Raw genomic sequence first — 57671 nt, forward strand, 5'->3', positions numbered from 1 at the left:
ATATACAAATGCTTGTACTGAAGGCTTTAATAACAAAATTAAAGTTATTAAAAGAAATGCCTTCGGCTTTAAAAACTTTGATAGGTTTAGAAATAGAATTCTTCATTGCTGTAATTAAAGTAAATTATAATACCAAATTTTAGAAAACCAACTCCCGTTGGTCTTTTTGTCCTGCAATTTTTTGCAGGGGACTCTCCCCCATCCAACCTATCTTTATAAAATCACTCTCAAACAAGAAAGGACAGGCATTCTAATTGAATACCCGCCCCAACAATTGACAAAGAGCCTAAAAAACAAAAATAAGTAAACAAAGGTGACAATCACCTTTGTTTACTTATTTTATTATTCCTCCGCCTACAACTATATCTCCATCATAAAATACAACCGATTGTCCCTTTGTTATAGCCCTTTGAGGAGTTTCAAACTTTACTAAAACACCATTCCCATATGGTTTTATTATAGCATCAGCTTCCTTTGCTGAATATCTAATCTTTGCTGTAACCTTCATTTCACCTTCAAGCTTTTCAAAAGGAATAAAATTTACATCTTCAGCATACAGTGTATCCTTGAATATATCCTTTTCATCTCCAACCACAACTAAATTCTTTTCTGGTATTATATCTATTACATATACTGGCTTTCCTAATGATAATCCAAGACCTTTCCTTTGACCGATTGTATAATGTACTATTCCTTTATGTTTTCCTAGCCTATTTCCCTCAACATCAACAAAATAACCTGCTTTAATATCATTTGGTCTTCTTTCTTTTATAAACCTTGCATAATCATTGTCAGGAATAAAACATATCTCTTCGCTGTCCTTTTTATTCGCAACAGATAGTCCAATTTCTCTTGCTATCTCTCTTACTTTATCTTTAGTAAATCCACCAAGTGGCATAAGAGTATGTTCAAGTTGATATTGTGTCATATTATAAAGTACATAGGTTTGGTCTTTCTTATCGTCTTTAGATCTTTTTAATAAAAACCTGCCTGTTTTTTCATCCTTTTCAATAATTGCATAGTGTCCAGTTGCTATATATTTTGCACCAAGTAATTCTGCTCTTTTTAAAAACTCATCAAATTTAATAAACTTATTGCAGGCAATACAAGGATTGGGTGTCTTACCTGCTAAATATTCATCTATGAAATAATTAATAACTTTAGATTCAAATACTTCTTTGAAATTCAAAACATAGTATGGAATATCAAGTTTAGCTGCAACTCTTGTAGCATCATTAACAGCAGAAAGAGAACAGCATCCTCCTTCTCTCTCTTCAAATTCTAAATTTCTTGGTATAACCTCCATAGTTATACCAATTACATCATATCCCTGTTCCTTAAGTAAATATGCAGCGACGGAGCTATCTACTCCGCCGCTCATCCCTATTACAACCTTTTCCTTCATACATTCACCTACTTATTATTCGTGATGATGGTCGTCATCGTCACTAAATCTATCTTCCCAAGGTTCTAATCCTTGCTTAATTCTATAATCGTTAATTGCCTTATGAATTGCTTGTTCTGCTAAAACTGAACAGTGCATTTTAGCTGGTGGAAGTCCATCTAAAGCTTCTGCAACTGCAACATTTGTAAGTTCCCAAGCTTCTTCTAAAGTTTTTCCCTTTATTAGTTCTGTTGCCATTGAACTTGAAGCAATAGCTGAACCACATCCAAAAGTTTTAAACTTTACATCTACTATTCTATTATCTTCAACCTTAAGATAAATCTTCATTATATCTCCACACTTTGCATTTCCAACTTCACCTATACCATCAGCGTTTTCTATTTCTCCAACATTTCTTGGATTCATAAAATGGTCCATTACTTTATCACTATACATTTTTATTTTCCCCCTTCTTTAATAAATGATTCGTATAATGGTGACATATCTCTTAATCTTTGTACTATTTGTGGTAAAACTTCTAAGACATAATCAACATCTTCTTCTTTATTTAAATCTCCAAGACTTAGTCTTAAAGAACCGTGTGCAATTTCGTGTGGAAGCCCTATGGCCATAAGTACGTGTGAAGGATCAAGAGAACCTGAAGAACAAGCACTGCCTGTTGAAGCACAAATTCCATAATGATCTAATAATAGAAGCAGTGATTCTCCTTCTATAAACTGAAAACTTACATTTATGTTGCCTGGTAATCTTTTCTCTGGATGACCATTTAACTTAGTATATGGTATCTCATCCATAATTCCTTTAAGAAGTCTGTCCCTCATAGATTTTATTTTTCTATTGTGTTCTTCTATATTTGATGTTGCAAGCTCAATTGCTCTTGCTAATCCAACTATTCCTGGAAGATTTTCTGTTCCTGCTCTTCTCTTTCTTTCTTGTCCTCCACCGTGTATTAAATTATCAATTTTTACACCTTTTCTTATATATAGAGCTCCAACACCCTTTGGTCCATAGAATTTATGTCCTGCAAGAGACAACATATCTATATTCATTTCTTTAACATCAATTTCTACATTTCCTACAGCTTGAACAGCATCTGTGTGGAAATATATTCCTCTTTCCCTTGCAATTTTACCTATTTCAGCTATAGGTTGAATAGTACCTATTTCATTATTTGCAAACATTATTGTTATTAAAATTGTTTTATCAGTTATTGCATTCTTTAAATCTTCAAGATTTATTAAACCATATTCATCAACATCAAGGTATGTTACCTCAAAACCTTGTTTTTCAAGATATTCACAAGTATGCAATACCGCGTGATGCTCTATTTTAGTTGTTATAATATGATTACCTTTATTCCTATTTGCAAAGGCTACTCCCTTTATAGCCCAGTTATCAGCCTCAGAACCACCACCTGTAAAATATATCTCATCTGGTAGTGCATTTAATGCCTTAGCAACCTTCTCTCTTGCTTCTTCTATTGCTGCCTTTGATCTTCTACCAAAGTTGTATATTGATGATGCATTCCCAAATTGTTCAGTAAAGTAAGGCATCATCGCCTCTAAAACTTCTGGTTTAGTATATGTTGTGGCTGCATGATCCATATAAACAAACCTTTTTTCCATAGTTATTCTCCCCTTTTAATACTTGTTATAATATTCATTGATTTATAGTCATTCACCATATCTTCTAATGTTATTGAATGAGTCACTTGATTTACACTATCCCTTATTTTTATCCACAAAAGTCTTGTTGCACAATACTCAATTCTTGAACAATTATCTTCATCATCTATGCATTCAGAAATTTCAATTGGTCCTTCTAATACATCTAAAATGTCCCCAACCGTTATTTCTGAAGGTGGTCTACTTAGTACATATCCGCCCTGTGCACCTCTTATGCTTTTAATAAGACCTGCCTTCCTTAAGGAACCAAACAATTGCTCAAGATAATATTCGGATATATTTTGTTTTTCAGAGATAGTTTTTATTGATAGAGGCTCACTACCATAATTTAAAGCAAGCTCAAACATTGCCTTAACACCATATCGCCCTCGTGTTGATAGTTTCAAAACAATCACCTCAAATTAAATTCCGAGTAAATTAATATGATTTACATTTTCAGCTTATCATAGCAGACTATTTTTGTCAACTTTGAATTTAAAAATATTAATTTTAACATTTACTATTATTTCTGCATTATACCTAAATTATTCATATACTTCCTTTAATTTATTTAACCTTTCTCTTATCTTAGACTCATATCCTATATTTTTAGGTATGTAATACTTATTTCCAATGTGCGACTTAGGCAGATAATCCTGTTTAACATATCCATTATAGTCGTGTGGATACTTATAACCTATTCCTCTACTTAATTTATTTGCTCCTTCATAATGTGCATCTCTTAAATAAGGTGGCACCCCAGAATCATTATTTTTTCTAACATCCTCAAGTGCACTATCAATTGCCAAATAGCAAGCATTACTTTTAGGTGCACACGCAACGTATGCAGTTGCTTGTGCAAGTATTATTCTTGCCTCAGGAAAACCAATCATACTCACAGCTGTTGCTGCATTAGTTGCAACAACCAGTGCCATAGGATCAGCATTCCCTACATCTTCACTTGCACAAATCATAATTCTTCTTGCAATAAACATTGGGTCTTCTCCAGATTCAATAAGTTTTGCAAGATAATATATTGCTGCATCTGGATCTGTACCTCTCATACTTTTTATAAAGGCTGAAATCAAATCATAATGATAATCGCCATTTTTATCATATAAAATTACTCTTTTTTGAATACATTCATAGGCATCCTCTAATGTTACCTTGATTTTACCCTCAACTCTTTCAGATGTTTTTACTGCCATCTCTAACGCATTTAATGCACGTCTTACATCCCCACCAGCATTATATGCAATGTATTTAAGGGCCTCTTCATCTACATCAACATTATATTCCTTAAGACCCTTTGGACTCTCTAAAGCATTTTTTAAAACATCTAATATTTCATCCTGCGTTAATTCCTTTAATTCAAATATCATCGACCTTGACAAGAGTGCCTTGTTTACTTCAAAATATGGATTTTCTGTAGTTGCCCCTATTAAAACAACAATACCCCTCTCAACATAAGGCAACAAGGCATCCTGCTGTAATTTGTTAAACCTATGTATTTCATCTATAAAAAGAATTGTTCTTTTAGAATTTATTTTTAAATTATTTTGAGCCTCTTCTATAATTTTTTTAATATCGGATACACCTGAAGAAACCGCATTTATTTGTCTAAACTCCGATTTAGTAGTATTTGCTATAATCATAGCAAGAGTTGTTTTACCAGTACCAGGAGGACCATATAATATTATAGAGGATAAATTATCAGTCATAATTGCCCTATATAGCATTTTGTTTTTTCCAAGTATATGTTTTTGACCAACAAACTCATCTAAAGTTTCTGGCCTCATTCTTTCTGCAAGTGGCCTATTGTCTTTGTTTTTTTTAAGTATTTCAAACATATCCATATATCAATTCACCTCAAATTGATTTTTTTATACTAAGTGGTATAATTATTTATTATTAAATTTTGATAACCAATTATTATTTATTTTAAGGAGGATGATAGGTTTGAATAGATTTTATTATCTTTTTCTATCCTTTGTAATCTACTCATTTTTTGGTTGGACTATAGAAGTATTATATCATATTTATAAAAATAAACGTTTTATAAATCGAGGATTTTTATACGGTCCAGTTTGTCCTATATATGGTTTTTCAGCAGTTATATTTATAATTTCTTTAACTCCCTTTAAAAACAACTTTGTATTAACCTTTTTAATAGGTTCAATAATTGCCAGTATCATTGAATACATAACCGGATACTTACTTGAAATTTTATTCCATTCAAAGTGGTGGGATTATTCAAACGAAAAGTTCAATATAAAAGGTTACGTATGTTTAAAATTCTCTATTTATTGGGGTATATTCGCAGTAATTTTTATGAATTTGATTCATCCAAAAATAAACAAAATTATATTATTTATAAGTGAGAGATATGGAGAATGGATATATAATATCTTATTTGCCTGTATTTTAATAGATGCTGTCTTAACTATAAATAGCCTATTCCAATTAAAATCAATCTATATTGAATTACAAGAAATTCTAACTGAAATTAAAAATACATTAGATAAACTTAGCGAGTCTGTAAGTTCTGAAACTAAATTTAAACTTGAAAATAAAATTGAAAATCTAAACTTTATAAAAGAAAAAATACTAAACAGATTAAGCTTTAAACAAAAATTACTTTTACGTGCATATCCTAAGATTAAATCAAATAAATTTGAAAATGCACTTCAATATATTAAAGAAAAATATAGGATAAATAACTAAAATAAATAGGGTTCTATAATGGATTTTAGGAATGTTTTCTCCTTTAAATTCCATTATAGAACCCTTTACCATTTTGTTTTGCAACTATTCAGTAAGTAGGGATACCCCCTATTTCATTGTTATTGCTCTTGCTGGACAATAGCTTACACACTTTCCACATCCAACACATTTACTTTCGTCTACCTTTGAAATACCTCCACCGAAAAATCCTGCTTTATCTTGAGTTATAGCACCTACTGGGCAAACTCTCTTAGCAGGACAAAATGGTGATCTATCACATTTTTGTGGATCGATATAAGCCTTCTTCATTTTTTCTCCTCCTTTTATACCTCTCTGGGGTATGTTATAATTATAATATATGTATTCTATTTTATCAAGTTTTTTAAATAATATTTTTTATATTCTACACCTTCTCTTACTATCTATTTTTAATTTATGTGATTTAAAAATATTTAATTCTACGACTAAATGCTAATTTTTTTGCACATTTTAATAATTTTATTAAAAAATTATTAAAATTATTGTTGACTTTTTTCGAATTTTCTGTAATTATAAAAATATACGACAAAATTTTTGCATGAGGGGGATTATTATGGAACTAAAACTCGACATGATTCAAACGGTCGGACTTGCCGTAGTAGTTTACTATTTGGGTGTGTATATACGCTCAAAGGTAAAAGTACTTGAAAAGTTCTGTATACCTGCACCAGTTGTTGGTGGATTACTATTTGCAATTGTAAATTTAATCCTAAGAGAAAATGGAATACTAAAACTCACTCTTGACACTACTCTTCAAAAACCATTTATGCTTGTATTCTTTACAACAATAGGTCTAACTGCCAGTTTAAAGCTTCTTAAAAAAGGTGGACTTGCTGTATTGGTATTCTTCCTATGTACTGTTGTTCTTGTGCTTCTACAAGATACATTAGGAGTACTTGTAGCAAAGGCTGTTGGAGCTAACCCATTGCTTGGACTTATAGCTGGTTCAGTAACAATGGTAGGAGGACACGGTACAGGTGCAGCATTTGGAGAACTATTTGAAAAATCCTATGGATTTAATGGTGCTGTGACTGCTGCGATGGCAGCCGCTACATTTGGACTTGTTATGGGAAGCTTAATTGGTGGTCCAATAGGCAGAAAACTTATAGTTAAAAACAATCTAAAATCTCATGCTTCAGACTATTTAGATGAAGTAGCTATTACAACTGATGTTGTGAATTATGAAGAAATGTTTAAAACATTCACTGTAATTATAATTTCAATGTCACTTGGTGCTGTACTTGAATTATGGTTTAAGAGCAAAAACATCACTCTACCATCCTACATAAATGCAATGATTATAGCAGCAATAATTTTAAATATTGGAGAATCAACAGGAAAATATCATATAAACCAAAAATGTGCTGATATTTTAGGCTCAATAGGATTAAACGTATTCCTATCAATGGCTTTAATAGGACTTAAGCTTTGGGAACTTAAAGAAGTTGCAGGTCCAATGTTGGCAATACTAATTGTTCAAACAATTCTTATGGCTATATTTGCTTACTTTATTGTATTTAATCTAAATGGTAAAGATTACGACGCAGCTGTAATGTCCGCAGGTATTTGTGGATTTGGTATGGGAGCAACTCCAAATGCTATGGCAAATATGACAGCTATTTGTGAAAAATATGGTGCTGCACCAAAGGCGTTCTTTGTTGTACCAATAGTCGGTGCATTCCTAATAGACTTTACAAACTCAATAATTATTACTACATTTGCAAACTTTATTAAATGATTTAAGGGGCGATTATTCGCCCCTTATTATTTCCTCAAGTGATTTTACAAATCTTTGACACTGTTCCATTGTTCCAACTGTAACTCTAAGCCATCCTGACATATCAAACAAAGAACCTGGTCTTACAATTACACCCTTTCTTAAAAGTTTATTAAATACCTCCATATCATCTTTGCCTGTATCAACCATAACAAAATTTGCTTGGCTTTCTATAAACTTTAACCCTAATCTATTAAATTCCTTATAATAATATTGCCTTCCCTCTTCGTTTTTTTCAACAACAAATTTTAAAAATTCTTCATCTCTTAAAGCTGCTATACCTGCCTCCTGTGCAATTAAATTTGTATCAAATGGACCTATAACTGAATTCATATATTGAGTAATTTCTTCGCTTCCAATTCCATAACCTAATCTTAAACCCGCAAGACCGTATGCCTTTGAAAAAGTTCTTAAAATTACAATATTTTTATATTTATCAAGAAGTGGTACTGTTTCAGGATAATCCTTATCATTTACATATTCACGATATGCCTCATCAACTACAACAATTATATCATCTGGTATATTTTCTAATGCCCACATTAATTCATTACTTTTAACAATTGTACCAATAGGATTATTGGGTGTAGCAAACCATATAATTTTTGTTTTATCTGTTATTGCATTTACCATTGCCTCAACATCTAATCTATAATCCTTCATTTTAACCTTTATTACTTTTCCACCCATTATTTTAGCAGAATCCTCATATCTTTGAAATGATATATCTCCCATTATAATTTCATCATCTTTATCAATAAAAACACTGCATAAAACCCTTATTAATAGGTCAGAACCTGTGCCACAAAATATCATTGATGGTTTAACCCCAATATGTTCAGCAAGAGCTTTTTTTAACTCATAGTTTGATGCATCTGGATATAAATTGATTGAATCAACTGCACTGTACATTGCTTTTTTTACTTTTTCTGAACAACCATATGGATTTTCGTTAGATGCAAGTTTTATTATGTCTTCTAATCCTAACTGCCTTTTTACTTCACTTATCGGTTTACCAGCTTGATAAGGCCTTACTCCTTTAATAGCCTCTCTTATTTTCAATGTTACCCCCTCCTCAATTAAAATAAGTCTGCCTAATATTATAATAACTAATTTTTAGTCATTACTCAATGTTTAATATTGAAAATTTTGAATTTTCTATATATAAAATTAAAATAATAGGCAAGAATTAATCCTCCAGATTGTTGACAAACCTACTTGTTAGCTAAATTTTGAAAAAGCCCCATGAATGGATTTCAATGGGCTCTTTCGTGAGCTTTAGCAATTCTTAGCTTTTCGACTTTGGAAAAGTCCGTAATTCGGCACAGGACGTGCCGAGCCGAGCGGCCATCAGGACGATGGCATCGCGAGGGTAGGACTTTTTCAAACAAAGAAAGGCTTAGAATCGCTTAGCGAAATGAATCGATGCCCAAGAAATCCTTCATGGGGCTAATCAATATATAACTTTTTCAACAGCCTGAAGAATTAATCCTCACCTATTATTTTAACTTCTGTCTCTAGTTTTACTCCAAACTTTTCATATACAACATCTTGAACGTGTTTTATAACTTCTAAAACATCTTTTGCTGTCGCATTTTCATAATTTATTACAAAACCCGCGTGCTTTTCTGATACCATAGCACCACCATATCTATATCCCTTAAGTCCTGAATCTTCAATAAGTTTACCTGCAAAATATCCAGTTGGTCTTTTAAATGTACTTCCTGCACTTGGGTAATTTAAAGGCTGTTTTTCAATTCTACGTCTATTTAGTTCCTCCATATTGCTCTTAATCTCATCATAATTACCCTTATCAAGATTAAAACAAGCCTCAACTACCACAAGGTTTTCCTCTTGAACCCTGCTATGCCTATATGATAAATTTAAATCTTCCTTAGTTAATTTGATTAATTCTAAATTATCATTTACACATTCTGCCCATTCGATAATATCCTTTATTTCGCCTCCGTATGCCCCTGCATTCATAGCAACGGCACCTCCAACCGTACCTGGAATTCCAGAGGCAAATTCCATTCCCTTTAGAGAATTTAGCAGGGCTTCCCTTGCAGTATTTGAGAGAGAAGCACCCCCTCCTGCAATAATATTATTATCCTTTACTATAATATAATCAAGTCCAGTCAATTTTAGAATAACTCCTCTAAAACCACCATCTTTTACTATTAAATTACTTCCTTTACCCATTATAAAATAAGGAATATTATATTTTTTTATAAGCTCTAAAGCCTTTATTAGCTTTTCTTTAGAGTTTGGAATTATCATAATATCACAGGGCCCACCAACCTTAAAGGAGGTATGATTCCTCATAGGTTCATCAAACTTTATTTCACCTTCACCAAAAAAGGATTTTAATTCTATTTTAAGTTCATCTATATTCATCATTTCAACTCCTTTTGATTTTTTAAGCAATTTTAAGTATATATATAATTAATGCAGAAATCAAGAATAATGTTACAAATTAATGCATCTATTATAAGTTATATGTCGACTTTTTACTTACTTATATATTTAAAATTATAGCCCTATGAATGGATTAAAATCATTATATCCTTCATAGGGCACTTTATTTAATTCTTTATTTAATTCCTTATTTATTTCTTCTTAATTTGAGAAATCTTTTTAATCTCTCAACATCGGTGCTTATTATATTCTCTTCGGTTACTCCGCACTCCTTTAACATATTTAAAGCCTCTTTAAACTCACCAATATGATAACATATATGTGCATCACTACCTAATGTAAGTAGGTTTCCCATATCAACAGCCATCCTTGCTATTTCACTACAGTTTTGATAGCTTCCTGGTCTTGATATTCCAAGTGAGCTATTATTTATTTCAATTAAAACATTGTAATCCTTTGCAGCCTTTAAAACTTCTTTTTTATCAATCTCAAAGGCTGGATTCCCTGGATGTGCAATTATATCAACCATTCCACTTTTTATTGCACCTATAATAGCTCTTGTATTGTCCTTTTTACTCCCTGGCGTAATACAAACATCGTGCAGACTGGCTACAACTATATCAAGCCTTGACAATCTTTCTTCATCTAAATCTAATCTACCATCATAATCTATAATATTTGCTTCAACACCCTTTAAAACTTCAACTCCATTTATTTCACTTGGAATTGCCTTAAGGTTACCAAAATAGAAAATGTGCGGGCCTCCTGGCATTGCTGGTCCGTGATCAGTTAATGCAATAAGCTTTATTCCCTTCTTACTTGCCTCTAAACAATTTTCTAATAAAGTACTATAAGCGTGGCCACTTGCTATAGTATGGGTATGTGTATCAACAAGTATCTTCATTTATATCACTCCTAAGAATTTATTTCATTAATCATTATACATTATTGTTAAGTTTTGTTAAAGATTATTATTGTTAAAATAATTATAAATAGATAACGCGGCCTTTTCATTCATCCCATCTACTTTTAATAGTTCATCTATGCTTGCTTTTTTTATTTCCTCTATACTATTAAAATGCTTTAAAAGTGCCATTTTTCTCTTTTTACCTATTTCAGGTATATCATCTAAAATAGATGATAAGGTATTTTTAGCTTTTAATCCCCTATGATAACTTATTGCAAATCTATGCACTTCCTCTTGAACTGCAGAAATAAATCTATATAAATACGAGTGTCTATCTAAAACTATCTCTCTACCTTCATAAAAGAGTGCCTTTGTTTTATGTTTATCATCCTTTACCATCCCACATATAGGTATTACTAATCCCATTTCCTCCAAAACTCTTTTAACAGCCTTTACTTGCAGTTCTCCACCATCAAGTAATATTAAATCTGGAAAAATCGAAAATTTTCCATCCTCTAGCCCATTTTCTCCATCTAAAAGATTTTTGATTTCTTCTAATCCTCTTTTAAACCTTCTCTCAACTATTTCAGCCATACTATTAAAATCATCTGCACCAATTACTGTTTTTATCTTAAATCTCCTGTACTGCTTTTTATTTGGCTTTCCATTTTCAAAAACCACCATCCCACCTACACTATCTGTCCCCTGTATATTGGAGATATCATAGGCTTCAATTCTCTTGGGTAGTATATCCAAATCAAGTACTCTTTTTAGTTCATATAGTACAAATTCTGTCTTTAATTTTTCCTCCTGTATTTTATTTCTTATATTTCTAAGTGCCTCATAGGCATTCTTTTTAGCAAGCTCGATAATTTCACTTTTTTCTCCTCTTTTTGGAACTTTAACAGTAACTTTACTTCCCCTCTTGCTTGTTAAATATGATTCAATTATATTTACCTCTGGTATTTCATTAGATAGAAGTATCTCCTTAGGTATAAACTCTCTCTCCTCATAAAACTGAACTATAAATTGAGACACAGCATCTTCATTTACATCTTCAAAATAAAAATTTTCTCTTCCAAGCAACTTACCATTTCTAATAAAAAATACTTCAAAGGACATACCTTCATCATCTTTAGCATAGGCAATAACATCCTCATCCTCTAAATAACTGGATATAATTCTTTGCTTTTCTTGAATCTTCTTAATAGAATTTATTTGATCTCTATATTCTGCAGCCTTTTCAAAATTTAACTTACTAGATTCATCATACATTTTTTCTTCTAAAATTTTAATTAGCTCATCATATTTACCCTGAAGAAGTTTAATAACTTCATCAATTATCTGCCTGTACTCTATAACATCAACCTTTCCCGTACAGGGTGCTAAACATCTATTTATATGGTAATTCAAGCAAGGTCTATCAACTTCAACACCATACTTTAAGCTTTTTCTGCAGGTTCTTAATTTAAATAATTTTCTAATTAAATTTATAGTTTCCTTTACTGCCGAAACATCAGTAAAAGGCCCAAAATATTTTGAACCATCCTTCTCGTATCTTCTTGTTACAAAAACACGCGGATATTCCTCATTAAGAGTAACCTTTATAAAGGGATATTGTTTATCATCCTTAAGAAGAATGTTATATTTTGGTTTATATTTTTTAATTAAATTACACTCTAAAATAAGAGCCTCAAGTTCTGAATTAGTTATAATGTATTCAAAATCTGAAATGTTTGAAACCATTACTCTTACCTTAGGTGGATGATTTCCCCCTTTAAAATACTGTCTGACTCTATTTTTAAGATTTATTGCCTTACCAACATAAATAATTTCACCAAGCTCATTTTTCATAATATAAACACCTGGTTGTTCAGGCAAATTTTTTAACCTTTCTTCAAACATTAAATCAGCTCCTACTTATAGTTAGTTATGATAATAGGTAATCTCCAAGCAACATAAACTAAAAAGGTTAATATTATAGCCGATTCAATTATATTGCCAAGCCAAGAACCAACTTTAAATGTGAAGGGCATTTTAAACTTCTTTTTTTTAAAGGGATACATTATAGGTATGCCTTTACTCGTAAACATATCTGCAATTAGATGCATTATATATCCTAATGAAAATGGAATTATACATTCCCTAAATCCATATAAAATTGCAGCATATCCAAATAAAGAAACAAAACAAATAAAACCAAATAAACTATGCGTAAGGCCATTCCTATGTGTAGAAAACCCAATAAGAACACTAAAAAAAGAGAGTATTTTAAAATAGGTATAATTAAAGTAAAACGAATTTATTAGATATATAATAACTCCTAAAGTAATATAAAATGTTGTCTTTGTTAATTTATTTTTAAAAGGAAGTATATACTGATTTATGAAACTCTTTGGATGGTCAATATCAGGCAAAAGTGAAGCTAACGCACAAGCAACTAAAGCACCTGTTGTTAAGGATAATTTAAAGTATTCTGATAATATAACAGTAAACATAACTCCAATACCTAAGTGCGTTTTGCCAGTCATTTGTTTGCTCCTTCTGTTTACATAATCTCAATAATAGTATATTACAAAAGAAGCAAGCGAACAAGTGTTTTGTTATCTGTTTAAATAATGTGATATAGCCTCCTTTGCTATGTCTAATGCCCTACCAGAACCAGCACCTGCATTTTCAACTACAACCGCTATAACAATTTGTGGATTGTTTGCTGGTGCAAATGCAACAAACCAAGAATGTGCCTCCTTACCAATTGCATTTTCAGCAGTACCTGTTTTTGCTGCTATTGGTATGCTGTTTCTTGCTTTTTTTGCAGTACCCTCTTTTACTGTTAAAATCATATAATTCTTAATCGTTTCTGCAGTTTTTAAATCAATTGCATCTGCCAACTTTTCAGGTTTTGTTTTATATTTTAAATTACCTTTATAATTAACAATTGAATCTAAAATATATGGTTGCATTATTTTACCATCATTTGCTACTGCACACGTCATAAGTGCCATAGTCATCGGGTTTGCCTTAACCTCGTGCTGTCCTATTGCACTTATACCTACCGAAAACTCATCCCTTTCATTGAATTCATATAACGCAGGTTTTATCTTTATCTTTGCAAAATCATCCTTAATATAAATTTCTTTATTAAACAGGAATTTCTCTGCTTCATTCTTTAAAACATCATAACCAAGTTTTAATCCTAATTTAGCAAATGTATTATTACAGGACACCTTAAAGGCATTTTTAATATCTACTTTTCCGTGTTTTTCTTCCCTATAATCCTTTATAATCTTGTCTCCAACCTTTAATATACCATCACAATTATTTATATAACTATCTATATCTTCTATATTTTCAAGAGCTGCTGCTGTAGTAACAATTTTAAATACAGAGCCAGGAGGATAATATTCCTGAATTGCTCTATTTAAAAAGGGTTTACCAATATTGTCATTAGAATATTCATTAAAGTTTTCATCTATTTTATTTGGATTTATTGATGGTTTTGAAACCATAGCTAATATTTCTCCAGTTTTTGGATTAATACACACTGCTGCTCCTTTATCATTTCTAAAACTATTATATATTTTATTTTGAAGTTTTGAATCTATTGTTAAAACTACATTATCTCCTTTTTTCTTTTGGCCTAAAACTGATTGTCTAAGGCTACCAAAAACATCAACAAAATCTCCTAAAAACTGTTCTCTTCCAAGTAGAATGTTATTATAAAATGCCTCAACACCAGCTTTGCCAAATTTATTACTTATGTACCCTGTCACATTTCCAAAAGAACTTCCAAAGGGATATTTTCTTTCACCCTTTTTATCCGTTTCTGCTAAAATTTCACCGTATCTATCCAATATCATACCCCTTATTGTATTTTTTTCTTCTTCTATTACTCTTTGATTAGAAATATCATATTTTATTTTATCTGCAGTATATAAATTAAAATATATTAAGTAAGTTATTATTGATAAAAAGCATAAAACAAAGAAGACAATAACTTTTTTAATATTTTCTTCCCTATCCTTCATTTTTATCTCCCTTCAGAAATTTTATATAGAACACCTAAAGATAAAAAGTTTAATAGCATAGAACTTCCACCATAACTTACAAAGGGTAATGTTATACCTGTCATCGGTATCATTTTTGTTACCCCACCAATTACTACAAAAACCTGAAAGGCCAGCATACTTGAAATACCTACCGCTACAAGTTGTGAAAAATTATCCTTAGAATAAATTGCAGTTCTTAGCCCTCTATATACAAGCAAAAAATATAGAATTATTAGAGCAGAGGCACCAATTAATCCAAATTCCTCTGCAATTGCAGAAAATATAAAGTCATTTATTGCAAGAGGAATTAGGTAAGGATAACCAAGTCCAAGGCCTCGGCCAAATAGACCACCAGATGCTATAGCAAATAGGGATTGACATATCTGATAACCTTTATCCAGTTTATATTTCCAAGGATTTAACCATATTTGTACTCTAATTCTAACGTGATTAAATATGAAATAACTTAAAAGTCCACCTAAACTGAAGGCTAAAAGACCTAATCCCACGTATTTTGCATCAGACGTTGCTATATACAACATTACAAGATAAATACCAAAGAAAATAAGTGCAGCACCCAAATCCTTCTCTAAAACTAAAAATACTATTGCAAAAAAAGTAAAAACAACAGTCTCTATTATGTCTCTTTTATTTATCTGTTTTGAAAGTGCTGAAGCTAAATATAAAATAATAAAAAATTTCGCTATTTCCGAAGGCTGAAAACTAAAGGCTCCTATTACAATCCAATTTTTAGAACCTTTTATTTCCTTTCCAATAAATAGAGTTGACATAAGAAGTGAAAGTGCAATAAATATATATACATACTTATACCTTGAGATTCTTATCATTTTAGGAGCAATAAATAGTATAATCATAAAAATAGTGATACCTATAGTGAACCAAGTCATCTGCTTTAAAGCATATCGTGGAATTTCAAAGTTTTTTGTTTTTATATCGAGTCTATATATCATTACAATTCCTATTTGACATAGCAATACTGAAATTAAAAATAAAAATTTATCTCCTCTTGGATAAAATTTTCTTATAATAAAATTTGAATATGCAATTAAAATTATTGATGACAAACAAAAAATTAGCGGAACTAAATCTATTTTTTCTGTAATAAAACATAAATTAAAAAATAAAAAGAAGGTTACAAAATAAATGCTATGTAGTACCTTTTTTTCAAGTTCCATAATATTACACCTCTATATTACCTTAAATGTAATTCTGCCTATTTCAATTAAATCTCCTTCTGATATTTTAGTCAGCCTAACAATCCTATTACCATTTACGTACGTACCGTTAGTACTATCTAAATCCTTTATATATATATCATCCTCTAATATAATTTTTGCGTGATAGTTAGAAACATATGCATCTTCAATTACTATTGAATTATCTTCTTTTCTTCCAATTGTAATGCTATCCCTTATAGGATAAACACTGCCCCTTGAAATATTTATATCCTCTGGAGCATCAAGAACTTCAAGAGCTAAGTCCATATCCTCCTTTAATCTCCCTTTTCTTTTTAAATCTATATACATTAACCTTATAATCCTAAATATAATTACATAGATAATTGCTATTATAATAAATTTTAATGCTGTTGAAACATATCTTACCATATCAACACCTCGTATTCTTTTTTAAATATTATACCATATTTTATCTTTTTAAACCAAAAATAAAAGTAAACAAAAGCTATACTCCTTTTGTTTACTTCTTTAATATTTATGAAACTTTATTCTTATTTTTATACATTTTAAAATCTGTATTTTTAAACAGATTAGCTTCTCCCTGACCGTGATACATCTCTATACCATAGGAAAAATCTAAAATTATTTTTACATCATCAATAAATAGTGGATTATTTTTTAATTCTAATTTAACCTTGTATATTAAAGCTTCAACCTTTTTATAATCCTCTTCAAAAAGAAGAATAAACTCATCCCCTCCATAGCGTATTATTTCAGCAGTATTTTGCATTTCATTTTTAAGTATTTTAGCAAAATGTTTTATAGCACTATCTCCTGCCTCGTGCCCAAACTTATCATTTATCTGTTTAAACTTATTTAAGTCCATAAGTGCCATACCAAATTCAATATTATTTTTGTTATATCTTTGGATCAATTCCTTAATTCTTTTATTGTAATAGGCTGCATTCTTAAGCCCTGTCATATAATCGGTTACTACACTAAGTTTTATCGTTTCCAGTTGACATATATTTTTATATTTTAAAAACATATTATTCACAAGAAGATTAAAGGTCTTTACCTGTTCTAAATTAAAATACCAATCACTTTTAGAATCATTACAGAGAACAAAATAATATAATCCCTCATCGTCCATTATCTTTGAAACAATACAGGATTTTGTGCATTCGTTATTTAAATTTATTACTCCGCTATCCATTCTAAAATTATCTACTAATTCCTTTATAAAACCTACGCCTTTTTCCTTTAAATCACTGTCTGAATATATAACTAAAACCTGCTGTGTATCATAGGAAAATACTAACAAACTCTTAGAGAGGAAGTACTTGTTCAATACATCTGAAGCTGTTTTAAACAAATCCTCTATATTTTGACAAGAAGAAATACTAAAGGACAGTTCTTCAAAAATTTCATAATCCCTACTCTTTCTTGTTTCAAGAAGTATTTGTTTCCTTTGCAATGAAAGCAATCTAAAGAAATTAAGAGGATTTGATAAAACATTAAACTCATCTATTCTATAGTTTTCTAATATAGTTCTTTTAAGTGCCTCAAACTGTTTTTCTAAGCAATACTTTTCTGCAATATTTTTTGCCATATTAAATTTAGATTCATCCATAGATAAACTATAATAATATGTTAAAAACTCCATAAGAATAATCTGTACATATAAATTATCGCTTCCCTTTTGGATTAACAAATCAATTGTCTTGTGGAATAAATCAAGTCCATCTTGATATTTATTATAATTTATCAAAGCATCTAAAAGTAACTTTTTACTTCTTTTAATATAATGCTCATTTTCATCTGTATAATTGTATGCTAATTTTAAATAATATTCAGCCCTATTTATATCATTTTTATATATCAAATAATCAATTCCTAAGTCAGTATATACCTTGCTTAAGTTGTGTACTTCATTAACCCTATTAATATAATTAATATTCTCAAGAATATCCTTACTCAATTCCTGCATATATATTGAAGCCTCTATATCACCCAAAAACTTACAAGTCAAGGCTATATTATCAAAGGTTTTAACTGATTCATCTAAAAGCTTCGTTACATTGCTAAGATTTGTTAAAATATTTATTGCTCTTTTAAAGGTTTCAATAGAAGATTTAAAATCTCCCTTTAAAAACTCAACATAACCTAAGGTGTTTAATAACTTAATATATTCCATCTTATCTTCAATGTGTTCTATACATCTTATAGCCTTTTCAAAATAATATGAGGCTCTTTCAAAATTTCCCTTTGTGACATAAATAATACCAGCATTTTTATATGTTGAAAAAACAACATCAGGAATGTTTATCTCATCTGCAATATTTAGGGCTCTGTTAATATATTTTATAGAATCATCTATTCTTTCGATATTATGGTAGTGATAAGATATAGCATTAAGTATAGCAATTTCTGCAAGCTTGTCTACTCCTTTTACAAGCCTTAGAGCCTTTAAAAAATATGCCTCCGAGCCGCTTATAAATATATCCTTTGTCTTTTGTAGAAAATTTGCAGTTAAAGAATATATGCACATCCTTTCATAATCTGTACATTTATTCTTTTTTATATAATTTAGAGCATACTTTAAATACTGTTCAGCCATCTCATAATTATTTGTATCAAAATAATAGAAGGATAGAAAAGCATTTATATAAAATACATACTTTCCCTCAAATGTTTCAATATTTTTTTCTACTTCGTCAAAATAATTAGAAGAAGATTCTCTATTATTTAAGTATGTAATCATTTGTTTAACCAAATAGTCAATATTAAATATAGAATACTCATCACAAACTTTGTCATCCTCTAATAAATTTCTAAATCTAATGTTTAAAGCATCTCTATTTTGTTTTATGATGTGAAATTTGATATCAATATTAGGAGATATAAAAAATATAGGTTCTTTAGATAAATCATATATTTCACTTAAAATACTCATAGCACTTCCCCCAAATCACTTCCTTAATCTAATTATAATAAATTTTTTAATTTTTTTAAATATATGATTTTACAATATATTTAATTAAAGCAAATGGTTCCCTTAAATATCCATAAATTTCATCACCAATGTGCTTTTTAACAAACACTCCTTGATAAGAGGCATTTATACCAAACTTTTTTGCAACTACCATAGAGCGAAAAAGATGAAACTTATTTGAAACAATAATGGCTGATTTAAGATTTTTTCTATTCATAATTTCTTTACTGTATTTTAAATTTTCATATGTATTTTTCGATTTATTTTCAACTAAAATCTTTTCCTTACTAACACCTTTTGCTATCAAATACTCCTTCATTGCCTCTGCTTCCTCTATACCTTCCCCCTGTCCTTTACCACCTGACACAATTATATACTTAACTTTACCTTCGTTTAAAAGACTTAACCCTTTATCAGTTCTTTCCATCAAAAAAGGACTCATAAGTTTACCATATACCCTACATCCTAAAACAATAACACAATCGGCCTCTTTTTCTTTACTTGAAAAACCAAAGCCTATTATCATTGAAAGAAGAAATAAATACACAAATACCCCAAAAGCCAACACTGTTAAAACAAACCTTTTTAATTTATTCATAAAATCCCCTCCAAAATTAAAGAGGAAGAAAAACTTCCCCTTTATAAATATTTCTTTAAATACATTCCTGTGTAGGACTTTTTAACTTTTATAATCTCCTCTGGAGTTCCCTCTGCTATTACTGTTCCTCCTAAGTCCCCACCCTCTGGACCTAAGTCTATTATATAATCAGCACATTTTATAACGTCTAAATTATGTTCAATTACAATTACGGTGTTGCCTGCATCAGTTAATCTCTGTATTATTTCAATAAGCCTTCTCACATCTTCAATATGAAGACCTGTTGTTGGTTCATCTAAGATATAAAGCGTTCTTCCAGTACTTCTTTTTGATAATTCATATGCAAGCTTAATCCTTTGTGCTTCTCCACCTGATAGTTGTGTTGATGGCTGACCAAGTTTAATATAGGATAACCCAACATCATAGAGTGTTTGAAGTTTATTTTTTATCCTTGGAATATTTTCAAAGAATTCTAATGCCTCCTCAACTGTCATATCAAGAACTTCTGCTATATTTTTACCCTTATATTTAACCTCTAACGTTTCACTATTGTATCTTTTTCCTTTGCAAACCTCACAAGGAATGTAGACATCAGATAAAAACTGCATTTCAATTTTAATTATACCATCACCCGAACAAGCCTCACAACGTCCACCCTTAACATTAAAACTAAATCTTCCAGGTTTATATCCCCTCATTTTTGCCTCTGGAGTTTGAGCAAATACTTCTCTTATATAATCAAAGACTCCCGTATACGTTGCAGGATTTGAACGTGGTGTTCTACCTATTGGAGATTGGTCAATATCTATTATTTTATCTATCTGTTCAAGCCCTAATATATCCTTATGTTTTCCTGGTGTATCTTTGATATTTAATATTCTCTTTGCTGCACCTTTATAAAGAATTTCGTTTATTAGCGTACTTTTACCTGAACCTGAAACTCCAGTTACACAAGTAAAAACACCAAGCGGAAATTTTACATTTATATTTTTAAGATTATTTTCTGCTGCACCTACAACTTCAATATATCCCTTAGGTTCTCTTCTTTTTTCTGGAACTTCAATCCTTCTTCTACCTGATAGATATTGTCCTGTTATTGAGTTTTCATCTGCTGCAATCTCATCAGGTGTACCCTGTGCCACAATTCTTCCTCCGTGGGTTCCTGCACCAGGACCAATATCAATTATATGGTCTGCTGCTCTTATAGTATCTTCATCGTGTTCTACAACAATTAACGTGTTGCCTAAATCCCTTAAGTGTTTTAAAGTATCAAGAAGTCTATCGTTATCCCTTTGATGAAGTCCTATACTTGGTTCATCAAGTATATATAAAACTCCGACAAGACTTGAGCCTATCTGTGTTGCCAGTCTTATTCTTTGAGACTCACCACCTGATAATGTAGATGCTGCTCTTGATAGAGTTAGATAGTCTAATCCGACATTTATCAGGAAGGTTAATCTTGCCTTTATCTCCTTTAAAATTTGGTGGGCAATCTTTTCCTCCTTCTCTGTTAAATTTAAATTTTCTATAAACTCAAGCTCCTTTTTTATTGACATATCACAAAATTTATCTATTGAAAGTCCACCTATTGTAACTGACAAGCTCTCCTCCCTAAGTCTTGCTCCTTTACACTTTGGACAAGTTTTGAACTCCATATACCCCTCTATTTCATTCCTGATATACTCAGAATTAGTCTCCTTATATCTTCTTTGGAGGTTTGGAATTATACCCTCAAAGCTATACATCATTTCGCCTTTCCCATATTCCCTCTCAAAACTCACCATAAACTTTTCGCCATCATTACCATAAAGAAGTAAATTTAATATATCCTTAGGAAGATTTTTAAGGGGTTCATCAAGACTAAATCCATAATGTTTTGAAAGGCCATAAAGTATTGAATATGTCCAAGTATCATCTCTAAGTTCACCCCAAGGCTTTATGGCTCCTTCATTTATTGATAGCTCCATATCCTTTATAACAAGATGAGGGCTTATCTCCATCAATGAACCTAAACCATCACACACGTCACATTTACCAAAGGGGCTGTTGAAGGAAAACATCCTTGGTGTAATCTCTCCTATACTAATATTACAATCAGGACAAGCAAAGTTTTCACTAAAGAGCATCTCTTCTTTTTCTATTACATCAATTATAACAAGTCCCTCAGAAAGTTTCAGAGCAGTTTCAATTGAATCTGTAAGTCTTGATTTAATTCCTTCCTTTATTACTATTCTATCAACAACTACCTCTATATTATGCTTTTTATTCTTTTCCAGCTTTATTTCATCATTTATATCATAAACTGTTCCATCTACTCTTACCCTAACAAATCCATCCTTCTTTATCTTTTCAAATAGCTTTGAATGTTCTCCTTTTCTGCCTCTAACAACAGGTGCTAAAACCTGTATTTTTGTTCTTTCTTCAAGTTGAAGAACCCTTTCTACTATTTGATCTATACTCATCTTAGTTATTTCTCTACCACATTTTGGACAATGAGGCTTACCTATTCTTGCATATAGAAGTCTTAAATAATCATATATTTCTGTAACAGTTCCAACAGTTGAACGCGGATTTTTGCTGGTTGTCTTTTGATCTATAGATATAGCTGGTGAAAGTCCCTCTATATAATCAACATCTGGTTTATTCATCTGACCTAAAAACTGTCTTGCATAGGCAGAAAGGGACTCTACATATCTTCTCTGTCCCTCTGCATAAATTGTATCAAAAGCAAGAGAAGATTTGCCTGAACCTGAAAGACCAGTCAAAACAACAAATTTATTTCTTGGTATTTCAACATCAATATTTTTAAGATTGTGTTCTCTTGCTCCCTTTATAATAATTTTATCTACAGCCATCTTTTCACCTCTTGTTCTTATATTAAAACTTATGCATAATAAAGGTACAAATTGTGATAAAACAACCATTTACCACATTATGTACCCAAATTAATTATGATATACCTTTGAGTTTATATATTTTATCTCTAAGCTCTGCTGCCCTTTCAAACTCAAGATTTTTAGCCGCTTCAAGCATCATCTCTTCTAATGTCCTAATTAATAAATCCTTATCCTCTGCCTTATAGATTTCCTTATCTTCAGCAACCTTAGTTGCTTCGATAATTTCGTGTACTGGTTTTACAACGGTCTTAGGTACTATTCCGTGTTTCTTATTGTAATCCATTTGTATCTTTCTTCTTCTATTAGTTTCATCAATTGCCCTCTTCATAGAATCAGTAATTTTATCGGCATACATTATAACCTTACTCTCTGCATTTCTTGCAGCTCTACCTATTGTCTGTATAAGTGAAGTTTCTGAACGCAAGAAGCCTTCTTTATCTGCATCAAGTATTGCAACAAGGGCAACCTCTGGTATATCAAGCCCCTCTCTTAAAAGGTTTATTCCTACTAATACATCAAAATCACCTTTTCTTAGATCTCTAATAATCCTCATTCTCTCAAGAGTATCTATATCTGAATGTAAATATCTAACCTTTATGCCTACATCCTTTAGGTATTCAGTTAAATCTTCAGCCATCTTTTTTGTAAGAGTAGTAACTAATATTCTAAATCCTCTTGAAATAGTTGCTTTAATCTCTCCAATTAAATCATCAATTTGTCCCTTAATTGGTTTTACTACTATTTCTGGATCAAGAAGTCCAGTTGGTCTTATAATCTGTTCCACCACTTGAGTTGAATTTTCTATCTCATATTGTGATGGTGTTGCACTTACAAACAAAACTTGATTTATCTTCTTTTCAAACTCCTCAAATTTTAAAGGTCTATTATCATAGGCACAAGGAAGTCTAAATCCATACTCAACTAAATTATCCTTTCTTGATTTATCTCCTGCATACATAGCCCTAAGCTGTGGAAGTGTTACGTGGGATTCATCTATAAAAATCAAAAAATCATCTGGGAAGTAATCAAGTAAAGTGTATGGAGGTTCTCCTTTTTGCCTTCCATCAAAGTGTCTTGAGTAATTTTCAATCCCATTACAATAACCAACTTCCCTTAGCATCTCTATATCATAATTTGTTCTTTGTTTTAATCTTTGAGCTTCAAGAAGTCTCTCCTGCTGCAATAATTCATTATACCTTTCCTCTAACTCCTTTTCTATTCCCTCTATTGCCTTTTCAATCTTTTCTCTTGATGCAGCATAGTGGGATGCAGGGAAAATAGAAATATGCTTTCTCTCTCCTAATATTTCACCAGTCAGTACATCTATCTCAGTTATTCTATCTATCTCATCACCAAAAAATTCAACCCTTATAGCCTTTTCCGATTGAGAGGCTGGGAATATTTCAAGCACATCTCCTCTTACTCTAAAGGTTCCTCTTACAAAATTTATATCGTTTCTTTGATACTGTATATCAACAAGCCTTCTTATAACCTCATCCCTGTCCCTTTCCATTCCTACTCTTAAAGAAACTACAAGGTCTCTATATTCATTAGGATCCCCTAAACCATATATACAGGAAACACTTGCTACAATTATTACATCCCTTCTTTCAAACAGGGCAGAAGTTGCAGAGTGTCTCAGCTTATCTATTTCATCGTTTATGGATGCATCCTTTTCTATATATGTGTCTGTATGAGGCACATAGGCTTCTGGTTGATAATAGTCATAATAACTAACAAAATATTCAACTGCATTTTCAGGAAAAAATTCTTTAAACTCACTACAAAGCTGTGCTGCTAAAGTTTTATTATGGGCAATAACAAGTGTTGGTTTTTGAACTCTTTCTATTATATTTGCCATAGTAAAGGTCTTTCCTGAACCTGTAACTCCTAAAAGAGTTTGACACCTATCTCCTCTTTTTATCCCCTCCACAAGTTTCTCTATTGCCTGTGGTTGGTCTCCTGTTGGTTTAAAATTTGATACTATTTTAAATTCTCCCATCTAATTCACCTCTGAACATATGTTCGCTATTTTAATTATATAACTTTATATTTTAAACGTCCAGTAGTATATTTAAATATTTCAATATAAAAAATAGGGGACTATCCCCCTATTTAAAATCCATATCAATATTATATTTCTTTAGCCACGTGTTTACTTGAATTAAATATGCTAATGTTTGAGGCCCACTCATAAGCTGTCCAAACCAATTATCATTAATATTTTTAGCACCAATATTAGCCGTATATTCAACAAAATCTTTATCAATTATATAGAGTATAGGTTCATTTTTATTTGATAAAATATCTATCATAAATTTACATACAAGCTCAGTGTACTTTGGATTATGTGTTTTAGGATATGGTGATTTTTTTCTTTCAATTATATCATCTGGTAAAATACCTTTAAGTGCACGTCTTAATATTCCCTTCTCTCTTCCATCACAGAATTTGAATTTAGGTGGAATATTATAAGCAAATTCCACAAGTCTATAATCTGCAAATGGAACTCTTACTTCTAAACTATTTGACATACTCATCCTATCTTTTCTATTTAGGAGTGTAACCATAAACCACTTAATATTTAGATAAAACATCTCCCTTAGTCTTTTTGTCAGTTCATCATCTTCGTCAAGGTACTCTACTTGATTAATTGTTTCTTCATAATGCCTCTTTATTTTGCTTTCTAAATCCAATTTTAGATTTTTGTTTATAATTGATTTCCTTACATCAACAGATTTTAACCAAGGAAAACCTTTATAGTTTAAATCTTCTCTTTTTATATACCAAGGATATCCACCAAACACTTCATCTGCACATTCTCCTGATAATGCAACTGTAGCATATTTTCTAATTTCTCTACAAAATAAATATAATGATGAATCAATATCAGCCATACCAGGAAGATCATTTGCTAATACAGCTTCTTCTAAATAATTTACAAGTTGTTCTTGAGATAATACTACATTTTTGTGAATACTTTCAATTTCACTAACCATTAAATCAATATATTCACTGTCATTATTGGGTATATAATCATTTGCTTTAAAGTACTTTTCGTTATCTTCATAATCTATCGAAAATGTTTCAAGCTGCATTCCCTTTTCTTTAAAAAAATTTGATGCAACATAAGATATTATACTTGAATCTAATCCTCCAGATAAAAATGTGCAAACCTTTACATCAGCAGAGAGCTGTCTATATATTGCATCAATAACCAAACTTCTTACATTATCAATGCATTCATCTAATGTTTGATTGTTTTTATAAGCTGTAGGTTTCCAATATTCTTTTATTATAAAATTTCCATTTTCAAAAATCAAATAACTTGCCGGTGGCACTTCTTTTATCCCTTTTAATATTCCATCTCCAAGGGGTCTTGATGGTCCAAGTGCAAATAATGTTTCAAGCCCATCTTTATCTAAAATAGGTTTAATTTTTGAATGTGAAAGAATGCTTTTAATTTCTGATGCAAAAATAATTTCATTGTTTTGTTTGAAATAAAATAGTGGTTTTACTCCTAAATGATCTCTTGCCATAAAGAGTCTACTTTTATTTTCATCCCAAACAGCAAATGCAAAAATACCATTTAAATGGTTTATACAATCTTCTTTATAATGAACATATGCAGTTAATAAAACCTCTGTATCAGAATAAGAATTAAATGTATAGCCTAACTTTTTAAGTTCATCTCTTAATTCATTTGTATTATATAATTCTCCATTATAGACAAGAATATATCTGTTTCCTCCAAATTCCTTAATCATTGGTTGCTGTCCGCCTACAGGGTCAACAACAACTAATCTTCTATGACCAAATAAAACATTACTACCTTGATAAAATCCCTCTTCATCTGGTCCTCTTTTTATAAGTTTTCTTGTCATTCTTTCAACTTCATTCATTCTATCCTTTATATTTTCATCAAAATTAATCCAACCTACAATTCCACACAAACTTAACACCTCTAATTAATACTATTTTAGAGTTATAAAATAATCTACCAGTCGTCTTCTTAAGGCATCTACTTCACTAAAGTCTGTTGCCTGTATATAGTATTTTTCAAGATCGTCGTGTAGATTCTTAATTAATGAGTATACTTCTTTTGCTTCATTTATTTTATCTCTATATCTAACTTCTATTGTCTTAATTGGATCTTCGTTTTCTTTGACTATATTTTGATCTATACACTCAAACATATCAACAACTTTGTCATTTTCATTTGGATTATATACGTGTGGTGCTGTTCCATCAAGCATTACAAAGCTACGAGCTGGTATAATAATCATATCTATACTTGACGGATCAAAGGCACAGTGATAAAATTCAACATCCAATCCCGCCTCAATTGCTGCCTTTGCAACTTTTTTAGTCATAGTTGATTTACCTGTACCTGGTCTTCCCTTTACAATTATTCTATTTTTTAATCCTTGAATTAAATCCTCATAAAAACACTGCTGCCCCTGAGGTGTCATTGCTCCTGCAAATCTATGAACCTCTTCTCCCTTTCTATCAAAGGATGTTAAATTAAGTCCATCTATTATGTCTTGTGTAATTTTGTCTGCCTTTTCAAAATCCATTCCCTTTAAATATTCCTTTTCCCATTCATCGTGTATTAACTTTGCCTCTCTAAGCAGTGAGAAAAATATTGAATATTGTTCGCTAATCTTATCAGTGTAATATATTATCGGCTTTTTGTACTTTCTAATCAAATCAATATCCCAGTAATCTCCAAAATTTAATATTCTCTCAACTGCACCTGGGTATTTAGGGTCAATAACATGTGGTGCTGTTCCATCAACAATTGCAATGTTTAAATCGTTTATTACTATGCCATCTAAAGAATCCATATCTGCAGAGCAGTAAACATAATCAATGTCAAAACCCTTTAATTCAAGTTCATTTCCTATTTTATGCATAAAACTTGACTTACCACACCCAGGTCCACCCTTTATAATGTATATTTTATCCCTTCCCTTAAGTACATAGTCAAAATATGATACGAATCCTGATGAAGTATTTGCGGAAGCAAAATATTTTTTACCCATATAATCCTCCAAATAATATTCTTCAATAAATTATTATATGAAAGGAGGCACCAATTGGTGCCTCCTTTCATATAATGTTTCTTATTTTTAATCAAATCAATTTATCCATTACTCAAAATACTTATACAATTCATCCATACTTGTAAAATCTAATGCATCATCAAAAAGCAACTCTAATGTAAATACATCTAAATTTTCTATTTTATTTTTTATATCTTGAGATATAATTCCATACTTCTTAGTAAGAAGTTTTATAATAGACTTAATTAAAGCTTCTTTTTTGCCTTCTTTAATACCCTTTTCTATTCCTTTTTCTATTCCCTTTTCTATTCCCTTCTCCATACCTTCTTGTCTAAATATATCTGCTAAAGTCATAATTTTCTCACTCCCTTCAATAAATGTTTTTTCAATCTCCTTAGCTATATTTTCAAAATCACTTCTTGTCATATCCTGATATGAACTGAATATGTATCTCATATATGTTTCAAAATATTGTATTCCTGTTTGTTTATCCTCAAGTTCTGATAAATATCTTGCAGCATTTATTATTGTTTTATATATTTTTAATACATCATCCGAAAATATATCTCTTAGTATTGACAAGATTATCCTTAGTTGTACTTGCCCCTTTATGTCTTCATCTTTATATCTGGATATATCAAACAATAAATATTCAAAATTAGGTATAAATTTTTTTACATTTTCATTTAAACTATTATACCCTTCTATAATCTCTGCTAAACTTGTTTTTATTGTCCATTTTTCTCTTCCATGGTATATTACAAGAGGTATTATTATTGGTAATTTACCTAATCCTTCATTTTTAATATTCATCTCCCATATCTCTACCATATATTTTAGAAGTTGTAGAGCTGTTTGTTTGCTTACATAACTTTTATGTTCAAAAAGAAAATAGATATATCCTTCATTATTGTTTATATTTACTTTAAAAAGCATATCTGAATATACTTCCTGTAGCTTTTCATTTATAAAACTATCTTTCTGTAATACAAGAGTATCTAAATCTATTATTGCAATTAGTTCATGTGGAACATAATTTAATATAAAGTCCTTTGCAATTTCAATATTTGAAAATGTTTCTTTAAAAAATTTATCATGAGGATTTTGTATCTTCATCTATTTCACCTACTATGTTCTTTTCTTATTAATATATTATTATACTTTTTGTATATATTCAACTTGAATATAATAAGTGATTTAATAAAATTTATGTTTTTTATTATCTTGTTATTATGATTATCGAAAATAAATATTTCTGATGTTTCTCAAACAAGGCTCCTTCTCCTTGTAAAAAGTATAAAAAATCCTATAAACCCCATTATACCACTTATTATAAACACATTATTTGCACCAAAGTATTTTGCTAATGTCCCTGCATAGATACTTCCTAATGGTGTCAATCCCCCAAAAACTAATGAATACACACTCATAATTCTTCCCCTCATATCATCAGGAGAATTGAACTGTAATATACTATTTGATGTTGTATTGAAAAGTATCATAAACAATCCTAATAAAATTAAAATCAAAATAGATAAATTATAGCTTTTTATAAACCCTATAACAATTAAAAAAACAGAAAGGCCAAAAGAACCACAAAGCTGGAAATATAAAGCTCTTTGTCTACTACCCCTTGTTGCTACAAAAATAGCTCCAATAATAGAATGTGACTTTTACTATTTACCAATACCCATTTAGAACATTATAAACAATTTTATATAAATTGATTAATTACCTCTTATTTTACACTACCTTCCTCCCTTATACTTTTTAGAAATGTAAATAAAATATTTATGTTAAAATCTAAAAATTTTTTAAATATTTTATGATACCGAAAAAAAATAACCCCTTGATGTTAAAAACCAAGGAGTTTGCCAACAATCTGGGAGAATTATTTAATAATCCTCTCTAACAACATCTATTAAATTTTCTTTATCTATTCTTTTTAAAGCCAATTGTATTGATAAAATGCTTATCAATAAAACAACAATAAATGAAATTAATATTGCCTTATATGGTACCATAAAGGATTGTGCTATTGTCATCGTCATTTTTGTAAATAAAAAATATGAAATTAAAACCCCAAAAATACTACCCCAAAACAATCCAGAAATTCCATATATCATTCCTTCTAATAAAACCATCTTTTTAAGTCCCATTTGAGTTTGTCCAATCGACTTTAAAATTGCAAATTCTCGCCTTCTTATAGTAATATTAGTAGTTAACGTATTTATAATATTTACACTTCCAATCAAAGAAACGACTACAACAAAGCCATATAGTAATATCATTAACATAAGATTAACAGATTTAAAATTTTTTAATTCGTCAATTACATTAATAATATATAAATTTCTATTTTGACCTATTATTTTTTCTATTTCTCTTTGTACATCCTTTTGCATATTTGTATCTTTTAAAATTATCATAACATTTTGTGGCTTAATAGTTGTTACCTTTAATAGTTTTTCTGCCACCCTTTTGCTTGTTAGTAATAATGCATTATTATAACTCTGCTCAAAGAGCACATTTTTTTCTATAACTCCAACTACTTTAACATTTTTAAAATCTTCATCTACGCATTTATTTACACCATTTTTTTTATTTAAATCATTGTTTGCTTTTATAGGCAAAATATCTCCAACCTTCAAGTTTGCTGCCTTCCCAAAATAACTTCTTTTTTGTTTAAAAAATGTAGTGTTTTCAATTACAATTACACCATTTTCATTATCAATCTCATTTTTGTCTATTTTACCATCCTTTAAATGTTTTTTTATTAATTCAAAAGTTTTTTCATCATAAACAAATAATGCAGTTTCTATTGAACTTTTTTTCTCACCATTAAAGTCTACTTCCTTATAAATATTGTTTATCTTCTTTAAATCACCATTCTCCTTTGTTTTATCTATTAAAATGTTAAAATAATATTTTCCATAATATATATAAGCATCTCTAACATAAGGTAAAGAAACTATTTGATTTACGATATTTTCTTCAACAATTAATTTTTCTTTTTCACTTTTATTTGCAACAATTAAGTGTAAATTTTTATATTCTCCCATGTCATTATACATACCAAAAAACATTTCAACTAAAAAGTTAAACAAAATAAACAACATAATACTTAAAGATATTGAAAATACTGTTACTCTGTACCTCTTTTTATTTCTCTTTATATTTTTATGTGCCATAAGACCCTCAAATCCAAATAGCTTATACATCAAAAAGCTCCTTCTTCTCTTTATTTTCTCCTTTTTTATCATAAATCTACTACTTATTGCAACCAAAGGTGATACTTTAGACGCATATTTTGAGGGAAGATATGCAGAACCATAAATTGATAGTAAACCAACAATTATACTTAATAGAATTATATCCTTTGAAATAGTTGGTGAAATAATATTGAATCTATTCTCTGAAATTATTTTAAATACAAAATCTATACCATATAATGCCACAATTCCACATAATAGCCCTATGGGAATACCAATTAAAGATATAAAAGTAGCTTCTCTAAATACAATCCTTCTAATTTGTTTTGGTGTTGCACCAATAGCCCTAAGTAGCCCAAATTCCTTTACTTTATCTACAACACTTATTTGAAAAGTATTGTAAATAACAGCCATTGATGAGATTACAATAATACTAATAATTACTCCTAAAACTACAGCATATCCTTGAGGTAATTTTGCACCTAATACTCTTAATAATTTTGTGTTTACCTCCACATTTTTACTAAGACTTTTTAACTGTTCTATAGTATGTTTTAAATTCTTGTGGTTTTTAAGTTCTACAAGTAAAATTTTTTCACCTTTTATCTCACCTGCTGTAATAACATCTCCTGCAAAATTCGATTGTGTATTAATCTTATTATTTAATATACCAACTAATTTATATTCCTCATTGCCTATTTTAATGTTCTCATTAAGCCTACATTTTAAATCAATTTTATCTTTAAACCATTCTTCAACTGCTACTTCTCTACTATTTGTAGGAAACCTACCTTCCTTTAATTTATATGGTAAAAGCTCTAAAGAATCCTCAGTAACTATAATTTTTCTAAATGATAAGTTTTCATCAATGGGCTTTAAACCTTCTTCTTTATATAAACCTATTTTTTTAACTGCTGGATTGCTTTTTACTTTTGTTATTATAATATCATCTGGGTTTATAAACTTAACATACCAAGAGCCTATACTATCTTTTACATCCACAATTTGCACTGCTTGCATACTCCTAAAAAAAAGTCCTACTGATGATATCAATGCAACCGAAAGTACAACGCTAATTAATGTCAATAATGTTCTTTTCTTCTCTTTTAAAAGATATTTATTTGTAATTTCCTTATAGCTTCTAATCATATAGTCCACCTCCTTACCTTAAATATTTATCCGATACTATTTCTCCATCCTTTAAAGTAATGATCCTATCTGCAGAAGATGCAATATTAATATCGTGGGTAACCAAAATTAAAGTTTGATTATATTTTTTTGAACTTAGCTTTAATAAATCCATAACCTCCTTTGAGTTTTTACTATCAAGATTACCTGTTGGCTCATCTGCTAATATAATAGAAGGCTTATTAAATAATGCTCTTCCTATTGAAACCCTCTGCTGTTGACCACCTGAAAGCTCTGAAGGTAAATGATGTCTTCTTTCATTAAGTCCTAAAAGTGAAATTATTTCATCTAAATATTTTTTATCTATATCCGAATTATCAAGCATCGCAGGAAGTAAAATATTTTCCTCTACATCTAAAACTGGTATTAAATTAAAAAATTGAAATATAAATCCCACTTTTCTTCTTCTATATATGGCAAGTTTATTTTCTTTATATTTATAAATATCCTCACCATCTACAATAACCTTTCCCTCAGTTGGTATATCTAATCCTCCAATAATATGAAGCAATGTACTTTTACCAGAACCAGAAGCACCAACTATAGCAACAAATTCACCTTTGTTAATAGAAAAATTAATATTTTTCAATGCCTCTATTTTTATTTCTCCTTCCCCATATATCTTTTTAACACCTTCAACTCTTAATATTTCCATAAAAATCCTCCTTTTTATCTATTTCATTTTATATTTTAATAAAATAAACCATTGCATTCCATTTCACTTCTCTTACAAAATAAAAAAGTTATCTTACAATATAGTAAGATAACTCCCATATCAATACTTTAAAAATGTAATTAAAAATGTTGTACCCTCCTGTTCGTTACTATAAACTTCAATATACCCACCGTGTTTTTCTATTAATGCCTTTGATAAGGATAAACCTATCCCTATTGTATCATCTTTATTTGAACTTTTACATTTATAAAATCTTTTAAAAATATTAGGCAAATCTTCTTCTGATATTATATCACCTTTGTTGTTTATAATAATCCTTGTATAAATAGAACTATCAACTATAGAAATCTCAACCTTCTCATTTTTATTAGAATGTTCTATAGCATTTTTTATAATATTTAATAGTGCTTCTTGCAGCCATAATCTATCGTGTCTTAAAAGTACATCTTTGTCTCTTTTAAAACACAAATTAATGTTCTTTTCCAATGCTTTTGTCTTCAAAATATCCAAAACCTCTTCTATTGTCTCGTTTATATTTTCTTCTTCAAAGTTAAAATCAACAGCATTTGCATCAAGTTTTGCTAACTTTAAAAGATTTAATATAAGCCATCTCATCCTATTTAACTGTTTTTGACTTAGTTTTAAAAAATTTTTTAAATCTTCCTTTGACAAATCTTTATTTAACATAATATCATTATATAAAATTAAAGTAGATAGTGGAGTTTTCAATTGATGTGATATATCTTGAAACGTATTGGCAATAACTATCTTTTCATTGTCTAATCTTGCTATATTCCCTTTTAAAACCTCTGCCATTTGAATCAATGACTGTGCAAATTTTGATACATCTCCTTCTTTATATTTGCTGATTTCAATTTCATAATTTCCATCTAAAATATTTTTAGAAGCAATTGTAAAATTTCTAAACAACCGATAAAAATATTCATATTGCATATAATTTAATACAAGTAATAACACAAAAAGTACCAAATCTAAACCTATAATTTTGATTAAAAATGAAATATAATTTTGATTTAAATTAGGAAATAAACTTAATTCTAAATTATCCTCCAACCCATATTGTTTTAATATCTTAATTCCCATTTTTTTATCTTCTTCAGATACAGTTCTTGTAATTATAGGTACTATTTTTTCCTCTAATTCTGGTTGTTCTGTAATTATTTTTTGTACTATTTCTCCCATAATAGACAAATATTCCTTTTTTCTTGATTGAAATTCTAATTGTATTATTAAATAATTTATAATAGTAAAAAATAACATAACAACTACTAATACTTTAATGCTTATTTTAATTTCCGGATTATTATATATCTTCATATCCATTACCCCTTTATTACTTCGGCATCCCACATATATCCAAGTCCTCTTTTAGTTATTATATATTTAGGTTCTTTTGGATTATTCTCTAATTTTTCTCTTATTCTTTTTATATAAACTGATAGTGTATTTTCATCATAATAAGCCTCATCACAACCTATAAGCTCTTTAAGTATTCTATCACGTTCAACAACAACTTTAGGATTTGACATCAATATGAGAATAAGTCTATACTCCTGTGCTGTTAATCCAATTACTTCTCCTTTCTTTTTAACAGTAGCAGAAGCTAAATCAAGCTCAATTTCATCACTTATTAATTTGCTTCCATTTGTTTTATCTTTAGAATATCTTTTTAATATGGCTTTTATTCTTGAAACAAGTTCCCTTATTCTAAAGGGTTTTGTTATATAATCATCTGCCCCATATTCAAATCCTAAAACAACATTTACTTCTTCATCAAGTACTGTTAAAAATATAATTGGTATATCCTTTCTTTCCTTTACATATTTACATAATTCATACCCGTTTCCATCTGGAAGATTTATATCAAGTATTACTAAATCAAAACTCTCTTTATCAAATAAATGTTTTGATTCTTCCTCCGTTTTAGCAACTATAACATCATATCCCTCATCCTTTAACGTAAACTCTATCCCTAATGATAATGCCCTATCATCTTCAACAAGTAATAGTTTTTGCACGACTATCACCCCTTAAATGCTTTTGAATTAACATTATAATACATTTTAATTATATTTTTCTAATAAGATTTCTTCAACTTTTAAAAGGTGTAAACTGAACTGCTGTAATAAGACCAGATAAAAATCCATCTCGTGTCATAGCATAAACCAACCAATTTAGTGCAGCATTCTGCATCCAAGTACCTATTAAAGAAATACATTGTCCAATCCAAAACAACTTATAATTGCGATGTGTAAATGCTGGAAAATATTCACGAATAAAACTACCCAAATCCCTCATCCCCTCTATGTAAAATATAATTTCGTAATATTACTGTAACATTTTTAGTTAAAAGATGCTATCTAATTATTGAATAATAAAAAGCCCTACGAATTATATTCAATAGGGCCTGTAAACTCCCCCCACTTATAGAAGTGGTGGCTTCGTGGTCAATACTCAAAGCGGAGCAAGTTACCCCACGCTCAAAGGGCTGTTCCGTCCCCAGATATACCATTTACATGGCTAATTTTAGCTTGGTTTTCGCTGTAATAATTGTAGCATTTTTTATATATTTTCGCAACATTCATCACACACTTACAGAAGTGGGCGACTTCTGTTGCTGTTTATGTTAAATAAACCAATCTTAAAATTGTTTTAATTTTATCAAGTCTTCACAATTATTTTGTATTTTAATAATAAAAATTTACACTAATCAAGATCCATCACAGGGATATACCCGTCCTCTTGAGGAATTGTTATTATTCCTAATGAACCAATTTCTGTCTGATAATTATAGTATTCGAGGCTTTTAACTTTACCATCTATCTTTACAACATCAATCCAAAGATATCTATCTGCCTCATCTAACACAACCTTTGCATCATAAAGAGTATTTACTCTTCTATTATTTATTGCAATTATCTTATCTCCTGTCTCAATTCCCATTTTTTCAGCTGGTGAGTTTGGAACCACATCTAATATTTTTATTCCATCGTATGTGTTTTCCCATAATGAATCTAATGTTTTCTCTTTTTTTCTGTTTAATACTATTATAAACTCGTGAAAAACAGGAGAAAATATTGCTGCAATGTATTTAAATACATATATCTTCATTGATAGAACTACTAAAACAAATAATGTTATGCTAAATATAAATAAATTTAATGATGATTCTTTTACTTTTTGTTTTGGAAGCCTACTTATTGTAAAGTCACCATATCCAAGTATAGCAAATAATGGTGTCAAAGAAAACACTGCATCTTGTAAATCTTTAGGCATTCCGTCTGGTCTAATAAGAGGCCACCAATCTGGTGTTGGTATAGTATCCCCACTAACTGGTGTTAAAGATAATAGAATCAATATCATAAGGGGTATTATCCAAAACCTTGTTAATAGAAAACCTCCAACTATTTTATTATTCTTCCTAAAGAACATTGGTACAGGAAATCTTGCACCATCAAAATACATGAGAATAGATTCAACAAGATGTAATAGTGCAACAAGAATTAGAATTGCCGTTACATCAATATTCAGGAAACTTCTTAATATTGGAATTTGACTTATATTAACTATACCTCTTACATTTAAAAAGTTTAAAATAAGGCTTAATAAACTTATTATACCTCCAGAATAGGATAAACATATAAAATGAGAATCAAATAACATAACTAATAGCAAAGATAATATTATTATAAAAATTGCACCTTCAAGTCTACCAAAGGTTATTCCAAATACAGTTATTAATATACTAACAAACATACCACTTAAAATTCCTGCAAGAAGTGAAGATGCCATCATTTCCATCTTCTTATACTTTACTACTCCATATACATCCTTCTGTATTGATTCTAATCGCTTATATTGAAAAAATAAAATGAAAAACATTATCCAAAATATGGGTTCAAATATGAAGGATAATACAACCTGTGCATAGTTTCTTATAGCTTCCCATATAAGTCTTAATATCATAAAAACCCTCCAAAACTTGATTAGATTTTTAGCCCCCAAGTATTCTTGGGGGCCAATAAATTATTGCTTACTTCTTAAAACTTCTATTGCCTTTTGTATTTGAATATCTTCTTTATAGCTTAATTCTCTTTCTTTATCCTTTTCTGGTAAATCTAATACTATGTGTGGCTCAATTCCCTTTCCTTGTATACATTCACCTGATGGAGTATAATATCTTGCAATTGTAACCTTTAAACCTTCTTTGTTAGGAAGAGGTATAATATCTTGCACCAATCCCTTTCCAAAGGTTCTTGTACCTATGATTACACCCGCTTTAAAATCACGAACAGCCCCAGTTAAAATTTCAGATGCACTTGCTGAACCTCCATCAACAAGAAGAACAAGAGGAACATTAAGCTTATTAGAATCAGATTTCCACTCTTCTCTTTTACCTTGATTATCAATTGTATAAACAATAGTTCCTTCTCCAAGTATTCTGTCTGCTATCTTTGTGCACTGATCTAAAAGTCCTCCTGGGTTACCTCTAAGGTCAATAATTAGACCCTTTATTCCTTGATTTAATAATTTATCTAATGCATTATTAAATGCTTCTGATGTATTTTCATCAAATGTAGTTATTCTAATGTATCCAATATTATTCTCAATAACATCACTTTTTACAGATTTTATAATAATTTTGGCTCTTGTAAGTTCAAAATTTATTGTTCCTTTTCCCTCTCTATATATAGTCAATTTAACCTTTGTTCCTTCTGGTCCCTTCATCATTGAAGTTGCCTTTTCTAATTCATTCCCTGATACCTCTTGATCATTAACCTTTATAATTATGTCCCCCGATAATATACCTGCTTTATATGCTGGTGTATCTTCTATTGGTGCAACAACAACTATTTTCCCATCCTTATTACCAACATATAATCCAACACCTGCATAGGAACCTTGAGTGTGGGTTAAAAGGTCTTCAAATTCCTTTTTATTCATAAATACAGTATAGGGATCGCCTATTCCATCTACCATTCCCTTTACAGCACCCTCAACAAGTTTATTTTCATCAATCTTATCTACATATCTTTGTTCAAGTATTGATTTTATTGACATCATCTTTCCAAACTGCTTTACAAAATCATATTCCTGTTTACTTACAATTTTTTTACCACCTATAAAAGGAATAGGAACAAAAATAAGTATTGATGCTGTAATTAAATTAGTAATTAAAATTAAAGAAATCGCCTTTTTAATTGAAATCTGCCTCTTACTCATCAAGAACACCTCAAATCTATTAACTTATATTATATTTTATTTTGTACACTATTACATTATATCATTAATTTTATTTTTTTCCATTTATTTTATCTCAAATTTAATAAAATTTTACTTTTATGCTCAATCATATCCCTTCATTTTTCTCTTTATTACATTATAATCATTAAATATACATACCTTAACTTAAATTTTTATATTTCATACATTAACTTATGTTAAAAAAGTACCTCAAAACTATTAAATGTTTTGAGGCACTTTTACTATATAACTACCTTATTTACATACTCTGAAGTCATCGCCTTTAAAAGGCTACCATAATCCAATTTAAATTCCACAACATCTCCAACTTTATAGTTTATATTACTCCTTGTTACATCAAGAATTGTATGGTCAGAGCTTGCACCTAAGATATCTATATTTTTATCAAGTGGAGTCAGCCCCTCAGGATTTATATCCTGCCTTCCTATTGCAACTATAGCTCTTTTTATTATTCCCCTATCTTCATAGTGGGGTTTATTTCCAAAAGCATCCATACCTATATTACCAATAGGAACTGAGGGCTTCTTTTTTATCTCTACTATTTCAGCCTTTAAAATAAATGTATCGTCAGAAAGGGAATCTATTTTCTTCCCAAAGGCAGTTTCTCTCCCAAGTATTGCAACCTCTCCGAGTCTAAGGTTGTTTATTCCGTTTGGCAATCTACCATCCTCTAATAGATAATAACTACTTGAATTACCACCTGATATATACTCGATATCCAGTGAGTACTTATTTGCCATATCCTGTGCAATACTTGTTAATCTCCCTAAATTATTTTCATCTGGTATAACTCCACCATAGCAAGTTAAGTTTGTACCAAATCCTTTTATTTCAACTCCATCTACCTTTAATACTTCTTTAATAAAATCATCAATATCGTCAGGCCAAACACCTTCCCTTAAATCCCCCATATCCAACATTATTATTACTCTATGCCTTTTCCCAATTTTTTTTGCCTTCTCTCCTAAAGCACGAATTGTATCTATTTCTGAATTCAAGCTATAATCTGACCATAAAACAACGTCCTCTGCCTCATCAATCATAGGAATTCTTAAAAGAATTTTTTTTACCCTAATATCCTTCATTTTTTTTAAGTTTTGTATTCTTGAATCTGCCAAACCATCAATTCCACAGTCAACTAAATGTGAAACAATATCTGGATATGCACAAAAACTTTTAGTTACTATCCAAACCTTAACTCCTCTATTTGTACATCTATCAACTAAATACTTTATATTTTGTTTGTATTTATTAATATCTATAACTATCTGTGGATACAAAGTACCACCCCTAAATCCCCAAGCTCTTTTTTAAAATTTTAAGTGCCGCCTTTTCATATTTTTTTGAAAGTACTCCTAATGATGCCATAATATAATAATTATCGACTAAAATCTCAACGCTATCCTTAGGATAAAGGAACATTCCTCCCGTATTATCTTGAGGTATCTTTTTCATTATATCAACCCTATTGGGCAGCCTTGTTAAGGCTCCTCCTGTTCCTATTATCCACTTAACATTTGTTAAATCCTTTCCTTCTGCAATTGTTTTCTTGCCACTTGGACCATAAATATATCTTATTGAACCCACGTGCCTTCTTACAGCTGTAAGTACTGCCTCCTGCGTCATATATTCAACAAACTCAATTTCTCTTTCTGTTTTAGGTATTGGTTTTCTATTATTTATAAGCTCCTCTGCATCCCAAAATTTCTTTTTTAAATTCTCAAGCCCTATTCTTTCTACTATGTGTGGAAGATTTACATATACTCCCAAATCTCCTTCAACAGTCCTTTTAGCAAAGGGTTCTGGGCTAATCATTATTCTTTGGATTTCATCACTTCCCTGCGTTACAGAATGTACATCTGTAGTTGCTCCACCAACATCAAGAACCATCAAATCTCCTATCTCCCTTTGCAGGAGAATTGCACACTCCATAACAGCTCCGGGTGTTGGAATAATTGGTCCATTGACCATCTGCCTAACCTTTTGCATTCCAGGTGCACCTGTTATATGTTCCTCAAATACACTTTGTATAACTCTTCTTGTAGGTTCAACATTTAGCTCATCTATCCTTGGATATACATTTTCTACAATATATAGTTTTTGTTCATATTCTTCAAAAATCAATTTAACATCCTCGTGATTTTCAATATTCCCTGCATATATAACAGGAATATCCAATTTTAGTTTTGCTATCTCCTCTGCATTGTAAAGGGCTGTATCTCTTTCTCCATAATCAAGTCCACCTGCAACAAGTATTATATTAGGTTTTATCTCCTTTATTTTATTTAAATCACTTCTTCTTAGTTTACCAGCTGTAACCAACTTAATGATAGCACCAGCCCCAAGGGCAGCCTCTCTTGCTGCCCTTGCAGTCATATCAAAAACAAGGCCGTGCACAGTCATTCTAAGTCCACCTGCTGCACTACTTGTTGCCAAAAAATCATCATATTCAATACTATTTACTCCAATATTCTTCTTTAAATCATCTAATGCCATATTAAGTCCGATTGTAACATCTCCATCTAATACCGTAGTTGGTCCCTGTCCCTGTCCTATAAATTCAGAATTTTTTAAGTCAAAGGCATTTACAACCGTTGTAGTACTGCCTATTTCAGCAACTAAAACATTAACCTTCATAATTCTCCATTTCCCTTCTTCTCTTTACTAAGAATGAAGCAACGTCATTACCCTTTGTCCCACGACCAAATCCTGCATCCATACCTGCTGATTTTGCTATTTCATCAGTTACTTGAGTTCCTCCTGCACAAACAATTAGTTTATCTCTTACACCCTTTTCTATACAGAGCTCATGTATTTTTTTCATATTCTTTATATGAACATCATTATGGGTAATTATTGTACTTGCAAGAATTGCATCTGCGTTGAATTCTATTGCTGCATCCACAAGTTTTTCAACTGGACAAGAAGTTCCAAGATATAGACACTCTATCCCATACTTTTCAATTCCGCCGTGCTTTATATCTATAACTTCTCTTAATCCTACAGAATGTTCATCCTCACCAACTGTTGCTGCAACTACCTTCATTGGTTTTCTTTCTATGTCCTTTCTTATTTCTTCATCGGATAATACCTCAGGTTTTTTTGGAATTTCAAGTTTTGATACATCTATAGTAAATGGTACCCTTCCTTTTATTTCAACAAGTGTTCCCTCTGCTGGCTGCATTACTTGTTTATGAATTACAACTACATCCTCAAGCCCCATCTTCTTTCCTATTTCCATTGCTGCAAATTCTGCAACCCTCTCTTCAACAGGTAAGAAAATAGTAGTTGCTACTATACCATCTCCACACCACTCAACCTCTGGTTTAATTTCTGTTGAATGTCTTAGGTTTTCAGTCTCCTTTAATCTTCTATTTACATTATCATTTTCATCCAATTCATCAATAAATACTATCTTTTCAGGTTTACAGAAGGTACATCCATCTATTAAATCACACGCCTTTTCAATTCCCTCTGGGAGATTATTATAACCAAAGTGCTCACAAACAGGTGCCATATAATCTTTGTCCCTTTCTACTACAGTACCAACGCCTATTCCACCATTTATCTGTCTTGCAATACCATCACCGTTTCTTTCTGGATACATACCAGAATCAACAAAGAATCCCATTTCAACAGCCTTAAAGTATCCACCAACCTCAAGTATTTCCTCCATAAATAGAACTGCTCTCTCTTTTAATTCTCTTACCTTATCTACTAAATATCCGTCCTTCTTAAGTTCTACCATTTCAAGTAGTCCATCCATACCAATCAAGGCTTGCTTTGCTGTGTTTATGGCGTGTATATTGTTGTAGTGCCAAGGAACATTTCTACCTTCATCTGGTGTAATTGTAGATTGTATATCTGCTCTTGTTAGTCTTGAAATTAGTAGGTTTAATACGTGGGTTACAGTAGCTTCTCTTGTACAGCTTTCCATATATTTTGTATTCATCTGTGCCCTCATCTTATAATCTTTAAATAGCTGTCTTAGTGCCACTGCATAAGGAAGGTCAATTCTTAAACAAGGTGCTGGTGGTGCTGTTGGAGGAACTGTTGATAATGCTATGTTTTGTGGTTTCATTCCAACCATTTTTGAGTATGCACAGTTTATTGCGTGTTGTACCATAAGTTCTGGCATAACCTTATAGCCCTTCATAGCTGTTGCATTTGCATTGTGAGCACCATCTATCTGCACCATATCTGCAAAGGCCATTATCTTCTTTGCAACCGCTGCATCAACAAATGACCTTACCATATTTATATTTCTATAAAGAACATTATATTGTGGGTCTTGATGTGCACCATTTACTCCCTCTTCTGCAAACATAACTGCTATATCTGGCCCTGCAACACCTGATACATAGGAATGAAAATTTATTGGTCTTCCTACTTCTTCTTCAATTATATCAAGTGCTTTTCTTGTAGCTCTAACTTGTTTTCTTGATATAGGAACTCCTCCTACACCTTCTGGAGTCCCTTCAATAAGTCCATCATAATGGCTTTGTCCAGCTGTCCTTATTACCATTATATGGTCTGCTCCGTGCCAAGCAGCCATTCTCATTCTTCTAATATCATCCTCAAATCTACCTGATGCAATTTCAGTTGTAATTACACAGTCTGGCTGAGGGTCTATATAACCAAAGCTTTTTGCTGCTGGAAGTGGGCAACTATTTTTCAAAGGTTTTGATGCTTGATGATATTCAAATTCTCCATATACTTGATTACCCTGTTCTTCCCTCCAATGCCATCCCCTTCTCTTTGGTCTATAATTTTCAAGATCCTTTAATATTTCCTCTATGTTCAACTTTTCGTTTTTCTCCAACATGCTATACCCCCCTTAAAATAGTGCTGGTACTTCATCCCAGGCTTTTCCTTCAACAAGTAATAAACCTGCTTCTCTTATTGGTATATTTTTCTTTTTAGCTAACCTATAAACTACATTTCCTGCACCCTTCCCAAGTAGTCCTAAATTTTGTACCCCTTCAACAATTGCCTTTGCCTCTATACTTGAAAATCCCATTCTTAAAAGAACTGACCTTTCAACAGCCGGCGAAGTGTGGGTATATGCAATTTCCACAAGTGGTTTTACTATCTCCTCTGCAAGCTGCCAAAATCTTTTTTCTAATTCTTCATCTGTTAAATTTTTAAGATGCTGTCTTCTAATTTCAAAATCATCAGGCCTCTTAACTGCCATTTTAACCCCTCCTTATTAAACAACCTTTACATTAATTTCAGTAAGTATCTTTTTTACTTCTTCTATTGAAAGTTTTGTATCCTCTGCTAAAAATTCCGCATCCTTTATACCTATTTCATCAACTTTATAGTTATCAATACAGTTTTTTATATACGATTTTTTTAGTTTATTTAAATCTACATCTCTTGCCTTTATTAAGCTTGGATTCTCTGGAAGAATTATACTTTCTCCTGCTCTTTCTTCTTCTGGATCGCCAAATCTAATATCTATTCCATTTTCCCTTGCAAAGGATAGCTGTGCCATATGATGCTTTCCAGCTCCTGTATATTCAGTCTCTTGAACTACTATTATTTGATCTTCATCCATCTCCTGTGCTATATAAAAGGCTGCAGTAAGAGATGTGTTTCCTGCTGGGCCTCTTTCCAATCCCTCAAGTTGTGCTAAAGCTTCCGTCATATAAAATACTTCACCCTGTTTTATAGTTACATACCTATCTAAGTATCTCAAAGGTCGTGCTGCACTTCTTGGAACATCTGATCTATCTGGCCAAGTTGCAAAGGGAATCCCAAAACCAGTATGTCCTGTTGTGAAGGATTTTCTATTAAAGTCCCTATCTGATGCCATATGAAGCCCTGTTAAATCAACGCTTGCACCAACTACTTTAGTGTTAAGTGCACCAGCCTTTATAAGTCCCCTTGCTGTCCCTGTAACATTTCCTCCACCTGCGTGAGTTATAACTACAGCATCAGGATCTTTGCCAAGCTGTTCTCTACACTGAATAGCAACTTCATAGCCTAATGTTTCAACTCCTGCTATTCCATATGGAGAATATAGTGAAGCATTAAAGTATCCTGTCTCTTCAAGAATTCTTAAAAATGTATAAAATAGTTCCGGTCCTACTGTAAGCTGAACAACTTCTGCTCCATAACATTCGCATTTTCTCTGTTTTTCTAATATCTCAGGCTGTCCAACTTTTCTTGAATCATAGCACTCCTGAACTATAATACAATTTAAATTTCTCATCGCTGCCTGTGAAGCAACTGCAGCACCATAGTTTCCACTTGTTGCTGCAACTACACCCTTATATCCTAATTTTTTAGCGTGGTATACTGAAATTGCAGCACGTCTATCTTTAAAACTTCCTGACGGATTGCAGGCTTCATCCTTTATAAATATCCTTGCTCCCTTACCCTTTGGAGAAATTTTTCTCACAAGAGCTGTTAAATTTTTAAGTTCAATAAGGGGTGTATTTCCTACTCCAGCATCCCTTTGTATATTCTGTACCTCTTGTAGTGTATAGCCTGTTTCCCTCATCATCCTTTCGTAATCAAAGCCGATTCGTGATGTTTGAAATTTTGAATAATCTATACCTACAGCCATTTTCATTATTTCATTTTTTCTCGCCATAACTGCATTATAACTATAATCTGCCACATCCTTCACCGTCCTTTAAAATTTTTCTTAAATCTTGCCCTATCTTTAAAATTTCAGGAACAAACTTACCAAAATCGTGTCTATAGCTTGGATTTACTTCAACTAACGTTCCTATAACTTTTCTGTTAGTTAAAGTAGTAATTTCAACTTCATCTCCAATCCTTGCATCGCTATTTAAATACCCCTTTACCCACATTTCAAGTGGAACATTTTTAGTTTCATCCGGTAGATTTGAAGCCCTTTCATCAGGCCTTAGCACTATTTGATGTATCTGTACATAAGTTCCCTTCTTTATAACATCCAAAGTTCTCACCTCTATTTAGTAAGATGCATTCTAAAATCGTTCATTATAGCGTGTGGTATTGGTAAATCCTTCATAGTAACAAGTCCTGGTTTCGCATTTAAAACGTGGGGTATCATATTAACTGCTGTTGCAATTGTTCCTATTCCTCCAGGAACCTCAGGCTTTATACATAGACTTATATTTGGATCTCCTTCAATCCATATATAATCACCAGTTTCTATATTTTCTATCTCTGGATGTATTTGTTGTGGGTGTTCAAGTGCTATTACAACTTCACCATTTTTAAGACCATATCCACAGTGGTTACATCCACATACCATACCAGGTTCAACAACAACATCCTTTGTTTCCCTATGTGTATTTGATATAATTGGTTCCTTTGTCTGCTTTACTTCATCTATTTCAATTCCAAGTGCATCTGCTATCATTGGTATTGATTCTTCAAATCCAACGTGACCGTATACAGAACCATCTTCAATCCCCTTCATAAATTCTTCTACAGTAAGACCAACTCCCTGTTCTCTCATAACTGTTTTTCCAAATGGTGATAAATCATTTATTCTTGCTGCTCTTATTTTCTTTACACTTCTACAAACTGCACTTAAAGTTATTATTAATGTGTCTAATACAAATCCTGGATTTACACCTGTTCCAAGTACAGTTACTCCATTTGCCTTTGCAATTTCATCTATTTCCTTTGATAATTCTGGTTCTGCTATAAAAGGATATGCCATTTCTTCTGCAATTGTAATGCAGTTCATTTTATGACTACATATTAATTTAATCTGCTTTTCTACTCCCTTTACAAATGAATCAATAGCAAGTAAAACTACATCTGCCTCTACTTCACTTAAAATCTTTTCTGGGTCTGAAGATATTGTTATTCCAAGTTTTCTGCCAATTCCAATATGTTCACCTAAATCTTTACCTTCATTTTCCTTCCTATCAATAGCACCAACAACTTCAATTCCTTCTTTGTCTAAAATCATTTTAACCATTCCACTGCCCATATTTCCTACGCCCCATTGAATAACCTTAATTTTATCCATATTTAACTCCTCCCAATACAATTTTTTATTATATATTGCAAATATGGTGCCAAACTAAAGAGTAGCTTTTATTTAAAATATATTTAATAAAATTATATTTATAACACTAATGAAGTTAGAGTGTTTTAATATTCAATATTTTCTGATATTTAGTTTTGACTGCAATAATTTTTGCACCTGCAAAACTTTATAATTTATAAAGTAAAAAAGCTCTATGCAAAATATTTTGCATAGAGCTTGCCGAAAAATATAAGCTATTTATTTATACCATATTTATTCAATTTATGCTGAAGAGTTTGCCTTTTTATCTTTAACAGACCTGCTGCTTTAGATATATTGTAGTTTGTTCTTTCAAGAGCTGTAAGTATTATACTTTTCTCTATATCCTCTAAGTAGTCATCTAATGGAACATTAAAATCATACTTTAAGTCGCTTATTTTAGATGTATACCTTTTAAATATTAGTTCCTGAACATTTGGTGCAAAATGTTCTCTTTTTAGTATATGACCAGTAACCATATTCATTGCACCTTCAATGTAGTTTTTCAGCTCCCTCACATTGCCTGGCCAATCATAGCTTAAAAAACCATCGTAGACTTCATCTGAAACTTCCCAAACATCCTTAATAAGTTCTATATTGTATTTTTTTATAAACTCATTTATGAAAATAGGTATATCCTCTTTTCTATCCCTAAGAGGTGGAATATTAATATTTATTACACTTAGTCTATAATAGAGATCTTTTCTTAGATTTCCTTGTAAAATTGAAGTATATGGGTCTTCATTTATTGTTGCAATAATTCTAACATCTATTGGGATGTCCTTAACATCCCCAATTCGTCTAATATATCCCTCCTGCAATACCCTTAAAAGTTTTGCCTGTAGGTTTACTGGCATTGAGTTTATTTCATCTAAAAGAAGTGTACCTCCGTTTGCCTGTTCAAACAAACCTGGTCTATTTATTGCCCCTGTAAAACTCCCCTTTACAGTACCAAATAGTATTCCTTCAAGTAAGCTCTCAGGTAATGCAGCACAGTTTACAGCAATAAATGGTTTTTTGTTTCTTGTGCTCGATGAATGAATACATCGTGCTATTACCTCTTTTCCTGTACCTGTCTCACCTATAATTAATACTGTAGAATTAGTCCTACTTGCTTTCTTAGCCAGTTCAATAGTTTTTAGAAAATCAGGACTTGCACCAACTATATCACTAAATTTAAACTCATCTGAACCATCTTCCCTATTATTAAGTTGTAGAATTCTATCATATAGTTCTTTTATTTTAGTAAAATTTTTAGATATTTCTACTGCCCCTAATATTTTACCATCAAAAAAAATAGGTATAGTTGTGTTAACAGTAGTTATGTTGTTACCTTTTTTGTTAAGGTATGTCTGATATCTATCAAGTACAGGTTCTCCTGATTTTAAGCAGGAGAGTAACGTACTTGTTGTTTCATTAAGGTTTGGAAAAAGGTCACACAAATTCTTACCTACAACCTCATTTGAATTCAACCCCTCTATCTGTTCCATCGCTCTATTGTATATTATTGTATTGCCGTCGCTATCTACAACGTGAATCCCCTCATCGATATTATTTAAAATAATTTCAAGCAATTTATGCTCAAAATCCATAAAAAATCCCCCTATCTAAATAATTAATGGGCTTAATAGCCCATTAATTATTTGTTTGAATATAGTGGAAACTTATCACAAAGAGCCTTAACCCTTTCCTTAGCTGGAGTTAAATTCTTTTCCCTATTATCTATTACCCAAGCAATTATATCTGCAATTGCAATCATTTCTTCTTTTCCAAATCCCCTTGTTGTTACTGCTGGTGTACCTATTCTAATACCACTTGTAACCATAGGACCTTGTGGGTCAAATGGAATTGTATTTTTATTAACTGTTATTCCAACTTCGTCAAGAAGATGCTCTGCCTCTTTACCAGTTATGTTCTTATTTCTTAAATCAATAAGCATAAGATGATTGTCTGTACCGCCTGAAACTAAATTAAATCCTCTATCTAATAGAGCATTAGCAAGATGTTTTGCGTTTTCAACAACCTTCCTTTGATATTCTTTAAACTCATCACTCATTGCTTCTTTAAAGCATACAGCCTTTGCTGCGATAACATGTTCAAGTGGTCCACCTTGAATTCCTGGGAATATTGTTTTATCTATTATCTTTGCATACTCTTCTTTACATAATATTGCACCGCCCCTTGGTCCACGCAATGTTTTATGAGTTGTAGTTGTTACAAAGTCAGCGTATTCAACAGGATTTGGATGAAGTCCTGCTGCAACAAGGCCTGCAATATGTGCCATATCCACCATCATATATGCATCAATCTCATCACATATTTCTCTTATCCTCTTAAAGTCAATAACTCTTGGATATGCACTTGCACCTGCTACAATCATTTTTGGTTTTTCACTATGTGCAATTTTTCTTAACTCATCATAATCTATGTAACCATCTTCATTTACACCATAGGATATAAAATTAAACAATTTACCTGAAAAATTTACTGGGCTACCGTGGGTTAAATGTCCACCATGTGCTAAATTCATCCCTAAGACTTTATCTCCTATTTCAAGAACAGATAGATATACAGCCATATTTGCCTGAGAGCCAGAGTGTGGCTGAACATTGGCGTGCTCTGCACCAAATAACTTTTTTAATCTTTCCCTTGCTAAATCTTCAACTATATCTACATATTCACATCCACCATAATATCTCTTACCAGGATAGCCCTCTGCATATTTATTTGTCAATTGTGAACCTTGTGCCTCCATAACCGCTTTACTTGTAAAATTCTCTGATGCAATTAGTTCGATTTTATTTTGTTGTCTTTCCATTTCCTTTAATATAGCCTCATATATTTCAGGGTCTACCTTTTTAACTTGCTCTAAACTCATCATACCCTCTCCTTTAAAATATCTTATATAATAAATTATAGAATTATCAGACATTTTTTACAAGCATAAATATATATAAAATATACTATTTACCTTAATATGTAAATTATTTTATGAATTTAACAATTGTTTCTATCAAGTCTTCTATTTCCTGTTCTGAAACAAAATCATCCGATGCCTTTAAAATACATGATTTTGAATAGTTTTCTAAAATTAATGCACCAACTTTACTTATAGCTGCTCTAACAGCTGCAACCTGAACTAAAATATCTCTACAATCCGCATTGTTTTCTACCATCTTTTCAATTCCTTTGACTTGACCTTCAATTCTTCTTAATCTTTTTATTAAATCTTCCTTTGTACAACTCATATTTTTACCCCCTGTTTATTATATCTTTTATAACTTCACCTGCAATTATGAGACCAACAACAGATGGAACAAAGGATATGCTTGCAGGAATTTGTTTTCTCTGTTTTTCTTCTATTTGTTCATTATTGTTTCTTCTGATTGGTGTTTCCCTTGAGTAAACAACCTTTAAATCCTTTACGCCTCTTTTTTTAAGCTCACTTCTCATAACCTTTGCCAGCGGACAAACAGACGTTTTATAAATATCTGAAACTTCAAATTTTGTAGGGTCTAATTTGTTACCTGCTCCCATACTACTAATAATAGGTATGTTTTTTTCTTTACACTTTACAACTAAATCTATTTTTGAGGAAACTGTATCTATAGCATCAATAACATAATCATAATCATCTTTTAGAAGTTCTTCTGCTGTATCTTTATTATAAAAAGTCTTATATGTAATTACTTGGCAGCTCGGATTTATATCTTTTATTCTTTCTGCCATAACCTCAACCTTAGGTCTACCTACAGTTTTTGTAGTAGCGTGGATTTGTCTATTTATATTTGTTATGCATATATCATCCTTATCAATCAATACCAAACTTCCTACTCCACCTCTTGCTAGAGCCTCTACTGCAAAGGAACCTACCCCTCCTACTCCAAATACTGCAACTTTGCTATTTTTAAGCTTTTCTAATGCTTCACGCCCAATTAAAAGCTCAGTTCTTGAAAATGGTTCTAACATATTTTACCTCCTTAAACGTAAGAAAAAACCCACCGTATCGGTTGATGGATAGATTGAACCTGCTCTCAGCAGGTGGGTGTCCTCCCTAAAGATTCACGCTTCCTACTACAATTGTGTAGGCCTGCAATCCACTTCAGGAGACCGGACTCCCTTTGTATTGATGTTGGCTCAATACTTAATCCATCTTAACGTATACGGCAGGCTATATTCAATTAGGTTAATTGTATTATACTATAGAATATTTTTTTTGTAAACTTCAATAGTACCTCATCGGTATATTTAATATATCACTTTATTTTAAATTCATCAATCCACACTTTTAGGTTTTGTTGCATTTTTATTTTTCGTTTTCTATTATTTGTATGCCCAGCTCATCTAATTGTTTCTTATCAACTACATTTGGTGCATTAGATAATGGGCAAGCAGCATTTTGATTCTTAGGGAATGCAATAACATCCTTAATGTTTTCTGTGCCTGCAAGGAACATAATTAATCTATCAAATCCATACGCTATTCCGCCGTGTGGAGGTGGACCAAATTTAAAGGCTTCAAGTAGGAATCCAAATCTTTCCCACGCATCCTCCATTGTAAATCCTAAGGCTTTAAACATTCTTTCTTGAAGTTTTGTATCGTGAATTCTTATACTTCCTCCACCTATTTCCTCTCCATTTAGTACAATATCATAGGCCTTTGCTCTAACTTTTCCAGGCTCAGTTTCAAGTAACTCTATATCCTCATCCATCGGTGAAGTAAATGGATGGTGTACTGCAACATATCTTCCTTCTTCCTCATCATATTCAAGCAGTGGGAATTCTGTCACCCATAGGAACTTGTATTCTTTATTATCTGGACCTATAAGTCCAAGCTTCCTTGCCAATTCAAGTCTAAGAGCACCTAAGGATGCAAATACTACCTTTGGTTTATCTGCAACAATTAATATTAAATCTCCATCCTTTGCCTCTGTCTTTTCTATTATTGCATTTAATTCTTCTTCCTTTAAGAATTTTGCTATTTGTGATTTTATTTCGCCATCCTTAAGAGCTATCCAAGCAAGACCCTTTGCACCATAGGTTTTTACAAAGTCTGTTAATCTATCTATCTCTTTTCTTCCAAATTCAGCACAGCCTTCTGCATTTATTGCCCTAACGTGACCACCTGATGCAACAGTATCTTTAAATACCTTAAATTCTGAATCCTTAACAATGTCTGTCAAATCCTTTAATTCCATACCAAATCTTATATCCGGTTTGTCTGAACCATATCTTTCCAAAGCCTCTTTATATGGCATTCTGATAAATGGTATTTCTACATCTATTCCCTTAACTTCCTTAAAAAGTCTTTTAATAAATTTTTCATTAATTGATATAACATCATCTACATCAACAAATGACATTTCAATATCAATTTGAGTAAATTCTGGCTGTCTATTGGCTCTTAAGTCTTCATCTCTAAAGCACCTTACAATTTGGAAGTATCTATCATAACCTGATATCATAAGTATCTGTTTAAATATTTGTGGTGATTGAGGAAGTGCATAGAATTTTCCTGGGAAATTTCTACTTGGTACTAAGTAGTCTCTTGCACCCTCTGGTGTACTCTTTGTTAAATATGGAGTTTCTATCTCTAAGAATCCATTTTCATCGAAGAAATCACGAACAACCTTTGCAGCCTTATGTCTTAACATTAAATTCCTTTGAAGGTCAGGTCTTCTTAAATCCAAATATCTGTATTTTAGCCTTATTGCCTCTGATGCATCTAAGTTTTCCTTTATATATATTGGTGGAGTTTCTGATTCAGAAAGAATCTTTAATGCCTCTGCCTTTATTTCAACTTTCCCAGTTGGCATATTTAGATTTGGTGATTCTCTTAAAACAACTTCCCCTGTTACTGCAAGAACATATTCACTTCTTATTGAATGTGCCTTTTCAAAGGCTTCTTTGTTTATCTCATCTCCAAAAACAACTTGAACAATTCCTGTTCTATCTCTAAGGTCAACAAATATTAGACCTCCTAAATCTCTTCTTCTTTGAACCCAACCCATAACTGTTACTTTGCTGCCTACCTTATCTTCAAAAACTTCTCCACACATACAGGTTCTCTTTAAACCATTTAATGCTTCTGCCATTTTTTACCCTCCTTAATTATAAATTCATTTTAATGTCTTCTATAGATGTTTCTTTTTCTTCACCATTTTCCATATTCTTAATCTTAACTATTCCTTTATCTAACTCATCATCGCCTATTATAATAACGTAATCTGCACCTATCTTATTTGCATATTTCATTTGTGCCTTTAGACTTCTATTCATTAAATCTTTTTCTACACTTATACCTTCTCTTCTTAAATCAAAGGCAATCCTTGATGAAGCCTTCTTTGCCCTCTCTCCTAAACTTGCAATGTATATTAGTTTTGGTTTCATATTTGGTATTTCTATTCCTTTAGACTCAAGCATTAGTATTAGTCTTTCAATACCAAGTCCAAATCCAACAGCAGGTGTTTTTGAGCCTCCTATCTCTTCTATTAAATTATCATATCTTCCCCCACCACATACAGTACTCTTTGCTCCAATGTCCTCTGAAATTATCTCAAAAACAGTTTTTGTATAATAATCTAATCCTCTAACTATATATGGATCAACTACATAATTTATATCTAATGTATCCAATTCAGACTTTAAATCCTCAAAGTGATTTCTACATTCATCACAAATATAATCAATTACAACAGGTGCACCCTCTGCTATCTTCTTACAAGTATCGTTTTTACAGTCAAGCACCCTTAATGGATTTCTATCATATCTTTCTTTGCAGGTTGGACATAAATCATCAAAATTCTTCTTTAAATACTCCTTAAGTGCATTGTTATAATTTGGTCTACAATTTGGGCATCCTATGTTATTTATATTAACAGTTAAATCCTGTAGACCTAAATTATTAAAGAAGGTGAAGGCAAGAGATATAACTTCTGCATCAGCTGATGCATCACTTGATCCAAATAGCTCAACACCAAACTGATGATGTTCTCTTAATCTTCCCTTTTGTACCTGTTCATATCTAAATACTGGTGTTATGTAGAAAAGTTTAGTTGGTTGTACCTCTGAATAAAGACCATTTTCTAAAAAGGCTCTTGCTGCTGGAGCTGTTCCCTCTGGTTTTAGTGTTATGCTTCTGCCTGCTTTGTCTAAAAATGTGTACATTTCCTTTTGAAATATATCTGTTGTCTCGCCAACTCCTCTTTGAACAAGTTCAGTATGTTCAAAGGTTGGTGTTCTTATTTCTGAAAAACCAAAATAAGAACAAACTTCTCTAACCTTTTGTTCTATATACTGCCACTTATAGACATCCTTTGGTAAAACGTCCCTTGTACCCTTTGGTGCCTTTGTTATTAACATAGTATCCCTCCTCATTAATTATTAACAAAAAAGAAACCGTCCCTAAAGCAAGGGACGGGTATTCTTCCCGCGGTGCCACCCTAATTGGCATAGCCCACTTAAATCTATAACGCCGACTGCGTGTATCCCTACTCAATTCAGGTACAAACTCCAGGGTGTCCTTCATCTCCCTTAACTTTAAAACTGCTCTCAGTCTTAGGCAGCTTCTCCCTGTAAAGTGTTTGGAAACTACTCCTCCCCTTCATAGCATTTAAATATAAATTTTAGCTTTATTATACAAATACAAATATAACCTGTCAAGTAATATATTTTATTTTGTATATATTATATTGTCACTATCTTTCCTCATCTTCTATTAAGATTCTCTCACTCTCTTCTATAGGCAGTTCCTGAACGGATTTTAGCTTTCTTTCTATAGTCTTGGTCTTCTTTGCTGCAGTCTCTATTGTATTGCTTGCCTCCTGTAATTTCTTTTGTGTTTTTTCAAGTATATCACCAAACTTTGTAAACTCTGTCTTTACAGCACCAAGTAGAGCCCAAACTTCACTTGATCTTTTTTCTATTGCCAGCGTCCTAAATCCCATTTGTAAACTATTTAAAAGAGCCGAAATTGTAGTTGGGCCTGTTACTATAACCTTATATTCCCTCTGTAATGTTTCAATCAAACCTACATCTCTAATAACCTCTGCAAATAAGCTTTCTGTTGGCAAAAACATAATCGCAAAGTCTGTGGTATTAGGAGGATCTATGTATTTTTCAAATATACTCTTTGCCTCCTGTTTTATTCTATTTTCAAGTTGTTTTCTTGCAAAGTCCACGCCTTCCTTATTTCCCTCCTCCTGTGCATCAAGAAGCCTTTGATAGTCCTCCTGTGGAAACTTTGCATCTATAGGTAAGTAAACACACCTATTTAAGTCATCTTTACCTGGCAGTTTAACTGCAAATTCTACTCTATCTGAACTACCCTTTTTTGTTGCAACATTTTCTTCATACTGTTCCTTTGTAAGTATTTCTGAAATTATATTTGCCAGTTGAACTTCTCCCCATATTCCTCTAACTTTAACATTGGTAAGAGCTCTCTTTAAATCATTTACACCAGTTGTTAAACTTTGTATTTCTCCAAGTTGCTTATAAAGTGCCTCAAGCCTTTCACTTATATTTTGAAAGGACTGGGATAATCTATTTTCTAATGTAGAATGAAGTTTTTCATCAACTGTTTGCCTCATCTCCTCAAGCTTTTTGTTGTTATCATTTTGAATTTGAGTAAGCTTTTCCTCTACACTTTGCCTTATTTTATCGAGACCATCTTGATTTTTCTTTAGAAAGTCAATAAGTTGGCTGCTTACAACTTCAAGTTGCCTATTTTGCATATTTCCAATGTTTGTTATCTGTGTATTCAAACTATCTGTTAAACTTTTAATGCTTTGTGATAATTCCATTCTATTTTGGCTTGAGTTTTTATTTATTTCTTCTCTATTTCTTCCCATTTCATCCTTTATAATATTATTTATCCTATCCTCTAAAGTTTGTGATAAATTTCTTAAGGGCCTTTCTATATCTAAAGCACACTTTTGTTTTAAAATTATGATTAATTGTAATATAACTATAGCAATTAATAGGATTAGAATAACTACATCCATATCATCACCCCCAATATAATTATAATTTGGTTGGTTAAATATGTAAACAATAAGATTAATTGAATTAAAATAAGTTATTTCTAATTTTACTTATAAAATTTCATATTGTTGACAAATCCATTTGTAAGCTAAAGTATGAAAAAGCCCCATTAAAGGATTTCGATAGGCTCTTTCATGAGCTTTAGCAATTCTTTGCTTTTCGACTTTGAAAAAGTCCGTAATTCGGCACAGGACGTGCCGAGCCGAGCGGCCATCAGGATGATGGCATCGCGAGGGTAGGACTTTTCAAACAAAGAAAAGCTTAGAATTGATTAGCGAAATAAACGAATGCCCAAGAAATCCTTGTTGGTGCTTTTCACTATATAATTTTTTAACAATCTGTAATTTTACTTACAAAATTATTGTACTTTTTATAAAATAATGTGTTAAAATAAGATTAACATCAAAAAGGAGTGATGCATTTGAATCCAATAGCCTTTTATGTGTTTGGTATAGCAATAAGATGGTATGGAGTTTTAATAGCATCTAGTATGCTTATTGCCTTTATTATTGCAAAAATTAATTCAAAGTATTTAAATGTTGATTATGACAAATTTATCGACTGTGCTTTGATATCGCTACCCTTTGGAATAGTGGGTGCACGTTTATACTATGTAGTATTTAATTATAAACTATATATTAACAATCCAATTGATGTTTTAAATATAAGAGAAGGTGGACTTGCTATCCACGGTGGAATCATATTTGGTATTCTCGCTGCCTACATATATTCTAAAAAAAGAGGTATAAACCTGTTAAACTATCTTGATTTAGCTGCACCATCAATTGTTCTTGCACAGTCAATAGGTAGATGGGGTAACTTTTTTAATCAAGAAGCCCACGGTAGTGAAGTATCGAAGGAATTTATAAGTAAATTCCCTGAGTTCATACAAAGGGGTATGTTTATAGATGGGAAATACTATCATCCAACTTTTCTATATGAATCACTATGGAATCTTTTTATATTTATAATATTGATGATTATAATAAGATACATTATAACAAAGCGTGGAAACATATTCTTTATATATGTTCTTTTATATTCAATAGGCAGGTTTTTTATCGAAGGCTTAAGAACTGATAGTTTAATGATAGGACCATTTAGAACTGCACAAATAGTAAGTATTATAGGAATTTTAATTTCAACTATGTATGTTTTATTAAATAAAGGTAAGGAACTATATTAGATTCCTTGAGGTTGTTAACAAATTTATACATTGATTAGCCCCATGAAGGATTTCTTGGGCATCGGTTCATTTCGTTAAGCAAATCTAAGCTTTTCTTTATTTAAAAAAGTCCTACCCTCGCAATATCATCGTCCTGATGACTGCTCGGCTCGGCACATCCTGTGCCGAATTACGGACTTTTTAAAAGTCGAAAAGCAAGATTTGCTAAAACTCATGAAATATGCCATTGCGAAATCCTTTCATGGGGCTTTTTTATACTTTAACTAACAATTGGGTTTTTCAACAGCCTGAAAAACTATATTAGTTTCCTTACCTTTACTTATGTAGTATATCATCTATAGCCTCTATTTTTTTATTTATCATCTCATCTATTCTATTTATATACTCCCTAACATCCTTTACATTAGCAACTCTTTCTATTCTATTTTCTTCATCATAAACAAGCTTTGTTATTGCATCTGCACCTAAGGATATAATAGAAATATTCTCTGCAATCATTTGAATGTTGTAAATACATTCCTTGCCTCTCTTGCTGTATCCAACGTTCTCCAATGGACTTACCATATTCTTTTGCCTATACATATAATATGGAATCATCCCCATCTCTCTACAACAATTAGTAGCATAGTTATACATTGAAATTACATTATCTGTTCTATGTTTATAATCCATTTCGTTTAATATTGAGGCTCTTTTTATCGCCATTGTATGTATTGTAATACTCTCTGGAGATAACTTTTTTAGTTCCTCCATTGTTTTATTTATTGAACCTAAATCTTCATCAGGAAGACCTACTATAATATCCATATTGATATTATCAAAGCCAATCTCTCGTGCCAAATTAAACTTATCTATAATATCTTTAGTAGAATGTCTTCTTCCAATTTTAATTAATGTTTCCTCATTCATTGTCTGTGGGTTTATACTAATCCTTGTTACACCATACTTCTTAAGTAAAACTAACTTATTTTTATCAATTGAATCAGGTCGTCCTCCTTCAAAGGTGAATTCTCTCAATTTTTGTAGGTTTACATAATTTGATAATTTGTCAAGTAATCTATCTATTTGTTCTAAACTTAAGGAGGATGGCGTTCCTCCACCAAAGTATAAAGTATCAACAGTTATACCATTATTTTTAAGATAACTTAAAATTGAATCAAACTCTTTTAAAAGAGAATCAACATAAGCTTCAACCAGTTTTTCATTACCATAAATTGAATTTGAAGCAAAGGAGCAGTAAACACACCTTGTTGGACAAAAGGGAATACCAACATATATGCTAACCTGTTTTTTTTCTTTATCTAAAAATTTTGCTTCATTCTCT

Annotated in this window: 48 protein-coding genes, 1 other RNA gene and 1 other annotated feature (1 of these 50 running past the window's edge); of the genes, 4 read left to right on the plus strand and 45 right to left on the minus strand. The window is 31.2% G+C overall.

Going from position 1 to position 57671, the window contains the following annotated elements; genetic code table 11:
* Nucleotides 1–118: transposase (locus A3M9_RS14365; RefSeq protein ID WP_143290224.1), on the plus strand; the 118-nt coding region annotated here is incomplete at its 5' end.
* Nucleotides 119–334: 216 nt separating this feature from the next.
* Here A3M9_RS14365 and mnmA read toward each other — a convergent pair.
* The 5 genes from mnmA to A3M9_RS0103565 all read right to left on the minus strand — a co-directional run bounded on the left by mnmA (nucleotide 335) and on the right by A3M9_RS0103565 (nucleotide 4925).
* Nucleotides 335–1405, minus strand: a complete 1071-nt coding sequence (gene mnmA / locus A3M9_RS0103545; protein ID WP_027307987.1) for a tRNA 2-thiouridine(34) synthase MnmA — start codon at nucleotides 1403–1405, stop codon at nucleotides 335–337.
* A gap of 15 nt (nucleotides 1406–1420) precedes the next feature.
* Nucleotides 1421–1840 (minus strand): Fe-S cluster assembly scaffold protein NifU, encoded by a 420-nt coding sequence (gene nifU, locus A3M9_RS0103550; protein WP_027307988.1) that lies wholly within the window; start codon nucleotides 1838–1840, stop codon nucleotides 1421–1423.
* Nucleotides 1841–1842: 2 nt separating this feature from the next.
* Nucleotides 1843–3030: a cysteine desulfurase NifS gene (nifS, locus tag A3M9_RS0103555; RefSeq protein WP_027307989.1), complete on the minus strand. Its 1188-nt coding sequence runs from the start codon at nucleotides 3028–3030 to the stop codon at nucleotides 1843–1845.
* 2 nt (nucleotides 3031–3032) lie between these two features.
* Nucleotides 3033–3476, minus strand: coding sequence for an Rrf2 family transcriptional regulator (locus A3M9_RS0103560; RefSeq protein ID WP_027307990.1), 444 nt, complete (start codon nucleotides 3474–3476; stop codon nucleotides 3033–3035).
* 138 nt (nucleotides 3477–3614) lie between these two features.
* Entirely contained in the window at nucleotides 3615–4925 is a 1311-nt protein-coding gene (locus tag A3M9_RS0103565) for a replication-associated recombination protein A (RefSeq protein WP_027307991.1), read from the minus strand.
* Nucleotides 4926–5028: 103 nt separating this feature from the next.
* Here A3M9_RS0103565 and A3M9_RS0103570 point away from each other — a divergent pair, with 103 nt between their 5' ends.
* A complete protein-coding gene (locus A3M9_RS0103570) occupies nucleotides 5029–5793 on the plus strand; it encodes a putative ABC transporter permease (protein WP_159431454.1) in 765 nt (254 codons plus the stop codon).
* 108 nt (nucleotides 5794–5901) lie between these two features.
* Here A3M9_RS0103570 and A3M9_RS0103575 read toward each other — a convergent pair whose 3' ends face one another.
* Nucleotides 5902–6102 carry a 4Fe-4S binding protein gene (locus A3M9_RS0103575; RefSeq protein ID WP_027307993.1) on the minus strand — a complete coding sequence of 67 codons (201 nt, stop codon included), beginning with the start codon at nucleotides 6100–6102 and terminating at the stop codon, nucleotides 5902–5904.
* A 283-nt stretch (nucleotides 6103–6385) separates the two neighbouring features.
* Between A3M9_RS0103575 and gltS the strand changes: the two genes are divergently transcribed.
* Nucleotides 6386–7570 carry a sodium/glutamate symporter gene (gltS, locus tag A3M9_RS0103580; RefSeq protein WP_027307994.1) on the plus strand — a complete coding sequence of 395 codons (1185 nt, stop codon included), beginning with the start codon at nucleotides 6386–6388 and terminating at the stop codon, nucleotides 7568–7570.
* A 12-nt stretch (nucleotides 7571–7582) separates the two neighbouring features.
* Here gltS and hisC read toward each other — a convergent pair whose 3' ends face one another.
* The 38 genes from hisC to A3M9_RS0103765 all read right to left on the minus strand — a co-directional run bounded on the left by hisC (nucleotide 7583) and on the right by A3M9_RS0103765 (nucleotide 55121).
* Nucleotides 7583–8671, minus strand: a complete 1089-nt coding sequence (gene hisC / locus A3M9_RS0103585) for a histidinol-phosphate transaminase (protein ID WP_027307995.1) — start codon at nucleotides 8669–8671, stop codon at nucleotides 7583–7585.
* Between the two features lie 423 nt (nucleotides 8672–9094).
* On the minus strand, nucleotides 9095–10009 hold the full coding sequence (gene murB, locus A3M9_RS0103590) for a UDP-N-acetylmuramate dehydrogenase (protein ID WP_370882841.1): 915 nt from the start codon (nucleotides 10007–10009) through the stop codon (nucleotides 9095–9097).
* A gap of 205 nt (nucleotides 10010–10214) precedes the next feature.
* Nucleotides 10215–10931: a phosphatase gene (locus A3M9_RS0103595; protein WP_027307997.1), complete on the minus strand. Its 717-nt coding sequence runs from the start codon at nucleotides 10929–10931 to the stop codon at nucleotides 10215–10217.
* A 57-nt stretch (nucleotides 10932–10988) separates the two neighbouring features.
* The gene (gene uvrC, locus A3M9_RS0103600) at nucleotides 10989–12839 is read right to left on the minus strand and encodes an excinuclease ABC subunit UvrC (RefSeq protein ID WP_027307998.1); all 1851 of its coding nucleotides are present in this window, start codon (nucleotides 12837–12839) and stop codon (nucleotides 10989–10991) included.
* Between the two features lie 11 nt (nucleotides 12840–12850).
* Nucleotides 12851–13465, minus strand: a complete 615-nt coding sequence (locus tag A3M9_RS0103605; RefSeq protein WP_027307999.1) for a metal-dependent hydrolase — start codon at nucleotides 13463–13465, stop codon at nucleotides 12851–12853.
* Between the two features lie 72 nt (nucleotides 13466–13537).
* Nucleotides 13538–14962, minus strand: a complete 1425-nt coding sequence (locus A3M9_RS0103610; RefSeq protein WP_027308000.1) for a penicillin-binding protein 2 — start codon at nucleotides 14960–14962, stop codon at nucleotides 13538–13540.
* 2 nt (nucleotides 14963–14964) lie between these two features.
* Entirely contained in the window at nucleotides 14965–16179 is a 1215-nt protein-coding gene (locus A3M9_RS0103615; RefSeq protein ID WP_035165785.1) for an FtsW/RodA/SpoVE family cell cycle protein, read from the minus strand.
* Nucleotides 16180–16191: 12 nt separating this feature from the next.
* Complete coding sequence (locus A3M9_RS0103620; RefSeq protein WP_035165787.1) at nucleotides 16192–16611, minus strand: FHA domain-containing protein; 420 nt, start codon at nucleotides 16609–16611, stop codon at nucleotides 16192–16194.
* 106 nt (nucleotides 16612–16717) lie between these two features.
* Nucleotides 16718–19138: a tetratricopeptide repeat-containing diguanylate cyclase gene (locus tag A3M9_RS0103625; RefSeq protein WP_027308003.1), complete on the minus strand. Its 2421-nt coding sequence runs from the start codon at nucleotides 19136–19138 to the stop codon at nucleotides 16718–16720.
* 55 nt (nucleotides 19139–19193) lie between these two features.
* A complete protein-coding gene (locus A3M9_RS0103630; protein ID WP_027308004.1) occupies nucleotides 19194–19775 on the minus strand; it encodes a YdcF family protein in 582 nt (193 codons plus the stop codon).
* Between the two features lie 41 nt (nucleotides 19776–19816).
* Complete coding sequence (gene uvrA, locus A3M9_RS0103635) at nucleotides 19817–22630, minus strand: excinuclease ABC subunit UvrA (RefSeq protein ID WP_027308005.1); 2814 nt, start codon at nucleotides 22628–22630, stop codon at nucleotides 19817–19819.
* Nucleotides 22631–22724: 94 nt separating this feature from the next.
* Nucleotides 22725–24674: an excinuclease ABC subunit UvrB gene (uvrB, locus tag A3M9_RS0103640; RefSeq protein WP_027308006.1), complete on the minus strand. Its 1950-nt coding sequence runs from the start codon at nucleotides 24672–24674 to the stop codon at nucleotides 22725–22727.
* 109 nt (nucleotides 24675–24783) lie between these two features.
* Nucleotides 24784–26625, minus strand: a complete 1842-nt coding sequence (gene asnB / locus A3M9_RS0103645; RefSeq protein WP_027308007.1) for an asparagine synthase (glutamine-hydrolyzing) — start codon at nucleotides 26623–26625, stop codon at nucleotides 24784–24786.
* A 21-nt stretch (nucleotides 26626–26646) separates the two neighbouring features.
* The gene (locus tag A3M9_RS0103650) at nucleotides 26647–27717 is read right to left on the minus strand and encodes a PRK06851 family protein (RefSeq protein WP_035165790.1); all 1071 of its coding nucleotides are present in this window, start codon (nucleotides 27715–27717) and stop codon (nucleotides 26647–26649) included.
* 108 nt (nucleotides 27718–27825) lie between these two features.
* Nucleotides 27826–28854, minus strand: coding sequence for an Rpn family recombination-promoting nuclease/putative transposase (locus A3M9_RS0103655; protein ID WP_027308009.1), 1029 nt, complete (start codon nucleotides 28852–28854; stop codon nucleotides 27826–27828).
* 149 nt (nucleotides 28855–29003) lie between these two features.
* The gene (locus tag A3M9_RS14370) at nucleotides 29004–29399 is read right to left on the minus strand and encodes an MFS transporter (protein ID WP_084424608.1); all 396 of its coding nucleotides are present in this window, start codon (nucleotides 29397–29399) and stop codon (nucleotides 29004–29006) included.
* Between the two features lie 234 nt (nucleotides 29400–29633).
* Nucleotides 29634–32099, minus strand: coding sequence for an ABC transporter permease (locus tag A3M9_RS0103665; protein WP_027308010.1), 2466 nt, complete (start codon nucleotides 32097–32099; stop codon nucleotides 29634–29636).
* A gap of 13 nt (nucleotides 32100–32112) precedes the next feature.
* Nucleotides 32113–32793 (minus strand): ABC transporter ATP-binding protein, encoded by a 681-nt coding sequence (locus A3M9_RS0103670; protein WP_027308011.1) that lies wholly within the window; start codon nucleotides 32791–32793, stop codon nucleotides 32113–32115.
* A 120-nt stretch (nucleotides 32794–32913) separates the two neighbouring features.
* On the minus strand, nucleotides 32914–34152 hold the full coding sequence (locus tag A3M9_RS0103675; RefSeq protein ID WP_027308012.1) for a sensor histidine kinase KdpD: 1239 nt from the start codon (nucleotides 34150–34152) through the stop codon (nucleotides 32914–32916).
* A gap of 5 nt (nucleotides 34153–34157) precedes the next feature.
* Entirely contained in the window at nucleotides 34158–34853 is a 696-nt protein-coding gene (locus A3M9_RS0103680; RefSeq protein WP_027308013.1) for a response regulator transcription factor, read from the minus strand.
* Nucleotides 34854–34926: 73 nt separating this feature from the next.
* Entirely contained in the window at nucleotides 34927–35133 is a 207-nt protein-coding gene (locus tag A3M9_RS0103685) for a hypothetical protein (RefSeq protein WP_198011932.1), read from the minus strand.
* A 408-nt stretch (nucleotides 35134–35541) separates the two neighbouring features.
* Nucleotides 35542–36801: a PDZ domain-containing protein gene (locus tag A3M9_RS0103690; protein WP_027308015.1), complete on the minus strand. Its 1260-nt coding sequence runs from the start codon at nucleotides 36799–36801 to the stop codon at nucleotides 35542–35544.
* A 60-nt stretch (nucleotides 36802–36861) separates the two neighbouring features.
* On the minus strand, nucleotides 36862–38058 hold the full coding sequence (locus tag A3M9_RS0103695; RefSeq protein ID WP_027308016.1) for a S41 family peptidase: 1197 nt from the start codon (nucleotides 38056–38058) through the stop codon (nucleotides 36862–36864).
* Nucleotides 38059–38321: 263 nt separating this feature from the next.
* The gene (gene orr / locus A3M9_RS0103700) at nucleotides 38322–39380 is read right to left on the minus strand and encodes an ornithine racemase Orr (RefSeq protein ID WP_027308017.1); all 1059 of its coding nucleotides are present in this window, start codon (nucleotides 39378–39380) and stop codon (nucleotides 38322–38324) included.
* Between the two features lie 10 nt (nucleotides 39381–39390).
* Nucleotides 39391–40737 (minus strand): GlmL-related ornithine degradation protein, encoded by a 1347-nt coding sequence (locus A3M9_RS0103705; protein ID WP_027308018.1) that lies wholly within the window; start codon nucleotides 40735–40737, stop codon nucleotides 39391–39393.
* The gene (gene oraE, locus A3M9_RS0103710; protein WP_027308019.1) at nucleotides 40727–42925 is read right to left on the minus strand and encodes a D-ornithine 4,5-aminomutase subunit OraE; all 2199 of its coding nucleotides are present in this window, start codon (nucleotides 42923–42925) and stop codon (nucleotides 40727–40729) included. Before oraE ends, A3M9_RS0103705 begins: the two co-directional genes overlap by 11 nt.
* A gap of 12 nt (nucleotides 42926–42937) precedes the next feature.
* Nucleotides 42938–43294 (minus strand): ornithine aminomutase subunit alpha, encoded by a 357-nt coding sequence (locus A3M9_RS0103715; protein ID WP_027308020.1) that lies wholly within the window; start codon nucleotides 43292–43294, stop codon nucleotides 42938–42940.
* Nucleotides 43295–43309: 15 nt separating this feature from the next.
* Nucleotides 43310–44701: a 2-amino-4-oxopentanoate thiolase subunit OrtB gene (gene ortB / locus A3M9_RS0103720; protein WP_051350583.1), complete on the minus strand. Its 1392-nt coding sequence runs from the start codon at nucleotides 44699–44701 to the stop codon at nucleotides 43310–43312.
* A gap of 13 nt (nucleotides 44702–44714) precedes the next feature.
* A complete protein-coding gene (gene ortA / locus A3M9_RS0103725; RefSeq protein WP_027308022.1) occupies nucleotides 44715–45032 on the minus strand; it encodes a 2-amino-4-oxopentanoate thiolase subunit OrtA in 318 nt (105 codons plus the stop codon).
* Nucleotides 45033–45043: 11 nt separating this feature from the next.
* Complete coding sequence (gene ord / locus A3M9_RS0103730) at nucleotides 45044–46081, minus strand: 2,4-diaminopentanoate dehydrogenase (RefSeq protein ID WP_027308023.1); 1038 nt, start codon at nucleotides 46079–46081, stop codon at nucleotides 45044–45046.
* Between the two features lie 254 nt (nucleotides 46082–46335).
* Nucleotides 46336–47712: a sigma-54-dependent Fis family transcriptional regulator gene (locus tag A3M9_RS0103735; protein ID WP_027308024.1), complete on the minus strand. Its 1377-nt coding sequence runs from the start codon at nucleotides 47710–47712 to the stop codon at nucleotides 46336–46338.
* A gap of 47 nt (nucleotides 47713–47759) precedes the next feature.
* Entirely contained in the window at nucleotides 47760–48998 is a 1239-nt protein-coding gene (gene glyA / locus A3M9_RS0103740) for a serine hydroxymethyltransferase (protein ID WP_027308025.1), read from the minus strand.
* A 106-nt stretch (nucleotides 48999–49104) separates the two neighbouring features.
* Nucleotides 49105–49368 carry a metal-sensitive transcriptional regulator gene (locus A3M9_RS0103745; RefSeq protein ID WP_027308026.1) on the minus strand — a complete coding sequence of 88 codons (264 nt, stop codon included), beginning with the start codon at nucleotides 49366–49368 and terminating at the stop codon, nucleotides 49105–49107.
* Between the two features lie 4 nt (nucleotides 49369–49372).
* Complete coding sequence (locus A3M9_RS0103750) at nucleotides 49373–50089, minus strand: ThiF family adenylyltransferase (protein WP_027308027.1); 717 nt, start codon at nucleotides 50087–50089, stop codon at nucleotides 49373–49375.
* A gap of 22 nt (nucleotides 50090–50111) precedes the next feature.
* A non-coding RNA gene (gene ssrS, locus A3M9_RS14375) (6S RNA) lies at nucleotides 50112–50296 on the minus strand.
* 130 nt (nucleotides 50297–50426) lie between these two features.
* On the minus strand, nucleotides 50427–52214 hold the full coding sequence (gene aspS / locus A3M9_RS0103755) for an aspartate--tRNA ligase (RefSeq protein ID WP_027308028.1): 1788 nt from the start codon (nucleotides 52212–52214) through the stop codon (nucleotides 50427–50429).
* A 16-nt stretch (nucleotides 52215–52230) separates the two neighbouring features.
* A complete protein-coding gene (gene hisS / locus A3M9_RS0103760; protein ID WP_035165792.1) occupies nucleotides 52231–53481 on the minus strand; it encodes a histidine--tRNA ligase in 1251 nt (416 codons plus the stop codon).
* A 47-nt stretch (nucleotides 53482–53528) separates the two neighbouring features.
* Nucleotides 53529–53735 (minus strand) — a binding site (T-box leader).
* 81 nt (nucleotides 53736–53816) lie between these two features.
* Nucleotides 53817–55121, minus strand: a complete 1305-nt coding sequence (locus tag A3M9_RS0103765; RefSeq protein WP_027308030.1) for a DNA recombination protein RmuC — start codon at nucleotides 55119–55121, stop codon at nucleotides 53817–53819.
* Nucleotides 55122–55576: 455 nt separating this feature from the next.
* Between A3M9_RS0103765 and lgt the strand changes: the two genes are divergently transcribed.
* Nucleotides 55577–56347 carry a prolipoprotein diacylglyceryl transferase gene (gene lgt, locus A3M9_RS0103770; RefSeq protein ID WP_198011934.1) on the plus strand — a complete coding sequence of 257 codons (771 nt, stop codon included), beginning with the start codon at nucleotides 55577–55579 and terminating at the stop codon, nucleotides 56345–56347.
* 315 nt (nucleotides 56348–56662) lie between these two features.
* Here the strand turns inward: lgt and hemZ are convergent, their stop codons facing one another.
* Nucleotides 56663–57671, minus strand: the 3' portion of a protein-coding gene (hemZ, locus tag A3M9_RS0103775; RefSeq protein ID WP_027308032.1) for a coproporphyrinogen dehydrogenase HemZ. 407 nt of this gene lie beyond the right edge of the window; the window shows 1009 of its 1416 coding nt (coding positions 408–1416); its start codon lies beyond the right edge, outside the window; it ends in the stop codon at nucleotides 56663–56665.

Source organism: Caloramator sp. ALD01 (assembly GCF_000472625.1).
GTDB classification, from domain to species: Bacteria; Bacillota; Clostridia; order Clostridiales; family Caloramatoraceae; genus Thermobrachium; species Thermobrachium proteoclasticum.

Excerpts from the sequence above, each read along its gene's own strand:
- A3M9_RS0103685 (WP_198011932.1), bottom strand. The coding sequence starts at position 35,133 with ATGAGGGATTTGGGTAGTTTTATTCGTGAATATTTTCCAGCATTTACA.
- uvrC (WP_027307998.1), bottom strand. The coding sequence starts at position 12,839 with ATGTTTGAAGAAAGGTTAAAAAATTTGCCTGAACAACCAGGTGTTTAT.
- gltS (WP_027307994.1), top strand. The coding sequence starts at position 6,386 with ATGGAACTAAAACTCGACATGATTCAAACGGTCGGACTTGCCGTAGTA.
- A3M9_RS0103615 (WP_035165785.1), bottom strand. The coding sequence starts at position 16,179 with ATGGAACTTGAAAAAAAGGTACTACATAGCATTTATTTTGTAACCTTC.
- A3M9_RS0103750 (WP_027308027.1), bottom strand. The coding sequence starts at position 50,089 with ATGTTAGAACCATTTTCAAGAACTGAGCTTTTAATTGGGCGTGAAGCA.
- A3M9_RS0103575 (WP_027307993.1), bottom strand. The coding sequence starts at position 6,102 with ATGAAGAAGGCTTATATCGATCCACAAAAATGTGATAGATCACCATTT.
- ortB (WP_051350583.1), bottom strand. The coding sequence starts at position 44,701 with ATGGCGAGAAAAAATGAAATAATGAAAATGGCTGTAGGTATAGATTAT.
- A3M9_RS0103625 (WP_027308003.1), bottom strand. The coding sequence starts at position 19,138 with ATGAGTATTTTAAGTGAAATATATGATTTATCTAAAGAACCTATATTT.
- glyA (WP_027308025.1), bottom strand. The coding sequence starts at position 48,998 with ATGAGTTTAGAGCAAGTTAAAAAGGTAGACCCTGAAATATATGAGGCT.
- A3M9_RS0103665 (WP_027308010.1), bottom strand. The coding sequence starts at position 32,099 with ATGATTAGAAGCTATAAGGAAATTACAAATAAATATCTTTTAAAAGAG.
- A3M9_RS0103745 (WP_027308026.1), bottom strand. The coding sequence starts at position 49,368 with ATGAGTTGTACAAAGGAAGATTTAATAAAAAGATTAAGAAGAATTGAA.
- oraE (WP_027308019.1), bottom strand. The coding sequence starts at position 42,925 with ATGTTGGAGAAAAACGAAAAGTTGAACATAGAGGAAATATTAAAGGAT.
- ord (WP_027308023.1), bottom strand. The coding sequence starts at position 46,081 with ATGGATAAAATTAAGGTTATTCAATGGGGCGTAGGAAATATGGGCAGT.
- murB (WP_370882841.1), bottom strand. The coding sequence starts at position 10,009 with ATGATGAATATAGATGAACTTAAAATAGAATTAAAATCCTTTTTTGGT.
- lgt (WP_198011934.1), top strand. The coding sequence starts at position 55,577 with ATGCATTTGAATCCAATAGCCTTTTATGTGTTTGGTATAGCAATAAGA.
- A3M9_RS0103670 (WP_027308011.1), bottom strand. The coding sequence starts at position 32,793 with ATGGAAATATTAAGAGTTGAAGGTGTTAAAAAGATATATGGGGAAGGA.
- A3M9_RS0103735 (WP_027308024.1), bottom strand. The coding sequence starts at position 47,712 with ATGGATTTTGAGCATAAATTGCTTGAAATTATTTTAAATAATATCGAT.
- aspS (WP_027308028.1), bottom strand. The coding sequence starts at position 52,214 with ATGGCAGAAGCATTAAATGGTTTAAAGAGAACCTGTATGTGTGGAGAA.
- A3M9_RS0103715 (WP_027308020.1), bottom strand. The coding sequence starts at position 43,294 with ATGGCAGTTAAGAGGCCTGATGATTTTGAAATTAGAAGACAGCATCTT.
- A3M9_RS0103610 (WP_027308000.1), bottom strand. The coding sequence starts at position 14,962 with ATGAAGGATAGGGAAGAAAATATTAAAAAAGTTATTGTCTTCTTTGTT.
- mnmA (WP_027307987.1), bottom strand. The coding sequence starts at position 1,405 with ATGAAGGAAAAGGTTGTAATAGGGATGAGCGGCGGAGTAGATAGCTCC.
- uvrA (WP_027308005.1), bottom strand. The coding sequence starts at position 22,630 with ATGGCTGTAGATAAAATTATTATAAAGGGAGCAAGAGAACACAATCTT.
- A3M9_RS0103765 (WP_027308030.1), bottom strand. The coding sequence starts at position 55,121 with ATGGATGTAGTTATTCTAATCCTATTAATTGCTATAGTTATATTACAA.
- A3M9_RS0103605 (WP_027307999.1), bottom strand. The coding sequence starts at position 13,465 with ATGACTGGCAAAACGCACTTAGGTATTGGAGTTATGTTTACTGTTATA.
- A3M9_RS0103695 (WP_027308016.1), bottom strand. The coding sequence starts at position 38,058 with ATGAGTAAGAGGCAGATTTCAATTAAAAAGGCGATTTCTTTAATTTTA.
- A3M9_RS0103675 (WP_027308012.1), bottom strand. The coding sequence starts at position 34,152 with ATGAAGATATATAATAATCCGGAAATTAAAATAAGCATTAAAGTATTA.
- uvrB (WP_027308006.1), bottom strand. The coding sequence starts at position 24,674 with ATGGGAGAATTTAAAATAGTATCAAATTTTAAACCAACAGGAGACCAA.
- A3M9_RS0103690 (WP_027308015.1), bottom strand. The coding sequence starts at position 36,801 with ATGATATTAAGACTTATATGGGAAGCTATAAGAAACTATGCACAGGTT.
- hisS (WP_035165792.1), bottom strand. The coding sequence starts at position 53,481 with ATGTTAATAACAAAGGCACCAAAGGGTACAAGGGACGTTTTACCAAAG.
- A3M9_RS0103595 (WP_027307997.1), bottom strand. The coding sequence starts at position 10,931 with ATGAAGATACTTGTTGATACACATACCCATACTATAGCAAGTGGCCAC.
- A3M9_RS0103565 (WP_027307991.1), bottom strand. The coding sequence starts at position 4,925 with ATGGATATGTTTGAAATACTTAAAAAAAACAAAGACAATAGGCCACTT.
- A3M9_RS0103705 (WP_027308018.1), bottom strand. The coding sequence starts at position 40,737 with ATGAAGGTTAATGTTTTAGTTGCTGAAATAGGCAGTACTACAACGGTT.
- nifU (WP_027307988.1), bottom strand. The coding sequence starts at position 1,840 with ATGTATAGTGATAAAGTAATGGACCATTTTATGAATCCAAGAAATGTT.
- A3M9_RS0103620 (WP_035165787.1), bottom strand. The coding sequence starts at position 16,611 with ATGGTAAGATATGTTTCAACAGCATTAAAATTTATTATAATAGCAATT.
- A3M9_RS0103650 (WP_035165790.1), bottom strand. The coding sequence starts at position 27,717 with ATGGGTAAAAAATATTTTGCTTCCGCAAATACTTCATCAGGATTCGTA.
- A3M9_RS0103655 (WP_027308009.1), bottom strand. The coding sequence starts at position 28,854 with ATGAAGATACAAAATCCTCATGATAAATTTTTTAAAGAAACATTTTCA.
- A3M9_RS0103630 (WP_027308004.1), bottom strand. The coding sequence starts at position 19,775 with ATGAATAAATTAAAAAGGTTTGTTTTAACAGTGTTGGCTTTTGGGGTA.
- nifS (WP_027307989.1), bottom strand. The coding sequence starts at position 3,030 with ATGGAAAAAAGGTTTGTTTATATGGATCATGCAGCCACAACATATACT.